At 71.4% G+C, this 55646-nt stretch carries 55 protein-coding genes and 4 tRNA genes (2 of these 59 only partly in view); 26 read left to right on the top strand and 33 right to left on the bottom strand.

Features of this window, described 5'->3' with window-relative positions; translation table 11 throughout:
* Window positions 1-1286 carry the 3' portion of an ATP-binding protein gene (locus FB382_RS00530; RefSeq protein WP_343055432.1) on the top strand. The gene continues 7 nt to the left of window position 1, outside the view, so the window shows 1286 of its 1293 coding nt (coding positions 8-1293); its start codon lies off the left edge, out of view; its stop codon occupies window positions 1284-1286.
* Between the two features lie 21 nt (window positions 1287-1307).
* Here FB382_RS00530 and FB382_RS00525 read toward each other — a convergent pair whose 3' ends face one another.
* A complete protein-coding gene (locus FB382_RS00525) occupies window positions 1308-2144 on the bottom strand; it encodes a 3-keto-5-aminohexanoate cleavage protein (RefSeq protein ID WP_182535859.1) in 837 nt (278 codons plus the stop codon).
* Window positions 2145-2213: 69 nt separating this feature from the next.
* On the opposite strand from FB382_RS00525, the gene dtd reads away from it, so the two are divergent.
* Window positions 2214-2639 carry a D-aminoacyl-tRNA deacylase gene (gene dtd, locus FB382_RS00520; protein ID WP_182535857.1) on the top strand — a complete coding sequence of 142 codons (426 nt, stop codon included), beginning with the start codon at window positions 2214-2216 and terminating at the stop codon, window positions 2637-2639.
* A 94-nt stretch (window positions 2640-2733) separates the two neighbouring features.
* Here dtd and FB382_RS22450 read toward each other — a convergent pair whose 3' ends face one another.
* Window positions 2734-2862: a hypothetical protein gene (locus FB382_RS22450; RefSeq protein WP_260430819.1), complete on the bottom strand. Its 129-nt coding sequence runs from the start codon at window positions 2860-2862 to the stop codon at window positions 2734-2736.
* A gap of 227 nt (window positions 2863-3089) precedes the next feature.
* On the opposite strand from FB382_RS22450, the gene mshD reads away from it, so the two are divergent.
* On the top strand, window positions 3090-3908 hold the full coding sequence (gene mshD / locus FB382_RS00515) for a mycothiol synthase (RefSeq protein WP_182535855.1): 819 nt from the start codon (window positions 3090-3092) through the stop codon (window positions 3906-3908).
* Between the two features lie 318 nt (window positions 3909-4226).
* Here the strand turns inward: mshD and ygfZ are convergent, their stop codons facing one another.
* Genes ygfZ through FB382_RS00500 form a run of 3 tightly spaced genes read right to left on the bottom strand, consistent with a single transcriptional unit; the run spans window position 4227 to window position 6083 of the window.
* Window positions 4227-5168 carry a CAF17-like 4Fe-4S cluster assembly/insertion protein YgfZ gene (ygfZ, locus tag FB382_RS00510; protein WP_182535853.1) on the bottom strand — a complete coding sequence of 314 codons (942 nt, stop codon included), beginning with the start codon at window positions 5166-5168 and terminating at the stop codon, window positions 4227-4229.
* On the bottom strand, window positions 5149-5583 hold the full coding sequence (locus tag FB382_RS00505; protein WP_182535851.1) for a transcriptional repressor: 435 nt from the start codon (window positions 5581-5583) through the stop codon (window positions 5149-5151). The genes ygfZ and FB382_RS00505 overlap by 20 nt, the downstream gene beginning before the upstream one ends.
* A gap of 5 nt (window positions 5584-5588) precedes the next feature.
* Window positions 5589-6083: a heme-binding beta-barrel domain-containing protein gene (locus tag FB382_RS00500; protein WP_182535849.1), complete on the bottom strand. Its 495-nt coding sequence runs from the start codon at window positions 6081-6083 to the stop codon at window positions 5589-5591.
* A gap of 49 nt (window positions 6084-6132) precedes the next feature.
* Between FB382_RS00500 and FB382_RS00495 the strand changes: the two genes are divergently transcribed.
* Window positions 6133-6495 carry a DsrE family protein gene (locus tag FB382_RS00495; protein ID WP_182535847.1) on the top strand — a complete coding sequence of 121 codons (363 nt, stop codon included), beginning with the start codon at window positions 6133-6135 and terminating at the stop codon, window positions 6493-6495.
* Between the two features lie 193 nt (window positions 6496-6688).
* On the opposite strand, the gene FB382_RS00490 is transcribed toward FB382_RS00495, so the two are convergent.
* Window positions 6689-7366, bottom strand: a complete 678-nt coding sequence (locus tag FB382_RS00490; protein ID WP_182535845.1) for a GDSL-type esterase/lipase family protein — start codon at window positions 7364-7366, stop codon at window positions 6689-6691.
* Window positions 7367-7430: 64 nt separating this feature from the next.
* On the opposite strand from FB382_RS00490, the gene FB382_RS00485 reads away from it, so the two are divergent.
* The 5 genes from FB382_RS00485 to FB382_RS00465 all read left to right on the top strand — a co-directional run bounded on the left by FB382_RS00485 (window position 7431) and on the right by FB382_RS00465 (window position 16428).
* Window positions 7431-9923: a coiled-coil domain-containing protein gene (locus FB382_RS00485; protein WP_182535843.1), complete on the top strand. Its 2493-nt coding sequence runs from the start codon at window positions 7431-7433 to the stop codon at window positions 9921-9923.
* Window positions 9924-10063: 140 nt separating this feature from the next.
* A complete protein-coding gene (locus tag FB382_RS00480; RefSeq protein WP_182535841.1) occupies window positions 10064-12391 on the top strand; it encodes a cutinase family protein in 2328 nt (775 codons plus the stop codon).
* Window positions 12392-12573: 182 nt separating this feature from the next.
* Complete coding sequence (locus FB382_RS00475; RefSeq protein ID WP_182535839.1) at window positions 12574-13581, top strand: hypothetical protein; 1008 nt, start codon at window positions 12574-12576, stop codon at window positions 13579-13581.
* A 201-nt stretch (window positions 13582-13782) separates the two neighbouring features.
* Complete coding sequence (locus FB382_RS00470) at window positions 13783-15429, top strand: hypothetical protein (RefSeq protein ID WP_182535837.1); 1647 nt, start codon at window positions 13783-13785, stop codon at window positions 15427-15429.
* A gap of 12 nt (window positions 15430-15441) precedes the next feature.
* The gene (locus FB382_RS00465) at window positions 15442-16428 is read left to right on the top strand and encodes a hypothetical protein (RefSeq protein WP_182535835.1); all 987 of its coding nucleotides are present in this window, start codon (window positions 15442-15444) and stop codon (window positions 16426-16428) included.
* A 12-nt stretch (window positions 16429-16440) separates the two neighbouring features.
* Here the strand turns inward: FB382_RS00465 and FB382_RS00460 are convergent, their stop codons facing one another.
* Entirely contained in the window at window positions 16441-17481 is a 1041-nt protein-coding gene (locus FB382_RS00460; RefSeq protein ID WP_343055430.1) for an alpha/beta hydrolase, read from the bottom strand.
* A 26-nt stretch (window positions 17482-17507) separates the two neighbouring features.
* The gene (locus FB382_RS00455) at window positions 17508-18902 is read right to left on the bottom strand and encodes a PAS domain S-box protein (protein WP_246377067.1); all 1395 of its coding nucleotides are present in this window, start codon (window positions 18900-18902) and stop codon (window positions 17508-17510) included.
* Between FB382_RS00455 and FB382_RS00450 the strand changes: the two genes are divergently transcribed.
* From FB382_RS00450 to FB382_RS00440, 3 genes are all read left to right on the top strand, one after another.
* On the top strand, window positions 18901-21087 hold the full coding sequence (locus FB382_RS00450; protein ID WP_182535831.1) for an RNA degradosome polyphosphate kinase: 2187 nt from the start codon (window positions 18901-18903) through the stop codon (window positions 21085-21087). The two genes, FB382_RS00455 and FB382_RS00450, sit on opposite strands and share 2 nt — an antisense overlap.
* A 90-nt stretch (window positions 21088-21177) precedes the next feature.
* Window positions 21178-21795: a DUF47 domain-containing protein gene (locus tag FB382_RS00445; protein ID WP_125037429.1), complete on the top strand. Its 618-nt coding sequence runs from the start codon at window positions 21178-21180 to the stop codon at window positions 21793-21795.
* Window positions 21796-21797: 2 nt separating this feature from the next.
* Window positions 21798-22811, top strand: a complete 1014-nt coding sequence (locus FB382_RS00440; protein WP_182535829.1) for an inorganic phosphate transporter — start codon at window positions 21798-21800, stop codon at window positions 22809-22811.
* Window positions 22812-22880: 69 nt separating this feature from the next.
* On the opposite strand, the gene FB382_RS00435 is transcribed toward FB382_RS00440, so the two are convergent.
* The 7 genes from FB382_RS00435 to FB382_RS00405 all read right to left on the bottom strand — a co-directional run bounded on the left by FB382_RS00435 (window position 22881) and on the right by FB382_RS00405 (window position 30417).
* Window positions 22881-23942, bottom strand: coding sequence for a hypothetical protein (locus FB382_RS00435; protein ID WP_182535827.1), 1062 nt, complete (start codon window positions 23940-23942; stop codon window positions 22881-22883).
* A 102-nt stretch (window positions 23943-24044) separates the two neighbouring features.
* Window positions 24045-25247 (bottom strand): IS30 family transposase, encoded by a 1203-nt coding sequence (locus FB382_RS00430; RefSeq protein ID WP_220481207.1) that lies wholly within the window; start codon window positions 25245-25247, stop codon window positions 24045-24047.
* 97 nt (window positions 25248-25344) lie between these two features.
* A complete protein-coding gene (gene pstB / locus FB382_RS00425; protein ID WP_182535823.1) occupies window positions 25345-26124 on the bottom strand; it encodes a phosphate ABC transporter ATP-binding protein PstB in 780 nt (259 codons plus the stop codon).
* Between the two features lie 22 nt (window positions 26125-26146).
* Window positions 26147-27232, bottom strand: coding sequence for a phosphate ABC transporter permease PstA (gene pstA / locus FB382_RS00420; protein WP_182535821.1), 1086 nt, complete (start codon window positions 27230-27232; stop codon window positions 26147-26149).
* The gene (gene pstC, locus FB382_RS00415) at window positions 27229-28188 is read right to left on the bottom strand and encodes a phosphate ABC transporter permease subunit PstC (RefSeq protein ID WP_343055429.1); all 960 of its coding nucleotides are present in this window, start codon (window positions 28186-28188) and stop codon (window positions 27229-27231) included. The genes pstA and pstC overlap by 4 nt, the downstream gene beginning before the upstream one ends.
* A gap of 87 nt (window positions 28189-28275) precedes the next feature.
* Complete coding sequence (locus tag FB382_RS00410; RefSeq protein ID WP_182535819.1) at window positions 28276-29379, bottom strand: substrate-binding domain-containing protein; 1104 nt, start codon at window positions 29377-29379, stop codon at window positions 28276-28278.
* A gap of 180 nt (window positions 29380-29559) precedes the next feature.
* Window positions 29560-30417: an NUDIX hydrolase gene (locus tag FB382_RS00405; protein ID WP_182535817.1), complete on the bottom strand. Its 858-nt coding sequence runs from the start codon at window positions 30415-30417 to the stop codon at window positions 29560-29562.
* Between the two features lie 41 nt (window positions 30418-30458).
* On the opposite strand from FB382_RS00405, the gene FB382_RS00400 reads away from it, so the two are divergent.
* Entirely contained in the window at window positions 30459-31505 is a 1047-nt protein-coding gene (locus FB382_RS00400; protein WP_182535815.1) for a hypothetical protein, read from the top strand.
* 5 nt (window positions 31506-31510) lie between these two features.
* Here the strand turns inward: FB382_RS00400 and FB382_RS00395 are convergent, their stop codons facing one another.
* The 11 genes from FB382_RS00395 to FB382_RS00345 form a co-directional block, all read right to left on the bottom strand.
* Window positions 31511-33631, bottom strand: coding sequence for a heavy metal translocating P-type ATPase (locus FB382_RS00395; protein WP_182535813.1), 2121 nt, complete (start codon window positions 33629-33631; stop codon window positions 31511-31513).
* Window positions 33632-33638: 7 nt separating this feature from the next.
* Complete coding sequence (locus tag FB382_RS00390; protein WP_182535811.1) at window positions 33639-33848, bottom strand: heavy-metal-associated domain-containing protein; 210 nt, start codon at window positions 33846-33848, stop codon at window positions 33639-33641.
* A gap of 21 nt (window positions 33849-33869) precedes the next feature.
* Window positions 33870-34169, bottom strand: a complete 300-nt coding sequence (locus tag FB382_RS00385) for a metal-sensitive transcriptional regulator (protein ID WP_182535809.1) — start codon at window positions 34167-34169, stop codon at window positions 33870-33872.
* A gap of 88 nt (window positions 34170-34257) precedes the next feature.
* A complete protein-coding gene (locus FB382_RS00380) occupies window positions 34258-34422 on the bottom strand; it encodes a hypothetical protein (RefSeq protein ID WP_182535807.1) in 165 nt (54 codons plus the stop codon).
* 237 nt (window positions 34423-34659) lie between these two features.
* The gene (locus FB382_RS00375; protein ID WP_122818838.1) at window positions 34660-34863 is read right to left on the bottom strand and encodes a cold-shock protein; all 204 of its coding nucleotides are present in this window, start codon (window positions 34861-34863) and stop codon (window positions 34660-34662) included.
* 296 nt (window positions 34864-35159) lie between these two features.
* Entirely contained in the window at window positions 35160-36308 is a 1149-nt protein-coding gene (locus FB382_RS00370; RefSeq protein ID WP_182535804.1) for an NAD(P)/FAD-dependent oxidoreductase, read from the bottom strand.
* 54 nt (window positions 36309-36362) lie between these two features.
* Entirely contained in the window at window positions 36363-37103 is a 741-nt protein-coding gene (locus tag FB382_RS00365) for a hypothetical protein (protein WP_182535802.1), read from the bottom strand.
* A 173-nt stretch (window positions 37104-37276) separates the two neighbouring features.
* Window positions 37277-39130 carry a bifunctional metallophosphatase/5'-nucleotidase gene (locus FB382_RS00360; protein ID WP_182535800.1) on the bottom strand — a complete coding sequence of 618 codons (1854 nt, stop codon included), beginning with the start codon at window positions 39128-39130 and terminating at the stop codon, window positions 37277-37279.
* 121 nt (window positions 39131-39251) lie between these two features.
* Window positions 39252-40130 (bottom strand): hypothetical protein, encoded by an 879-nt coding sequence (locus tag FB382_RS00355; RefSeq protein WP_182535798.1) that lies wholly within the window; start codon window positions 40128-40130, stop codon window positions 39252-39254.
* Window positions 40127-40651 (bottom strand): SigE family RNA polymerase sigma factor, encoded by a 525-nt coding sequence (locus FB382_RS00350; RefSeq protein ID WP_182535796.1) that lies wholly within the window; start codon window positions 40649-40651, stop codon window positions 40127-40129. Before FB382_RS00350 ends, FB382_RS00355 begins: the two co-directional genes overlap by 4 nt.
* A gap of 129 nt (window positions 40652-40780) precedes the next feature.
* Window positions 40781-41092 (bottom strand): hypothetical protein, encoded by a 312-nt coding sequence (locus FB382_RS00345; RefSeq protein ID WP_182535794.1) that lies wholly within the window; start codon window positions 41090-41092, stop codon window positions 40781-40783.
* A gap of 666 nt (window positions 41093-41758) precedes the next feature.
* Here FB382_RS00345 and FB382_RS22445 point away from each other — a divergent pair.
* Together FB382_RS22445 and FB382_RS00335 are read left to right on the top strand one after the other, a co-directional pair.
* Window positions 41759-42562, top strand: coding sequence for an NPCBM/NEW2 domain-containing protein (locus FB382_RS22445; RefSeq protein WP_182535792.1), 804 nt, complete (start codon window positions 41759-41761; stop codon window positions 42560-42562).
* A 34-nt stretch (window positions 42563-42596) separates the two neighbouring features.
* On the top strand, window positions 42597-43388 hold the full coding sequence (locus FB382_RS00335; protein WP_182535790.1) for a hypothetical protein: 792 nt from the start codon (window positions 42597-42599) through the stop codon (window positions 43386-43388).
* Window positions 43389-43580: 192 nt separating this feature from the next.
* On the opposite strand, the gene FB382_RS00330 is transcribed toward FB382_RS00335, so the two are convergent.
* Complete coding sequence (locus tag FB382_RS00330; protein ID WP_182535788.1) at window positions 43581-44927, bottom strand: hypothetical protein; 1347 nt, start codon at window positions 44925-44927, stop codon at window positions 43581-43583.
* Here FB382_RS00330 and FB382_RS23035 point away from each other — a divergent pair.
* The 3 genes from FB382_RS23035 to FB382_RS00315 all read left to right on the top strand — a co-directional run bounded on the left by FB382_RS23035 (window position 44926) and on the right by FB382_RS00315 (window position 46995).
* Window positions 44926-45822 (top strand): type I restriction-modification enzyme R subunit C-terminal domain-containing protein, encoded by an 897-nt coding sequence (locus FB382_RS23035; protein WP_425490035.1) that lies wholly within the window; start codon window positions 44926-44928, stop codon window positions 45820-45822. The genes FB382_RS00330 and FB382_RS23035 overlap by 2 nt on opposite strands.
* A gap of 123 nt (window positions 45823-45945) precedes the next feature.
* Window positions 45946-46018: transfer RNA gene (locus FB382_RS00320), tRNA-Lys, on the top strand.
* A gap of 98 nt (window positions 46019-46116) precedes the next feature.
* Window positions 46117-46995 carry a hypothetical protein gene (locus FB382_RS00315; protein ID WP_182535786.1) on the top strand — a complete coding sequence of 293 codons (879 nt, stop codon included), beginning with the start codon at window positions 46117-46119 and terminating at the stop codon, window positions 46993-46995.
* A gap of 4 nt (window positions 46996-46999) precedes the next feature.
* Here the strand turns inward: FB382_RS00315 and FB382_RS00310 are convergent, their stop codons facing one another.
* Together FB382_RS00310 and FB382_RS00305 are read right to left on the bottom strand one after the other, a co-directional pair.
* Window positions 47000-47518, bottom strand: coding sequence for a GNAT family N-acetyltransferase (locus FB382_RS00310; RefSeq protein WP_182535784.1), 519 nt, complete (start codon window positions 47516-47518; stop codon window positions 47000-47002).
* A 52-nt stretch (window positions 47519-47570) separates the two neighbouring features.
* Window positions 47571-49052, bottom strand: a complete 1482-nt coding sequence (locus tag FB382_RS00305; protein WP_182535782.1) for an NAD(P)/FAD-dependent oxidoreductase — start codon at window positions 49050-49052, stop codon at window positions 47571-47573.
* Between the two features lie 308 nt (window positions 49053-49360).
* Between FB382_RS00305 and FB382_RS00300 the strand changes: the two genes are divergently transcribed.
* The 3 genes from FB382_RS00300 to FB382_RS00290 are packed head-to-tail and all read left to right on the top strand — an operon-like array spanning window position 49361 to window position 50975.
* Window positions 49361-50242: an ATP-binding protein gene (locus FB382_RS00300; protein ID WP_343055428.1), complete on the top strand. Its 882-nt coding sequence runs from the start codon at window positions 49361-49363 to the stop codon at window positions 50240-50242.
* The gene (locus tag FB382_RS00295; RefSeq protein WP_220481204.1) at window positions 50239-50655 is read left to right on the top strand and encodes a CrcB family protein; all 417 of its coding nucleotides are present in this window, start codon (window positions 50239-50241) and stop codon (window positions 50653-50655) included. Before FB382_RS00300 ends, FB382_RS00295 begins: the two co-directional genes overlap by 4 nt.
* A complete protein-coding gene (locus FB382_RS00290; protein WP_182535776.1) occupies window positions 50652-50975 on the top strand; it encodes a CrcB family protein in 324 nt (107 codons plus the stop codon). Before FB382_RS00295 ends, FB382_RS00290 begins: the two co-directional genes overlap by 4 nt.
* A gap of 4 nt (window positions 50976-50979) precedes the next feature.
* On the opposite strand, the gene FB382_RS00285 is transcribed toward FB382_RS00290, so the two are convergent.
* The 3 genes from FB382_RS00285 to FB382_RS00275 all read right to left on the bottom strand — a co-directional run bounded on the left by FB382_RS00285 (window position 50980) and on the right by FB382_RS00275 (window position 51647).
* Window positions 50980-51336, bottom strand: coding sequence for a metallopeptidase family protein (locus FB382_RS00285; protein WP_182535774.1), 357 nt, complete (start codon window positions 51334-51336; stop codon window positions 50980-50982).
* A gap of 63 nt (window positions 51337-51399) precedes the next feature.
* Window positions 51400-51476: transfer RNA gene (locus FB382_RS00280), tRNA-Asp, on the bottom strand.
* Between the two features lie 98 nt (window positions 51477-51574).
* Window positions 51575-51647 (bottom strand) — tRNA-Glu (locus tag FB382_RS00275).
* A gap of 107 nt (window positions 51648-51754) precedes the next feature.
* Between FB382_RS00275 and FB382_RS00270 the strand changes: the two genes are divergently transcribed.
* Window positions 51755-51828: transfer RNA gene (locus tag FB382_RS00270), tRNA-Phe, on the top strand.
* Window positions 51829-51878: 50 nt separating this feature from the next.
* On the opposite strand, the gene FB382_RS00265 is transcribed toward FB382_RS00270, so the two are convergent.
* Entirely contained in the window at window positions 51879-52526 is a 648-nt protein-coding gene (locus FB382_RS00265) for a hypothetical protein (protein WP_182535772.1), read from the bottom strand.
* Between the two features lie 329 nt (window positions 52527-52855).
* Here FB382_RS00265 and FB382_RS00260 point away from each other — a divergent pair, with 329 nt between their 5' ends.
* The 4 genes from FB382_RS00260 to FB382_RS00245 all read left to right on the top strand — a co-directional run.
* Window positions 52856-53680 (top strand): DUF4397 domain-containing protein, encoded by an 825-nt coding sequence (locus FB382_RS00260; RefSeq protein WP_182535770.1) that lies wholly within the window; start codon window positions 52856-52858, stop codon window positions 53678-53680.
* A gap of 5 nt (window positions 53681-53685) precedes the next feature.
* Entirely contained in the window at window positions 53686-54312 is a 627-nt protein-coding gene (locus tag FB382_RS00255; protein WP_246377066.1) for a class F sortase, read from the top strand.
* A 69-nt stretch (window positions 54313-54381) separates the two neighbouring features.
* Complete coding sequence (locus FB382_RS00250) at window positions 54382-55302, top strand: PAS domain S-box protein (RefSeq protein ID WP_182535768.1); 921 nt, start codon at window positions 54382-54384, stop codon at window positions 55300-55302.
* A gap of 151 nt (window positions 55303-55453) precedes the next feature.
* Window positions 55454-55646 carry the 5' portion of a hypothetical protein gene (locus tag FB382_RS00245; protein ID WP_182535766.1) on the top strand. The gene runs 110 nt beyond the window's last position, so only the first 193 of its 303 coding nucleotides appear in the window; it begins with the start codon at window positions 55454-55456; the stop codon falls past the right edge of the window.

Below are 55646 nucleotides of genomic sequence, written 5' to 3'. Positions count from 1 at the left end.
GCCCCCTGCGCCCCCTGCACGGCTACACACGTCGCATCGTCGACGACGAGCTGGACGAGCTGTTGTCCGGTCTGTCGGCGGTCAGCCTCGAGGGGCCCAAGGGCGTCGGGAAGACGGCAACGGCACAGGTCAGAGCGGGCTCGACCCACCGTCTGGACGCACCCACGGAGCTGCAGCTCATCCAGGCCGACCCCGGACGGCTCCTGACCGGCGCCGAGCCCATCCTGATCGATGAGTGGCAGCACTACCCGTCGAGCTGGGACCTGGTGCGCCGAGCCGTGGACGACGGCCCCACTCCCGCACGCTTTCTCCTGACCGGCTCCGCATCACCGACCGGAGCGCCCACGCACACCGGGGCCGCCCGCATCGTGCCCGTCAGGATGCGACCCCTGTCCCTCGCCGAACGCGGGATGCCGCCGGAGGTGAGCCTGGCCGAGCTCCTCACGGGCGATCGTCCCGCCGTCTCCGGAAGCACGGACATCGGACTGGGCGACTACGTGGACGAGATCCTCGCGGGGGGCTTCCCCGGGCTTCGCGGACTGCCGGCACGAGCGCTGCGTGCCCAGCTCGACGGCTATCTTCAGCGCGTCATCGATCGAGAGTTCCCCGAGCAGGGGATGACGTTGAGACACCCGGACACGCTGCGCGCATGGCTGCGTGCCTACGCCGCCGCCACGTCCACCACCGCGAGCTACGAGGCGATCCGCGACGCCGCGACACCGGGAGTGGGCAACAAGCCCGCCAAGAGCACGACCCTCCCGTGGCGCGATGTCCTCACCCGGCTGTGGCTCCTCGACCCGGTGCCCGCCTGGCTCCCCACCAGCAACAGGTTCAAGGAGCTCGCGTCCACCGAGAAGCACCAGCTGGCCGATCCGGCACTGGCCGCGCGTCTCCTGAACGTCACGGCCGACAAGCTTCTCGCCGGCGACGCCGTCGGCCCACGAATCGCCCGTGGGGGAACGCTCCTCGGCGCCCTGTTCGAGGGCCTGGTGGCCCTGAACCTGCGGGTGTACGCCCAGGCAGCCGAGGCGGAGGTCCGTCACCTCCGCACCCACCGTGGAGAGCACGAGATCGACTTCATCGTGGCCGGCAGCGACGGAGGCGTGGTCGCGCTCGAGGTCAAGCTCTCCGCAACGGTTCACGAGGACGATCTGACCCACCTGAACTGGCTGGCGGCAATCCTGGGCGACGACCTCCGCGACGCCGTCCTCGTCAACACGGGGACACACGCCTACCGACGCACCGACGGCATCGCCGTCGTCCCCGCCTCCCTGCTCGGCCCCTGACCGGGAGGGTGACCAGCGCAGTCAGGCCAGTCCCAGCATCGCCCGCGCCTCGGCGGGGGTCGCGGGGGTGCGCTGGGCGAGCGCGGCCAGCGCCACGGCCCGCTCGACGAGCTGGGCGTTGCTCTCGACGGGCAGGCCGCGGCTGATGGTCAGCACGTCCTCCATGCCGACGCGCAGGTGGCCGCCCTTGGAGAGCGCGGCGAGCGCCACGGCGAGGGTGGAGCGGCCGATGCCGGTGGCCGACCAGGAGGTCACCTCGGGCGGCATCGAGGCGACGGCCGCGACCAGCGAGTCGGCGGTGCCGTCCATGCCGCCCGGCACGCCCATGACGAGGTCGCAGTGCACGCGGCCGCCGTACGGCAGGCCGTAGCGGTCGATCAGTCGCCGCAGCGCGTGCACCTGCCCGAGGTCGAACAGCTCGAACTCCGGCACCACCTCGCGCTCCTGGCTGAGCTGGTAGAGCTCGCACACGAACGGCCACGGGTTGGAGAAGACGTCGTCGCCGAAGTTGGTGGTGCCCATCGTCAGGCTGCACGAGTCGGGCTTGGCGTCGAGCACCTTGAGGCGGTCCTCGAGCGGGTCGTGGACCGAGCCGCCGGTGGAGAGCTGGACGACCAGGTCGGTGGCCTCATGCAGCGCCTCGACGGTCGCGGTGAGCCGGCCGAGGTCGAGCGTGGGGCGGTGGTCGTCGTCGCGGATGTGCACGTGGATCATCGCGGCGCCCGCGGCCTGGCACTCCTGCGCGGTGGCGACCAGCTCCTCGAGCGTGGTCGGCAGCTGCGGGCAGTCGGCCTTGGCGGTCTCGGCGCCCGTGGGGGCGACGGTGATCAGGATGCGGTCGGCGGGCACGGCGGTCACGCGGGCATCCTGCCAGAGTGGGTCTCGGCAGGCTCGACCACCGAGCCCTTTTCACGGGAGGTCTTTGCGTTGCGAGCGGTGGTCCAGCGAGTTCTTGCGGCATCGGTGACGGTCGACGGGAAGATCGTCGGCGCGTTCGAGGAGCCGGGGCTGCTCGTCTACCTCGGCGTCACGCACGACGACGGCGCGGCGGAGATCGCCTGGATGGCGCGCAAGATCTGGGAGACCCGCCTGCTGCGCGAGGAGCAGTCCGCCTCCGACGTGGGGGCGCCGGTGCTGGTGGTCAGCCAGTTCACGCTGTACGGCGACGCCCGCAAGGGCCGGCGTCCCACCTGGCAGGCCGCGGCGCCCGGCCCGGTGAGCGAGCCGGCGTACGACGCGGTGTGCTCGGCCCTCGTGGAGCTCGGTGCGCGGGTCGAGCGTGGCGTCTTCGGGGCGGACATGCAGGTCGCGTCGGTCAACGACGGGCCGATCACCCTGATCCTGGAGCGGTAGCGCCCTCCGCGGGATCGTCCCCAACGCAGTTGCTGTCGATCGGTCGATTCCGCGACAACTGCGGTGGGGACTACGCCCCCGACGGGGCACGGCGTCACATGGTCAGCGCGCGGAACACCAGGTAGGCGGTGATCACGGCCATGAGCGCGATCAGAGCGTTGAACACCATCGTGCGGCGTCGGTGCTCGACGACCGGATTGGCGCTCCTGCGACGGCTGGACACAGCTTTCCCCCAAGCGTGGTGACAGAACTCCCCGTTGTGTCCCGAGACGGCGCAAGCCTGCCAGCGAATCCCAGCAACGGAAGGGATTCCTCGCAAACTTCATGGGTGCGTAACGCGATCGCATCGGCCACCGGGTCGCCGATGTCGGGAACGTCCAGACCACTCGCAGCTCGTTGGCAGGGCCCTGACAGGTCAGCCGCGACGCAGATGCCTTCTAGGGTGGGCGCGTGCACGTCACGGAGATCGCGTCGGCCGCCGAAGCCGCAGACGGTACGTCGCCCCTCGATGAGGCGACGCTCCTGACGCTGGCCCACCACCCGGAGCGAGTCCGGACGTGGACGCGGGACGGCGGGTTCGCGCTGGTGATCGGCGACGAGCTGACCCTGGTCGTCCACCCGGACCACCGCAACCACCGCATCGGCACGGCCCTGCTCGACGACGTACTGGCGGACACCACGACAGCGCTCAGCGCCTGGTCCCACACCGACCACCCGGCCGCGGCGCGGCTGGCCCGAAGCCACGGCTTCGAGAACGTCCGCGCGCTGTGGGTGATGCGCCGCGACCTGACCGGCCCCCTGCCGGAGATGGACGTCCCCGACGGTATCGAGATCCGCGGCTTCCGTCCCGGCGACGAGGACGAGGTGGTGCGCGTCAACGCGGCGGCGTTCGTCGACCACCCCGAGCAGGGCGCGATGGACCGGGCCAACCTCGCGCAGCGGATGGCACAGCCGTGGTTCGACCCCGAGGGCCTCCTCCTCGCCACCAGGCAGGGCAATGACCACACGCTGCTCGGGCTGCACTGGACCAAGCACCACCCGGACGCCTTCGGCGAGGTGTACGTCGTGGGCATCGACCCGGCCGCGCAGGGCGGCGGGCTCGGCAAGGTGCTCACGCTGGCCGGCCTGCACCACCTGAAGCAGCGGGGCGCGACCGAGGTGATCCTCTACGTCGAGTCCGACAACGCCCCCGCGATCGCGGTCTACAGCCGCCTGGGTTTTGGTCATTCTGCGAGCGACACCCATGTGATGTACCGCCGCGCCCTTTAACATCAACCCCACGAGGTACCAACGGACTCGCTCATGAGTCCCCAGACCGGGCGGATCCGGGACAACCCGGAGTCGCAAGTCCGGGGCCCGTCAGGGGAGGGACCGAACGTGCGACGCAGTGTCGGGCGATACCTCGAGCGTGACCGGCCGATCACCGGGGACGCGACGTCGGGACGTGTGTCTTGTCTGTGTGGGCACACGCGCTGACGGATTCCAGGCAACCCGCTGGGCGAACCCCGCCAGCACGGTTACCTGCGAGGCCGGTGGGCGTCCACTGCGGTGGACGTCCACCGGTCGCCGCTGCTGATCCAGAAGGTGTCAGCCGCGGAGGTTGGGGCGCACGTGCAGGCCCACGTCGGGATCGACCAGGACCTCCTGGCCGGCCGGCAGCCCGTCGACCGACAGCTGCGCGGCCACGTCGACGTTGCGCTTGAGCATCGCCAGCGCGATCGGGCCGAGCTCGTGGTGCCGGGCGGAGGTGCCGACGAAGCCGACCGCCTTCTCCCCCAGCAGCACCTCGGAGCCGCGCACCGGCAGCCGGTTCTCCGACCCGTCGAGGTGCAGCAGCGTCAGCCGCCGCGGCGGCCGGCCCAGCGTGTGCACCCGCGCGACGGTCTCCTGACCGCGGTAACAGCCCTTGTCGAGGTGCACCGCCGACGGGATCCAGCCGGCCTCGTTGGGGATCGTGCGGTGGTCGGTGTCCAGGCCCAGGCGCGGCTCGCCGCGCGCGATCCGCAGCGCCTCGAAGGCCCAGAAGCCGCAGGCCGGACCGGCCGCCGCGGCGTACGACGCCAGCGACTCGCGCGGCACGAACTCGTAGGTGTGCGGGGCCGATGGGCGCCACATCACGGCCAGCGCGGGGGTCTCGTCGGTGACCTCGACGCGCATCATGAACTTCATCCGCTCGAGGAACGCGATGAGCACCGCGGCCGCGCCGGGCTCGGTGTGCGCGAGGAACGACTCGCCGTCGTCGTACCCGAAGAACGCGTGCTCGACGTGGCCCTGCGGCGACAGGATCAGCGCGCCGGTCCAGGTGTCGGGAGCCAGCGACGAGAGGTGCTGCGAGGTCAGCGAGTGCAGCCAGGTCAGCCGGTCGGGGCCGGCGATGCGGAGCACGTCGCGGTGGGAGAGGTCGACGAACCCCTCGCCGCGCTCGAGGGTGTGCTGCTCGCCGTAGAGCGAGCCGTAGTGCGCGGCCACGCCCGCGTCGATGCCCTCGGCCGCAACGGCGCCGGGCAGGTCAAGCAGGGGGCTGGGCATCAGTGGTGCACTCCTCGCAATGGCCGAACACGGTCAGGTGACCGACGTCCGCGACGAACCCGTGGTCCGCGCGGAGCCGCTCCAGGAACGGCGCGATCACATCTGGTCCAACCGAGACGACGCGGTGGCAATTCCGGCAGACGAGGTGGAAGTGCTCGTGGTCGGTGACCGAGTGGTACGTCGGAGCGCGGTCGGACAGGTGCGCGTGCCGGACCAGGCCGAGCTCCTCGAGCACCTCCAGCGTCCGGTAGACGGTGGAGACGTTGACCGCCGCGGAGTCCTCGCGCACCCGCGCCAGCACCTCGTCGGGGGTGGCGTGGCCGAGCTCGTTGACCGCGCGCAGGATCAGCTCGCGCTGCGGGGTCAGCCGCTTGCCGCTCCCCCGGAGCTTGTCGCGGAAGTCCTCCTCGGCCACGACGATCAGCCTCGCTGCAGACGAGCCCAGGTGTGCGGCTGGAGGGCCTCGCCCATGGCGGCCATGTCGTAGGCGTAGAGCAGGTCGCCCTCGACGTTGCCGTAGAGGCGCTTGCCGGCGACGTACTCCTTGGCGGTCTCGGTGCGGACCACCGCGTCGGTGGTCAGGTCGAGCTTCCCGCCCTCGGCCGTGCCGTAGTAGATCTCCACGAAACCGGTGTTGTGGGTCAGCAGCAGCTCCACCTTGCCCTCGGGGCGGCAGCGCAGGAAGCCGGTCTCGATCGCGCCGTCACGGACCTTCTCGCCGGCCTCGTCGATGATCCACGCGCGCGCCATGTAGTGGAAGAACGGCCGCCCGTCGTGGGTGAAGATGAGCTCCTGGCTGAACTGGTAGGGCTCGATCGTCGGGTAGTCGCCGTGCCCGTTGCCCCGCCAGGTGCCGAGCAGCCAGGCCGCAGGTCCGCAGTCGGGGTGCAGGTTCTCGGGAAGCTCGAAAGGCATGCCCGCCAGTCTAGGGACGTTCGGGCCTGGGGATGCCTAGGGTGGGCCCATGCCCCGTCCCCTCGTCATCAAGGTCACCTGCGGCGACGAGGACGCCGAGCGCTGCAACCAGGCGTTCACCGTCGCCGCGACCGCCGCGGCCGCCGGCGCCGAGGTCTCCCTCTGGCTCACCGGCGAGGCGGCCTGGCTGGGGGTCCCGGGCCGCGCCGAGGCCTTCGCGCTCCCGCTGGCCACCCCGCTCGCCGAGCTCCGCGACGTCGTCCTGCAGACGGGGACGCTCACCGTCTGCACCCAGTGCGCCGGCCGCCGCGGCATCGGGCCCGACGACGTCCTGGAGGGGGTGCGGGTCGCCGGGGCCGCGGTGTTCGCGGAGGAGATCCTCCGGCCGGACGCGCAGGCGTTGGTGTACTAGTCCGGCCCCATCCCGTCCCGCCGAAGATCTTCCCGTCGACCGCGAATCGGTCTAGTCTCACTCAGCCCGCCCCGGAGGCAACGTCCGGAGGCCGGGCCCAGACGCAGGGACAGGCGCCAGGGAGCCCCGTGGGGGGATGCTCCTCCGGCACCGCGGGGATCTCGGGCCCCACCCCTGCGGCGGTCGGTCGCGATCAGTCCAGGGCCGACAGGATCGCGTCGGCCAGCGCCCGCGCGCCAGCCTCGGTCGGGTGCACGCCGTCCCACGACAGCCCCTCGAGCCACTCCCCGGTCGGCCCGGTCAGCCCCGCCACCGGCACGTACGTCGCTCCCGTGTCCGCAGCGACCTGCTCGGCGGCCGCGGCCAGCGGCGCGACCGACCGGCCCCAGACCGCACCGATCGGCGGCGGCCCGATGATCCACACCCGGGCGCCGGCGTCCCGCGCGGCCTCGGCCATCCGCCGCAGGCTCTCCACCGACACCTCCAGCGGCAGCTGACGGAGCACGTCGTTGGTGCCGCCCATGATCACCACGGCCTCCGGCCGGCGGGCGAGCACGTCGCGCTCGAAGCGCTCCTCCATCTCGCCCAGGGTCTGGCCGGGCACGGCAACGTCCGCCTCGAACCGCCACGGCGACCGCGGGCCGCTCACTGCCCAGCGCACCCACGACCCCTCGCCGGGCGTCCCGGTCACCGACGTCGAGTCCGCCCACGTGATCGAGTCCCCCATGAACACCGTCTCCACGGGCCCCTCCTGCTCGTCGTCCGTCCCTCCCGGCCACCACGTGACCGCCGCCAGCACGCCCACGACGACGACCGCCACGGCTGTGGCCAGGGTGACCAGCGTGGCGCGGTTCGACGTACGAGAATGCACGTCGTCACACAACCACCCGGAAGATGCCGTGGTACGGCGGACACCCATTACGCTCGGACCCGACATGAACGCGGCTGCCTCCACTCCCCCCGACGACGCCTCGGGCCGACGCTGGCGTCGGCGCCCCGACGTCCAGGTCGCCGAGTCCCCCGAGCAGGCCCACAAGCGCGCCGCCGAGGCCGTCGCGGCCGCCGATCGCGCCACCAAGCTCCGGCAGGCTGCCGAGCTCGCCGCCGCCGAGCAGGCCGCCGAGCGCCTCGTCGCCGAGGAGTCCGCCGCCCGGGCCGCGGCCGCCCGCGAGCAGGCCGACCGCGCGGCGCACGAGCACGCCGCCCTCGCCGAGCAGGCCCACCGGGCCCGGACCGAGGCCGAGCAGGCTGCCGCCAAGCACGCCGCCGAGCTCGCCCGCGCCGAGCAGGCCGCCGGCGACGCCACCCTGCGCCGGCAGGACGCCGAGGCCGCCGCCCTCAAGCAGACCGAGGCCGCCACGTCGTCGGAGGCCTACCGGGTCGCCGCCGAGGAGGCCGCTGCCTACCAGGCCGCCCAGCGCAAGGCCGCCGAAGAGGCCGCCGAGGCCCAGGCCGTCCTCGCCGACACCGCCCACACCGGCCGCACGTTCGCCGAGCAGGCCGCCCGCGAAGCCGCCGAGCAGGCCGCCCAGGCCCACGCCAACCGCAAGGCCGCCGAGCGCGCCGCCACCGAGCAGGCCGAGGCCGCCCAGGCCGCCCACGACGACCGGCTCGCCGCCGAGGCCCGCGCCCAGGAGCTGGCCGACGCGGCCGGGCTCGCCGCCGCGGAGTACGAAGCCGCGTGGCGTCGCGCCATCGAGGCCCGCGAGGCGGCCGAGCAGGCCGCCGCCGACCAGGCCGAGGCCCGCGCCGCGGCCGAGGGCATCGCCGCCGAGCAGGCCGCCGCCCGTGCCCGCGCCGAGGAGAAGGTCCAGCAGCACACCGACATCGCCCTGGCCGCCGCCGAGGCGCGTACGTCGGCCGAGGAGCTGGCCCGCCAGCACGCGGACCTCGCGCGGCAGGCCCACCAGGAGCGCACCGCGGCGGAGTCCGCCGCCCACGAGCACGCCGCCGCCGCCGGCCAGGCCGCAGCCGCCGAGGAGGCCGCCCATCGGGCCGCCGCCGAGCTCGCCGACGCCGCCCGGGTCGCCCACGAGGCCCGCGAGGCCGCCGACCGCACCACCCAGGAGCACGCCGAGGCCGCCCGCGCTGCCCACGAGGCCCGCACCGCCGCCGAGCAGGCCGCCGCCACCCAGGCCGCGGCCCGCGAGGCCGCCGAGCTCACCGCCCTCGAGCACGCCGAGGCCGCGATCGCCGCCCACGAGGCCCGCACCGCCGCCGAGGACGCCAGCCGCGCCCAGGCCGCGCTGGCCGAGCAGGCCCACCTCGACCGCACCGCCGCCGAGGACGCCGCCCGCGAGGCCGTCACCGTTGCCGACGCCGCTGCGACCGCCCAGGCCGCCGCCCAGCGCGCCGCCGAGGAGCTCGCCGAGCAGGCCCGCCAGGCGCACGCCGGACGGGTCACCGCCGACCGGGCCGCCGCCGAGCACGCCGAGGCCCGACGGGTCGCCGAGGAGTCGGCCGCCGAGGCGCAGCAGCGCCGCGAGGCCGCCGAGTTCGACGCCCGCGAGCACGCCAAGCTGGCCGGCCAGGCCGCCGGCGAGCGGCACTCCGCCGAGGCCCGGCTCGCCGAGGCGCTCCAGGAGCTCACCGCCGCCCAGAACGCCCGGGCCGCCGCCGAGCACGCCGCCGCCGAGCAGGCCAGGGCACGCGCCGAGGCCGAGGAGGCCGTGGCCGAGCGGGCCTACGAGCGCAGTGCCGTCGAGGCCGCCGTACGCCGTCAGGCCGAGGTCGCCGAGGAGGCGATGCGCGAGCGGGCGATCGCCGAGGAGCGCGCCCGCGACCTGGCCGCCGCGCTCGCCGAGACCCGCACGCTGCTCATGGACGAGATGACGCTGCGCCGGCGCTGGTGGCAGCGGCCCCAGCCCGTGGTGCTGCCACCGCTCCCCGCCGACCACGCCGACATCGACTCGACCCCGCCCGGTCCGGCGCCCGACCTCGACCTGCTCCCCGACGCCGGCCGGCACGCCTCGGGCGCCGCCGCGGTCGTGACGCCGGGCGAGGGCACCGAGGTGATCACCTTCGGCCCGCCGCGCGGGGTGCTGCTCACCTCGAGCGTCCTCGTGGGCGGCGCAGTGGTGCTCGCCCTGCTCAGCGCCCTGTCGACGATCGGCGCGATGCCCGGCTGGCTGGCCTGGCCCGCCGCCGTGCTCGTCTTCGTGCTGCTGGTCGGCGCCTGGATCGCACGGCCGCCGACCTCGCACGTGCGGATCGACCGCGGCCTCGTCGACATCGTCGACGGCGGCCACCACCACCGCTTCGACCTCCGCAACGACCGGACCGAGCTCGCGATGGCCGGTGCGCCGGGCGAGAAGGAGTGGAAGGTCGAGTTCCTGCGCCGCAACCTCGCGCCCGTCAGCGTCGACGCGCGGATGGTCGACTCGGTGGCGTTCACCGAGGCGCTGCGGTCGTGGCGCCCCGGTCTCTGACGATCCCGTTCGGCGCGGGCCTCGAAATCTGACGTTCTGCCCCCACGCCTCTCGCCGACCCCTTAACCTCCCAACGTTTGCACGGGGAAACGGGGGTTTCAGTGCGTGGTTCTGGGTGCCGCGATGCCTGCCGTCGACGCGTGTCCGCGACGTTGTGGCTCCGTGCCGCCACGCTGGTCGCGCTCATGCTCGGCACCCTCGGCCTGACGCCGGCGGGCGTCGCCGCCACGACCCCGACCGTCGGGACCTCCGGTACGGCCACGGACACCTCCTGTGCGCAGGTCATCGTCTACGTCGTTCGCGGGTCGGGCGAGGCCCCGCAACCCGGGGATGCTGACGGCCTCGACGACCCGGGCAGCTACGCCGACACGTGGGACGCCTTCGACCCGGTGGACCCCGACACCGGAGGGTCGAGCATCGACGCCGGGGACCTGTTGGACCTCACCAGCGAGGGCAAGCCGACCGTGCCGACCCGGACACCCTTCCTCTACGACCTCGTCGAGAAGATCCACGAGCGCGTGGGCGGCCAGGTTCGCCTGAGCTGGAGCCCGGTTCGCTACCGCGCCATCCCGGCGACGATCAAGGAGGCGCCGCTGTGGCTGATCGGCGGGTACGGGGCTTCGGTCTCGTCAGGGGTCCGCCAACTCCACCACGACCTCGAGCGTCAGTGGGAACTGTGTGGAACCCGTACGCGCTACGTCCTCGCCGGCTACTCCCAGGGCGCGGATGTGGTCACGTCGTACCTGCGCGGCAGGATCGTCACCCAGACGGTCGGCACCGCTGTCACCAGGGCCTTCCTCGCCCCCTCGGCCAAGATCGCAGGACAGATCGCCGCTGTTGCACTGATCGCCGACCCCAACCACGACCCCCAGGACGCGGAGTCCTACTCGGACGTCGACAAGCGTCTCGCCCAGACACGAGGGCTGAAGGGCATCTTCCGCGGGGTGCCGCGAACCCTGGCGGGCATCACCGACTCGTTCTGCATCGCCGGTGACCTCGTCTGCGGACAAGGGACCATCCCTTCCGATTCCTCGCGCGGGATTCCCATCCACAGCTCCGCCTACCGCGACTTCGTCCGCCACCCCGTCTCGTGTGCGGTCGGCGATGAGACGATCTCGGACGAGTCGGCCATCACCTGCATGGCGGACCGGGTCGTCTGGCGTCTGGGCGTGCGGAACCTGGTGCTGCACCCGCCGGGCGAGGCCGAATCCGCGCCCGGCCTCGCCGGGCGAGACGTCGCCTTCTTCATCGACACCACCGGTTCCATGTCCGACGACATCGACGCCGCGCGCAGGTTTGCCGAGAACCAGGCCGGCCGGATCGTGGCCCTGGACGGCCGCGTCGCCCTGGTGCAGTACCGCGACTCCGTCGACACGACCCCGGTCGAGATCGTGACTCCCTTCACCTCGGACATGGCGCAGTTCCAGGACGGCCTGTCCACGCTCTATGCCGACGGCGGCGGCGACGACCCGGAGGGGCTGCTCCACGCCCTCATGACCGGGATGAACCAGCTGAGTTGGCAGTACGGCGCCTCCAAGGCAGCGGTGATCCTGACCGACGCCGATTTCCACGAGCCGGACCTGACCGGCGGAGAGACGATCGCGCAGGTCGAGCGTCGCTCGCTCCAGATCGACCCGATCAACATCTTCCCTGTCGTCGACGGCGGGCGAGGCTACTTCGAGCTCGCCCGGCGTACCTCGGGGCAGGTCATCCTCAACCACGACGGCCGCACGGAGGAGGCGCTCGGGACCGCCCTCGACACCATCGCGGATCGCCCCACCGCCCTGCTCACCAACGGCACGTACGTCGCGGCCGCCGGCCGCAGCATCCACTTCGACGCATCGGCGTCGAGTGCCGTGGTCGGGAGCATCCGGGAGTTCCGCTGGGACTTCGACGGTGACGGCACCACCGACGACGTGACGACGTCGCCCACCGTCGACCACACCTACCCGCCCGGCTACTCCGGCCTCATGCAGGTCCTCGTCGTGGACGACCAGGGCCGAGGAAGCAACGCGTCCGCTGCAGTCCTGGTCGACGAGACGCCGGTGCCGGGCCTCGTTCCCCGCGTGCCGGGCGCCACGTCGATGACCGCCGACGCGAGGATCGCCGACGACCACGTCAGGCTCGCGGTCAGCTGGAGCAGCGGCGCGGCCGAGCCCGAGCGCTGGGTCGTCAGCGTCGACGGGGACCCCGTCGACGTCCTGCCCGGCAGCGCGCGCGAAACGCACGACGAGGTGCTCTTCCAGAAGGATCCGTGGCGCGTCACGGTCACCCCGATGGACGCCGATGGCAACTACGGGCCGAGCGTGAGCGCCCGGCTCGCCCCGTTGACGGCCCTGCCGGCGTGGTACGCCCGCCCTCTTGTCTGGAGCTCGGCCGGCGGCGGCTTCGCGATCGCCCTCGTCCTGCTGCTGTGGCTCCCGCGCCGAGGCCGCCCTTTGGTGGGTCCCCAGATGGAGGTGCCGTGATCGCCGCCTACTGCACCTCCTGTGCCGCACCGCTCCAGCCGCCCGGACGGTTCTGCGGCCGATGCGGGTCCGCCGTGGTCACGGTTCCCCGTCCGACTCCGAACCCGGTGGTGGCCCAGCCGCCTGCCTCCGCACCACGCAGCGGCCACACCAGCCGCGGAACAGGGCGTCGCGTGGCGGCCGTGAGCGTGGCCCTGATGGTCGCGATCCTGGCCGGCTGGGTCGCGCACTACGTCCCGGCCGGTGACACGCGAGCCCACGCAACGGGAACGGCCGGCGAAGACCCGACGGCCACGACGGACGCTGCCGCGGACGCCGGTCCGTCCGGGGCGGCCGCGCCTGGCGATGCTGCGACCACGTCGTTCGTCACGTCGTGCGGGAAGCTGCTCGACGTCGTGCCCACCCGGGCGGTCGCGCACGACACGGCCGTCCAGGTGACTCTCGAGCTCCATCCGGTGTGCCCCACGGGCGAGTGGATCGAATCCCGGGCCTTCCACGTGGTCCTGAGCGACGCGACCGGCGCCGAGCTCGCGTCGGGCAGCTTCGACCTGACCGACCAGCCTGTCCTGAGTCCCGGCTTCGGGGATCCGGCGTCCGAGGTCGTGGCGCGCTTCGGCCGCGGCACGGCGTGGGCGTCACCGGACGCCCTCGCAGCAGCCATTGCCGACGGGACCGTCGTCGTGGCCTGCGAAGCCGGCGACGGCATGACGGGCACCCCGGTCCCGGCCGGCGATGTCACCGGCGCGGTCCGTCGCACCGTCGAGGCCTCCGCGCCGGCCCCCGCAGCGGGCCGCAGCCGGGAGGAGACCGCGCTCGCGGCTCTCCGTCGTCAGGCGAGGGTCGACGACCCGAGCGTGTCCCTGCTCGAGGGGGCGTGGGTCCCCCAGCTCTCCTCCAAGAGGTCCGGGACGTACGACCACCACGACGCTCACGCCTACTCCCTGGCCGACATCTACCAGCAGTTCCTCAGCCTGCGCCTGCGCTTCCCCAACGTCCGCCTGCTCAACAGCAGCGACTGGGGCTCCTACACGCTGCGCGGCTACTGGGTCGTCATCGCGGGCGTCCCCTACACCCGGCCGAACCAGCCCAACGGCTGGTGCAGCGTTCGCCGCATCCCTCCTTCCCAGTGCTTCGCCAAGCGACTCGTCCGCTACGGCAACCCGGACGGCGCCACCCGGCACCGCGCCTGACCCGTCACCCATTCTGAGAGGTCTCCTGTGAGTTACTGCGGCCATTGCGGCACCCAAGTCTTCGAGGGCCAGCGCTTCTGCTCCGGCTGTGCGGCTCCGGTGGCGGGCGCGCCCTCTCCCACCGTCGCCACCGCCGTGGCGCCGCCTCCTCCCTCCGCGCCCGCGCCCGCGCCCGAGGGGGACACGACCCGGGTGCGCCCGATGATGACGCCGCCCGCACCCCAGTGGGCCGCGCAGCCACAGCCGGCCACGACGCCGACGACGACCCCCACGGAGCCCGTGGCCAGCCCGGGAGACCCGGCCGCCACGCTGGGCCGCGCCGTCGGTTTCCTCCTGCGTGGCAACTGGGCCGGCGCCATCCTCGTTGCCGCCGCCACGGTCGGCACGGCAGGAGTGCTGTCCACGATCCTCACTCTGGTGTGGAAGCCGAAGGACTTCGGCCTGGACAACACCCTGACCGTGATTGCGACGCTGCTGGCCAACAGCTTCGGGGCCGACGCGCTCGCGACCTCCGAGATGAAGCGTGCCCACGGAAGCGTCACGATCGGCGCGTGGCCGCTGACCGTGACGATCATGACGCTGACGGTGGCCGTCCTCGTCTGGCGACGCATCAACCGGCGCAACACCAGCGCCCTCCAGGCACTCACGGACGCCGCGCGCACCGGACTGGTCGCTGCGTTGCCCGTGACGGCCTTCTCGATCGTGTTCCGGTCGGACAACGGCGACCTCGGCCCCTCCTGGGCCGGCGACTTCGCCGATGAATTCTTCCGCGTGACGTGGGGCGCCTCCGCCCTCAGCGCCTTCATCATGACCTTCGTGACCGTCACGGTCGTGCTCGCTGCCTCCGTCGTGATGCGCAAGGACTGGCTCCCCGCGCGGGTGAGCCGGCTGCACGACTGGGTGGCACCGCCCCTGGCCGGCTTCGCGGCCATGACGATCGCCCTCCCCGTCGCAGGCCTCATCGGCGTTCTCGCGATCCTGCTCGTCGGCGACAGCCAGTACACCGACACCTCGACACTCAACACCGACGAGTGGATGAGCCTCGTCGCCAGTGCCGTGACCTATCTCGGCAACGCCGGACTGGCTCTCGTCTCCCTGGGAACCATGGGCAAGCTCGGCGTCAGCGGCAGCTACCACGCCAGCTGGGGCGGTCGTCATCCGTCCGACAGCTACGACGTCAGCCACGGCCTGCACTGGTTCACCAGCACCTGGGGCGAGCCCGGCCTCTGGATCGCCGTCGTCGTCACCCCGCTGTGGCTCGCACTCGGCGCCACGGTCGCGATCCGCCGTGCCCGACGCATCCGCGAGACGGCGCTCGCCCACCAGCAGTACGCCGACCAGTACCCCGGCCACTTCACCCCGCAGCCCACGTCGGCGGTGAGCCCTGTCTATCTGGTCTCGGCGCTGGCGGCCTGGGTGGCCACCCTGCTCGTGACCGCGCCGATGCTCGCCCACCTGGCGGCCGGTCACGGCAATGTGTCGCTGCACGGAGACCTGGGCTTCCTCTTCTACGAGAGCGGCCGCGCGACGGTGACGGCCTCGGGGACCCTGGGGCCGGTGGGCTTCGCGTCCACGACAGTGCTGATCACGATGTACGGCGCCGTGATCGCCCTGCTGGTCGCGCTGGTCTTCGGGGCGCTCACCACCCAGCAACTGCGCCAGCGCGCCACGGCGTTCGCGGCCAGCGCCCAGGAGTACCCCGGCCCGCAGGCGCCCCACACGGCCCGACAGCCGTACGTTCCGCCCACCCGCGGCGAGGCGCCGTCGATGTACGGGCAGCCTTCAGGTGCGCCGGCGACGCCGCCTCCGTACCCGCCAGCGACGACGGACCACGGTCCGCGGGCCTGAGTGGGTTTGACGATGACCAGCTCGCTCGCCTGCAGCCGCTGCGGCAACTCCGTCGCGGACCTGCCGTTCTGTACCTCCTGCGGCACACCGCGTGACGTGACGCCGCGGCCCGACCCGCCGGTGGGCGAGAGCCCGTGCTCCGGCTGTGGAGCGCCGTCCTCCGGGACGATGTTCTGCACGCGCTGTGGAACACCCTCCGGGGCTCCCTCGCTGGCCGGCGACCGGCCGCCGCCGTTCGTGCCGGGCTCCGCTTCACGCGGGGCCGGCCGCACGGCGGTGGTGGTCGCGGTGGCCCTGCTGGTCGTGCTGGCCGGGGCCGGTGGCGCAGCCGCTCTGCTGCACCATCGCTCTGCCACCTCCGCCAGCGCCAGCGCGCCCGCAGGCGACACGACGTCCATCGCTCCTGCCGAGCCCACGTCGCAGGCGAGCTCCGACACGGCGTCGGCCTCGGAAGCATCGGCGCCGCCTGCCTCGACCACTCCCCCGCCGCCTCGGTTCCGGTGCTGGGACGGCACGTCGACAGCGAGACTCGAGGCGTGCGGTTCGCCCTACGCCGCGGCCACCACGACAGCGTCGCTCGCCGGCCTCAACTGGGTCTTCCTCGACCGCGGGCCCCGCCTCGAGGCAGCCGGCGCGACCTGTGTCGACATTCCGCTGGGCCAGCGCGTGCTGCACCGCCAGTGCACCTTCGACATGGCCGGGAGCAAGGTGTGCATGAACTGGTCCCAGTTCACCTCAGCGGCGGCAGCGATGTCGGACTACCTGCACCTCGGACCACCCGAGCGACGCCCCAGCGGCGGCGCGACCCTGGCCACCTGGTCGCCGACGTACGTGGGCAGCCACGGCTGTCTCGGACTCGGTTACAAGGCCGCTTCGATGGTCGACGGGCAACGTTGGGGCGTGACCGCGTATGGCAGCGACCCCGGAGTGGCCAGCGCGGCCCTCGCCCGGTTCGGGGAGTTCCGTCCGATGGCCCAGTGGCGCGGGGTGCGCCACTGACCCGGCGGGCGCTCAGGCCAGCGCGGCCTTGAGCTTGGCCGCGACCTCCCCCATGCACGCCCGCGACGTCCGGCCGACGCCGACGATGTTGAAGAAGCCGTGGATCTGGTCGGGGAACCGCTTGAGCTCCACGCTCACGCCCGCGTCGGCCAGCTTGCGGGCGTAGGCCTCGCCCTCGTCGCGCAGCGGGTCGAAGCCGGCGGTCACGACGTAGGCGGGCGCGAGGCCAGGGTCGAGGTCGGCGTACGCCATCGACAGCCGCGGCTCGGTCAGTGACGTCTCGCCGACGTACGCGTCGTTGGCGAGGTCCATGTAGGCCTTGGTGAGGTAGAAGCCCTCGGAGAACAGCCGCGCCGACTCGGTGTCGCGGACCATGTCGGTCGCCGGGTAGATCAGCAGCTGGAAGGCCAGCGGCAGCCCCTCGCGCCGGGCCTCGATCGCCACCGACGCGGCCAGGTTGCCGCCGGCCGAGTCGCCGCCCACGGCGAGGCGGTCGGGGTCGGCGCCGAGGCCGGCCGCGTTCTTGACCGCCCAGCGGTAGGCGTCGATCGCGTCGTCGTGCGCGGCCGGGAAGGGCGACTCCGGCGCGAGCCGGTAGTCGACGGCGAGGATGCGGCAGCCGCTGCGCTCGGCCAGGAACCGGCAGCCCGCGTCGTGGGAGTCGAGGTCGCCGAAGACGAACCCACCGCCGTGGAAGAAGACCAGCAGCGGCCCGGGCGTCGGCGCGTCCGTGGGGACGTACAGGCGGCCCGGCCGGTCGCCGACCGGGACGTCGCGGACCGCGCCGATGCGCTGGCTGCCCCCGGCCGCGCTCGCGTGCCGGACCGTTGCGGCCCGGCCCTCGGCCAGCGGCAGCGTCTCGGCGCCGCTCTCGCCGGCCAGCTTCTGCAGCCGGAGCGCCAGCTGGGTGTCGGTGGCCAGGGTCTGCCCGTCCCGGACCACGGGCCGGCCGGCCAGAACCCGCTGGACCCGCTCCGGCAGGCCGAGGGTCGCCCTCAGCAGGGGACCCTGGACGCGGTGGTTGACGGCGGTGAGCTTCTCCTGGATGGCCACGCGGCAAATCTACCCGCGAGTAGGGCTCAGGCGGGCTCGAGTCTCGCCACGAACACGCGCCGGCCGGCCGGCAGCATCTCGGCCGCCACCAGCAGGCGTACGTCGATCTCCGAGCCGTCCTTGCGCAGCACCGGGACCGTGACCCAGCGGTCGAGCAGCGGGGCCCGGCCGTTGGCGAGGTGGAGCGTGAAGCCGGCGACGTGGGCCTGGCGGAAACGGGCCGGGATGATCGTCACGAGCCGGCGGCCGACCAGCTCCTCGGGTCCGGCGTACCCCAGCAGCTCGAGCGCCGACGGGCTGGCCGCGATCAACCGGTTGGTGTCGTCGGCGGCCATCACCGCCAGCGCGGAGCCGCTGACCTCGTCGGAGGTCCAGCCCAGCGGGATACGGGCCGCGGGTGCGGGCGCCGAGGTCGGGACGTCGGACCACGGGATCGGCGCCTCGCCGATCGCCTGACGCTGGATCTCCCCACAGATCCAGTGGCGGAACGCCTGGACCTCGGGCTGGGTCGGCGGGGTGAGCAGGAAGCCCGCCTCGGCCATCCCCACGGCGGCCTCGAGCGTCTCGTCGAGCACCCGGAAGTGGTCGACGATCTCGGCCGGGACGTGCAACACCTCGCGGTCGCTGGAGACGAACGGCTCGACAGCGCTGACCATCAGCTCGTCGGCGTCCTCACCGACGTTCGGGGTCGGGAGGTTCTCCTGGAGGAACGACATCGCCTCACTGGCGAGCGCGTGCGCCCACAGCTCGTCGGTGTTGGAGCCGGCGCCGATGCGGATCAGCAGCAGCTCGCGGAGCAGCGCGTCGGCGTGCTGCTGCCACACGGTGTGCAGCAGGAGCGGCACGTTGAGCAGCTCGACGTCGAGGGGACGCGGCAGCGAGCCGCCCGGCGCGACCACCCGACCTGACTGGTCGTCCTCGAGGTCGGCGACGTCCCAGTCGCCGAGGTCCGGCTCGTGGTCGCCGTTCTCCAGCTCGAACCAGACCACCTTGCCGACGCCGCGCGGGGTGGTGCCCCACCGGTCGACCATCGAGGAGACGAGGCGCAGGCCGCGGCCGGTGCCTGCGGTGACCGGGTGGTGTCGGGGCAGGGGCGCGTGCGGGCTCGCGTCGCCCACCTCGACCCGCAGCACGTCACCCTCGACCCAGGCGGCGATCTCCAGGCCGGACCCGACGTGCACCAGCGCGTTGGTGACCAGCTCGCTCACGAGCAGCTCGGCGGTCTCCACGAGGTCCTCGCGACCGGCCGCCCGCAGCACGTCGCGGACGTACTGCCGTGCCTCGCGCACGCTCGAGGGGTGCGGCTCGAGGACACGACGAACCCCCACCCCACCGTTGCCCACACTCCGTTTTGTACAGCATCCGGGACCCCTCCGACAGCCACCCCGCGTGTTCACCTCCCGATGCCACACTGGACCCATGACTCCGGAGACCGTGCCGAGCCCCGTCGTGACCCCGCCCGACGACCACGCCACGGACGAGACCTTCGACGTCGAGCCGCCCTACGTCCCCGACGACGAGTCCCTCGAGGCCGTCCAGAAGTACGACGACCGCTTCCTCGACCGTGAGCTGTCCTGGCTGCACTTCAACCAGCGTGTGCTGGAGCTTGCGGAGGATCCGACCCTGCCGCTGCTCGAGCGGGTCCGCTACCTCGCGATCTTCAGCAACAACCTCGACGAGTTCTTCATGGTGCGCGTGGCCGGCCTCAAGCGCCGGATCGCGGCCGGCGTCGCCGTACGCGCCGCGTCGGGCCTGCTGCCCCGCGAGGTGCTCGAACAGATCTGGACCACCACCCGCGACCTGATGGAGCGGCACGCCCTGCTCTTCCGCGAGGTGATCGTGCCGGAGCTGACCGCCGAGGGCATCGAGCTGGCTCGGTGGGACGAGCTGGACCGCGAGGAGCAGAAGTACTGCAAGCGGCTCTTCCGCGACCGCGTCTTCCCGGTGCTGACGCCACTGGCCGTCGACCCGGCGCACCCGTTCCCCTACATCTCGGGGCTCTCGCTCAACATGGCCGTCGTCGTACGCAACCCGAAGACGGAGAAGGAGCACTTCGCCCGGGTGAAGGTCCCGCCGATCTTCGCCCGCTTCGTGCCGCTCGGCAACCAGCGGTTCGTGCCGCTCGAGGACGTCATCCGCGAGCACCTCAAGCGGCTGTTCCCGGGCATGGAGGTGGGCGACGTCCACAGCTTCCGGGTCACCCGCAACGAGGACCTCGAGGTCGAGGAGGACGACGCCGAGAACCTCCTCGCCGCCCTGGAGAAGGAGCTGCTGCGGCGCCGCTTCGGCCCGCCGGTGCGGCTCGAGGTCGAGGAGACGATCTCGCCGCAGGTGCTCGACCTGCTGATCTCCGAGCTCGGCGTGACCGCCGACGAGGTGTTCCGAGTGCCGGGGCTGCTGGACCTGCGCGGTCTGCACGACATCGCCGACCTGGACCGCGAGGAGCTGAAGTACCCCGCGTTCGTGCCGACCACCCACTCCCGGCTGGCGGAGGTCGAGTCCGCCGCACCGGTCGACATCTTCAAGTCCACGCGCCGCCGCGACGTGCTGCTGCACCACCCCTACGACTCGTTCGCGACGTCGGTGCAGCGGTTCATCGAGCAGGCCGCGGCCGACCCGCACGTCCTGGCGATCAAGCAGACGCTCTACCGCACCTCCGGTGACAGCCCGATCATCGACGCCCTCGTCGACGCGGCCGAGTCCGGCAAGCAGGTGCTGGTGATCGTGGAGATCAAGGCGCGCTTCGACGAGCAGGCCAACATCCGCTGGGCGCGCAAGCTCGAGCAGGCCGGCTGCCACGTCGTCTACGGCCTGGTCGGGCTGAAGACCCACTGCAAGCTCGCGCTGGTGGTGCGCGACGAGCCCGACGGCATCCGCCGCTACGCCCACATCGGCACCGGCAACTACAACTCCAAGACCGCGCGGCTCTACGAGGACCTCGGGCTGCTCACCACCGACGCGAAGATCACCGACGACATCGCCCACCTGTTCAACAACCTCTCCGGGTGGTCGCGGAACGCCTCCTACCAGGAGCTGCTGGTCGCGCCGGACTCCGTGCGCACCGGGCTGGTCGACCAGATCCACCGCGAGATCCAGCACCACGAGGCCGGCCGCGCGGCGGGGATCCGGATCAAGGCCAACTCCGTCGTCGACGAGGCCGTCATCGACGCCCTCTACCTCGCCTCGCAGGCGGGGGTGAGAGTGCAGCTGATCGTGCGGGGCATCTGCTCGCTGCGACCCGGGGTGCTGGGGCTGTCGGAGAACATCGAGGTGCGCTCGGTCCTGGGCCGGTTCCTCGAGCACAGCCGGGTGTTCTGGTTCGAGAACGGCGGCGAGCCCTCGGCGTGGATCGGGTCGGCGGACATGATGCACCGCAACCTCGACCGGCGGGTCGAGGTGCTGGTGCGGCTGCCCGGCGAGGACAACCTGCGGGCCATCGCACGGCTGCTCGACCTGTCCTTCTCGCCCGACACGAGCGCGTGGCTGCTCGGTCCCGACGGGGAATGGGTCCGCAACGGGGGCGCCGTACACCTGCAGGAGGCGCTGATCGAACACCAGCGCAAGTGGCGCAGCCAGGCCGCCCGGGAGCTGGCCAACGGGAGCTGAGCGCGGCCTCACACCGGCGAGGGTTGCGTGTGCGCGCTCGCGACCCCCTAGCATGATGGCCGTTCTGCTTCTCCTCACCAGGAGTTTTCCGTGGGTTTGCGATTCCGTCCGGTCGACACCACCTTCTACGACCTCTTCACCGAATCAGCTCGTCACCTCGTCGTGGGTGCCGAGCTGCTCGCTGAGATGCTCAGCGACTCCTCCGACCGCGAGGACGTCGCCCGCCGCATGCGGGAGGCCGAGCACCAGGCCGACGAGACGATGCACGCGATCGTCCGGCGCGTGAACACCACCTTCGTCACGCCGTTCGACCGCGAGGACATCTACCACCTCGCGTCCGGCCTCGACGACGTCATGGACCTCATGGACGAGGTCGTCGACATGATCCTGCTCTACGAGGTGAAGGTCCTCCCGGCCGAGCTCTCCGCGCAGGTCGAGGTCATCCAGCGCTGCGCCGACATCACCGCCGCGGCCATGCCGCAGCTGCAGTCGATGCAGTCGATGGACGAGTACTGGATCGAGATCAACCGCCTCGAGAACGCCGGCGACAAGAACCACCGCCGTACCCTCGCCAACCTCTTCTCCGGGGAGTTCAAGGCGATGGAGGTGCTGAAGCTCAAGGACATCGTCGAGTCGCTCGAGGGCGCCATCGACGCGTTCGAGAAGGTCGCCAACACGGTGGAGCAGATCGCCGTCAAGGAGTCCTGAGCGTGGATCTCGCGATCGTCATCGCGGTCGTCGGCATCGCTCTCGCCTTCGACTACACCAACGGCTTCCACGACGCCGCCAACGCCATCGCCACCTCGGTCTCGACCCGGGCACTCACGCCGCGCATCGCGCTGCTGCTCGCGGCGGTGATGAACTTCGTGGGCGCGCTGCTCGGCCAGGAGGTCGCGCACACCGTCTCCGACACGATCGGGGGCGTCGCGGCCCGGCACGGGCTCGTGATCGTGATGTCCGCCCTCCTCGGCGCCATCATCTGGAACCTCATCACGTGGTACTTCGGCCTGCCGTCGTCCTCCTCGCACGCCCTCATCGGCGGCCTGGTCGGGGCGGCGCTCGTCGGCGGCGCCACGGTCAACTGGCAGACCATCCTCGACAAGGTCGTCATCCCGATGGTGGCCTCGCCGGTCTTCGGCTTCATCGCGGCGTTCATCGTGATGCTGTCGATCATGTGGATCTTCCGGAAGCGCAACCCCCACAAGGTCTTCCGCGGCTTCCGGATGATGCAGACGCTCTCCGCCGCGGCCCTGGCCCTCGGCCACGGCCTGCAGGACGCCCAGAAGACGATGGGCGTGATCGTGCTGGCACTCGGGGCGTACCACACGATCGAGGACCCGTCGTACGTCACCTCCGACGCCCTCCCCCTCTGGGTGGTCATCGCGGCCGCGTCCGCCATCTCGCTCGGCACCTACTCCGGCGGCTGGCGCATCATGCGCACCCTCGGCCGCCGGATCATCCACCTCGACCCCGCCCGCGGCTTCTCCGCCGAGGCCGTCGGCGCGTCGGTGCTCTACACGACCGCCTTCGCCTTCCAGGCCCCCATCTCCACCACCCACGTGATCACGTCCTCGATCATGGGCGCCGGCGCCACCAAGCGCTTCTCGGCCGTCCGCTGGGGCATGGCCCGCTCGATCGTCACCGCCTGGGTCCTCACCTTCCCCATGGCCGGTCTGGCCGCCGCCGCCTGTTACGGCGTGCTGCACCTCGTCATTCCTTCCTGAGGGTCGGCTGGGATAGTCCGGCACGTTTCTGTTGTTCGGCACGCCCGTGACCAACAGAAACGTGCCGGACTACCCCGCCAGCGGGCCCCTCAGACGGTTCCGGTGGGCGAGCAACCGACGATCGCGACCGATGAGCGCTCGGCGGGCGGCCACGGTGGTGGTGTCGATCCACCACCCGGGCGGTTCGAGCGTCCACCGCCGCGCTCCCTCCGGGAGGTTCCGGGCACGGCGATACGCCCCGAGCAGTCGTCGCACGAACTGTGAGGGATCGCGACGGTCCGCCGCCACCATGACGGCGCCCTCCAGCCCCACCGAGCGAAACAGCTCCAGGCGGTCGAGGTCAGGTGCGCGTCGGTCCTCGACGAGGTGGACATGGCCGTCGTACTCGCCGTACACCCCCGCGACAGGATCCAGCAGGTCGGGAGTCCCCAAGTGCCGACCCGCGAGGTCGAAGACGGGCACGTTGCACAGCGGACGCGGCCGGCACGCGTCCAGGATCCACACCAGGCGCATCAGTGTCTCCATCGGCGACCAGCTGTTCTCCTCGGCGAGCGCCAGCGCGGCACGGAGCTGGGGGACGCCGGTCCAGCTCGCGAGCGAGCGGGCGTAGGCCCGGACCTCCTCGATCGAGACGACGTCGTGGTACGCCGCCATCTCCAGGACGACGACGGCGAGCCGGAGGGTGGCCGCGTACCTCATCTCGTAGCAGGTCGAGCGCACTGCTGAGGTGATGCGCAGTCCGTCGAGCTCGGTGAGGTCTTCCGGAGCGAGCTTCTCCTCGCACGGGTGGATGCCCTTCTGCGCCCGGACGTTGCACGGGCCGATGGCAAGGTGGACGTCGTCCCGACCGGCGCCACCGTCGAACCAGGTCGCTCCGAGCCACCGAAGTGCGGCCCAGCCCGTGACTCCGCCGTACTCGGGAAGCACGGCAGCAGCCTCGACGATCCGTTGCTCGGGCTGGATCAGCTCCAGGTCAGCGGGCAGGTAGAAGCCACTACTCGTACGCCGCCACCTGCTCCACCTGACCGCCTCCGGAGTCGGTCCGGCGCGTCCGCAGGCGTCGATCCGCAGCGGGGCGTAGATGCCCGGCCGCCGCGGGTGAAACGTCGAGGGCGTGAAGGATCGGTCCATGGGATGGACCTACCCGGATCGACGACCCCGCTCGTCGGCTATCCACAGGCCCCCGAAACGGCGATAGTCCGGCACGTTTCTGTTGTTCCACGTGCGGCGAATTCAACCGGTGGATGCAACAGCGTGCGGATCTGTGGGTTGTGAGAGTAGTTCGTCGAGAGCTTCGGCGGGGGTCTTGAACCCGAGTCGCTTGCGGGGTCGGCTGTTCAGTTTTCGGGCCACGTGCTCGAGGTAGTCGGGGCCGAAGAGGGAGAGGTCGGCGCCCTTGGGGAAGTACTGGCGCAGCAGCCCGTTGGTGTTCTCGTTGGTGCCGCGTTGCCAGGGCGAGTGCGGGTCGCAGAAGTAGATCTCCAGGTCGGTGGCGGCGGCGATCCGGACGTGGCTGGCCATCTCGCGGCCCTGGTCCCAGGTCAGGGTCTGCCGCAGCGTCTCGGGCAGCCGGCTCATCGCCTCGATCATCGCAGCGGCGACGGTGTCTGCGCCGTGGTTCTCCGGCAGGTGCAGCAGCATGGTGAACCCGGTGGCGCGCTCCACCAGGGTCCCGATCGCGGACCGGGAGCTGGCCCCCACGATCAGGTCGCCCTCCCAGTGGCCGGGCACGGCTCGGTCCTCGACCTCGGGCGGACGCTCGCTGATGTTGACCATGTCCGGGATCTTGCTGCCCCCGCGTTGCCCGACCGGTCGACGTGGCTTGCGCAACACCCGGCCGGTGCGTAGCCGTTTGTGCAGGTCCCGGCGCAGTTCGCCGCGTCCCTGGACGAACAGCGCCTGGTAGATCGGCTCGTGGCTCACCTGCATGTCCTCATCGTCGGGGAAGTCGATCTTCAGCCGTGCCGCGATCTGCTCGGGGCTGTGCTCCTCCTCCAACCGACGAGCCACCTCCGCGGCCAGGGCAGGGTTGCCGGCCAGCTTCGTGGTCTTGGGTCGACTCGCTCGCCGGTCCGCCGCGGCCTGCGCGACCGTGGCACGGTACTTGGGCCGCCGGTCGGGAAAGTAGGTGCTGCCGGCTGCCAGCTCCCGCCCGATGGTCGAGCGATGCACACCGACCTCGCGGGCGATCTCAGCCTTGGACATCCCCTCCGACCAGAAGGCGGCAATGTCCTCGCGTTGCTCCAGCGTCAACCGGGGGCGAACAGACCCGGGCTCTTGGCGTGAGGGACACACCCCGCCACGCTCACGGAACCATGCCTGCCCGCAGTTGACCGACACACCGGCGGCTCGCGCGGCCTCCCCGATCAGCAGGCCGGCCCGGATCCCATCCCAGAACCGTGACCGGACCTCGCGGCAATATCCCGGACGGCCCATCTGCAACACCCCTCAAGCCGTGGTGTTGCATCCACCCCTTGAGCCCAAGTGCTCGAGAACAACAGAAACGTGCCGGACTATCCCGACAACACCACCCTCAGCCGAACCGCCCCGAGATGTACGCCTCGGTCGACTCCTGGTCGGGGTTGGTGAACATCTTCTTGGTCGGGTTGAACTCCACCAGGTGACCCGGCTGTCCAGCCGCCTTCAGGTTGAAGAAGCCGGTGTCGTCGGAGACCCGCGCGGCCTGCTGCATGTTGTGGGTGACGATCACGATCGTGTAGTCGGACTTCAGGTCGTGGATCAGGTCCTCGATCGCCGACGTCGAGATCGGGTCGAGCGCCGAACACGGCTCGTCCATGAGCAGCACCTGCGGCTCGACGGCGATCGCGCGGGCGATGCAGAGTCGCTGCTGCTGACCACCGGACAGGCCCATGCCGGGCTTGCCGAGGCGGTCCTTGACCTCGTTCCAGAGGTTGGCGGCGGTCAGCGAGCGCTCGACGATCGCGTCGGCCTCGGCCTTCTTGATCTTCTTGGCGTTCAGCCGGTTGCCCGCGAGCACGTTGTCGTAGATCGACATCGTGGGGAACGGGTTGGGCCGCTGGAAGACCATGCCGATCTGGCGGCGCACGGCGACCGGGTCGATCGAGGCGTCGTACAGCGACTGCCCGTCGACCATGATCTTGCCCTCGACGCGCGCGCCGGGGATCACCTCGTGCATGCGGTTCAGCGACCGCAGCATGGTCGACTTGCCGCAGCCCGAGGGGCCGATGAACGCGGTCACCGACCGCGCCTTGATGGTCATGTTGACACCCTCGACGGCCTTGAAGTCGCCGTAGTAGATGTCGAGGTCCGATACATCGATGCTCTTGGCCATGGTCTGGCTCAGCCTTTCTGGGTCAGCCCTTGGAGGGGGCGAAGATCTTGCCGATGAGGCGGGCCAGCAGGTTCAGCACCATCACGAGCACGATGAGGACGAGTGCCGCCCCCCATGCTCGCGCAATGCCCGGCGCCTCGCCATGGCTGCCGAAGGGCACCACGCCCGGCTGGGTGAACTGGTAGTAGATGAACACCGGCAGCGTCGTCATCCGCTCGTGGAACAGGTTGGTGTTGGTCGAGTCCGACAGGCCGGCGATCACCAGCAGCGGCGCCGTCTCGCCGATCACCCGGGCGACCGCGAGCGTCACGCCGGTGATGATGCCGCCGAGCGCCGTGCGCAGCACGACGCGCGTGATCGTCCGCCACTTCGGTACGCCGAGGGCGTACGACGCCTCGCGCAGGTCGTCCGGCACGAGCCGCAGCATCTCCTCGGTGGAGCGCACCACGATCGGGATCATCAGCAGCGACAGCGCGACCGAGCCGCCGAAGCCCAGACGCGTCTCGGGGCCGAACAGCAGCACGAACAGCGCCAGCGCGAAGAGGCCGGCCACGATCGAGGGGATGCCGGTCATCACGTCGACGAGGAACGTCATGAGGCGTGCCAGGGTCTTGCCCTTGCCGTACTCGACCAGGTAGATCGCGGCGAAGATGCCGATCGGCACCGAGATGACAGCAGCCGCAGCGGTGATGAGCAACGTCCCGAGCAGCGCGTGGTAGATGCCACCGCCGTCACCGAGGATGTTGCGCATCGAGTAGGTCAGGAACTCCACGTTGATGCGGGGCCCGCCGATGCGCGCGACGGTCCACAGCAGCCACACGAGCGGGATCAGGGCGACCGCGAAGGCGGCCCAGATCAGGGTCGTCATCAGCCGGTCGACCGCGGAGCGGCGGTTCTCGACCAGGCCGGACCACAGCGGGAGACCCACGGCGAAGAGGAGCACCGCCAGCAGCAGCCAGGGCACGAGGCCCCAGCCGAGGATCATCGCGGGCAGGCCGGCGGCGGCGATCGCGAGGACCGCCACCAGGATCGGCGCCCAGCGGGGCAGCCGCGGCTGGGAGAGCGCGAGCGACGGGCCGTTGGCCATCGCGAGCTGGGTCTCGCTCATCGGGCCATCCTCCGTTCGTTGCGGCCCACGATCCAGCGGGCGGCGAAGTTCACCGCGAACGTCACGGCGAACAGCACGAGCCCGGTCGCGATCAGGACGTGCAGCTTGGCGGGCGTGGCCTCGGCGAAGCTCGTCGCGATGTTGGAGGCGACCGTCGCGGAGTTGGTGTTCGAGATGATGTTCAGGGTCGCGACGGGCGAGGCCGAGAGCACCATCGCCACGGCCATCGTCTCGCCGAGCGCACGACCGAGACCGAGCATCACGGCCGAGACCATGCCGGAGCGGGCGTAGGGGAAGACCGCGAGGCGGATCGCCTCCCACCGGGTGGCGCCCAGCGCGAGGGCGGCCTCCTCGTGGAGCCGCGGCGTCTGCGCGAAGACCTCGCGCGAGATCGCGGTGATGATCGGCAGGACCATGATCGCGAGCACGATGGCGGCGGTGAACATGGTGCGGCCGGTGACCGAGGCGGGCCCCTTGAAGAGCGGGATGAACCCGAGGTGGTCAGCGAGCCAGGCGTGCGCCGGGACGATGTACTTGCCGAGGGTGCGCCCGCCCCACAGTCCGTAGACCACCGACGGCACCGCCGCGAGCAGGTCGATGACGTACGCCACGGGGACGGCGATCCGGCGCGGTGCGTAGTGCGAGATGAACAGCGCGATGCCGAAGGCGAACGGCACGGCGATCACCAGCGCCAGGACGGCGGCCAGCACGGTGCCGAACACGAGCGGCGCGGTGTAGCTGAGGAACGAGTCGTGCGGCGCGTAGGTGCCGGAGGTCTCGTTGAGGCCGGGGATGCCCTCGATCGCGAGGAAGACCACGACACCGGCCAGCGCCGCGAGGATCACCAGTCCGGCGCCGCGCGCCGTACCGGCGAAGAGGGCGTCGCCGCGCCGGCGGTTGCCGGTCTGGATCGCCGGCGACGCCTCCGGATCCTTCAGGGTGGGAGTGGCTGACACGGGTGCTCCTGTGATCTCACTCGGAATGCCGGAAGCGGCGGGCCGAGTTTTCGGCCCGCCGCATCCGATGATGCAGTGTTTCGGACGTTACTTGACGGCGATCTTGTCGACGATCGCTGCGGCTTCCTGCTGCAGCTTGCTGTCGAGCGGCGCCGAGCCGGCCTGCGTCGCCGCGGCCTGCTGGCCCTCGGTCGACACGGCGTAGGACAGGTAGCCCTTGACCAGGTCGGCGTCGGACTGCGTGTCGTAGTGCTGGCAGGCGATGAGGTACGACGTGAGCATCAGCGGGTAGGCGCCCGCGTCGGTGTCCTTGCGGTCCACCTCGATGGCCATGTCGGTGTCGGCCCGGCCCGAGACGCGCGGCGAGTTCGCCAGCACCTGGGCGGCACCCTCGGCGGACGGGGCGTTGTAGCTGTCCCCGACCTTGATCGAGGCGACGCCGAGGTCACCGGCCTGGCTCTCGTCGGCGTAGCCGATGGTGCCGTCGCCGGCCTTGACCGCGGCCACCAGGCCGGAGGTGCCGTCGCCGGCCTCGCCGCCCTTGATCGGCCAGATGCTGTCGGCCGGGTAGGTCCACTTGCCCTCGGCAGCCTGCTCGAGGTAGTCGGTGAAGTTGTTCGTGGTGCCCGAGTCGTCCGAGCGGTGCACGGGCGTGATCGTGGTGCTCGGCAGCTTCGCGTCGGGGTTCTGGTCGGCGATGGCCGGGTCGTTCCACTTGGTGATCTTGCCGGCGAAGATCTCGGCGATCGTCGGCGCGTCGAGCTGGAGGTTGTCGACGCCCTGGACGTTGTAGACCACGGCGATCGGGGACACGTACGCGGGGACCTCGATCGGGTCCTCGCCGCCGCACGCCTCCTTGGCCTTGTCGAGCTCGCCCTCGTCGGTGCTGAGCGCCGAGTCGGAGCCGGCGAACTTGTAGGCGCCGTTGATGAAGTTCTCGCGACCCGTGCCGGAGCCGACCGGGTCGTAGTTCACGGTGGCGCCGCTGTTGGCGCCCTGGAAGCCAGCCTTCCACGCAGCCTGCGCGGACTCCTGGGCGGACGAGCCGCCACCGTTCAGGGTGCCGCTCACCGAGCCACTCGAGCTGCTGTCGGTGCTGGACGACTCGTTGCCGGCGCCACAGGCGGACAGGGCCAGCGTGAGGGCAGCGATCCCGGGCACGATTGCCCGGCGGACGGAAGTGCTCTTCACTTCGTAACTCCTGATGTCTGGGGTGATGACATCAAGGACGCTAGGCAGCGCAGATGGACGGCTTCGGGGGCGTCGGTGAACGAGGAGTGAACTCGAATCGCCCAATCGTCCACAAACCGGCACTGATGAGACGGCGATCACGTGAACAAGGCCGGGATTGCTTGACAGCGGGACCCTGGATCACCGCACGGACTGGATCTCCGTGGCCACCACGGCCCCCTTGCGCACGTGCGCCACGAGCATGCTCCCGGGCTCCAGATCCGGGTCGCGCAGCCCCAGGGCGTCGAACACGGCGGGCAGCACCGGACGGTGGCTGCACAGCACCGCCCCCTCGTCACCGTGCACCAGGTCGTCGACGACCCGCAGCACCTCGTGCGCGGTGGCCGCCTCCTCGCTGAGGGCGTCCTCGAGCTCGAGCTTCCAGCCCGTGACGTCGGCGTACGGCGCCACCGACTCCACGCAGCGCGTCGAGCTGGAGCTGACCACGCGGGTCACGTCGTACGCCGCGAGCACCGGCACCAGGTGTTGGGCCTGCAGCCGCCCGGCGGCCATCAGCGGGCGCAGCCGGTCGTCCTTGCGCCACGCCTTCCGCGAGCGGGCCTGGCCGTGGCGCAGCACCACGAGCGCGTGGGTCTTGCGGCGCCGCCTGGCCGCCTCGCGCAGCGTGTCCACGTCGTGTGGGTAGGTCAGCAGCTCGACCGCCTCGTCGAAGTCCACCCAGCGCACGTCGTCGATCTCGGCGTTGACCAGGTAGCCCGAGACGTCGTCGTCGCCGACCGCCCGGCCCGTCCAGTAGGCGACGCTCTTCATCCGGTCGCCGTTGGGATAGCGCTGCGCGCTCAGCGGTGGCCCGAGCCGGACATGGACGCCGGTCTCCTCGGCCACCTCGCGGACCGCCGCCGCCGTCACGTGCTCGCCCGGGTCGACCTTGCCCTTGGGGAAGGACCAGTCGTCGTACTTGGGGCGATGGACCAGGAGCACGCGCTTCCCGGGACGGAAGACCACGGCGCCGGCGGCGAGCACGTCCCTCTGGGGCATGCCAGTAGTCTCACATCACCCGAGCCCGATCAGGAGAGCCAGTGCCGCAGCGGACAGTCCTCGCGGGCGTCGGCGTGCTCGTGCTCGCCCTCGTCGCCGGTGGCTTCCTGTGGTGGCGCGCCTCCAGCGGCACCGACTTCGAGCGGGCCGTCCACATGGCCCCGCCCGACGCGGAGCGGCTGTCGTGGACCGACTGGGCCGCCGTGCGCACCGAGCTGGGCGCCTCCCTGTCCGCCGACTCCTCGGTGCACGACATGGACGCGTTCCTGAACAAGGCCTACGAGCGCGACCTCAGCCCGTCCTCGGCCCTGCTGGAGTCGGCCGACGTCCTGCAGCAGCAGTTCGGCTTCTCCCCCGCGTCGGTGCAGTGGGAGCTGTTCAGCCAGTCCAAGCAGGGCGCGGTCGTGATGCTGCGGATGCCCGATTCGACCGACTTCGCCTCCCTCGAGACCCACCTGACGGGCCTCGGCTTCACACGGCCGTCCGACGACAAGGGCGTCTGGCTGGGCGGCGGGTCGTTGCTCCCCTCGATCGCGGCCGGGCTGACGCCCGAGCTGCAGTACGTCGCCCTCGACGAGGACGACCACCTGGTGCTGACCAGCGACACCGCCGACTACCTCCACACGGCGATCGGCCACCTCGACGACGGCGGACCCGACGGCCTCGCCGACGTCACCGACGCCTCGGGCGAGCCGCTCGCCGCCTCGGTCTACACCGGTGACTACACCTGCTCGGCGCTCGCGATGAGCCAGGCCGACCCCTCCGACCAGCAGGAGGCCGAGTCGCTGGTCACGCAGGCCGGCAAGGTCAACCCGATCAGCGCCTTCGCGATGTCGGTGCAGCCCTCCGGCCACGTGCTCGTCGTCATGGGCTTCGAGTCCGACGACCAGGCCAGGACCAACGCCGACTCGCGCGCCGCCCTCGCCAGCGGCCCGGCCCCCGGCCAGGGTGGCGACTTCGCCGATCGCTTCAAGCTGGGCAAGGTCGCCGCCGACGGTTCGCTCGTGACGATGGACCTCACCCCGGTGGAGGGCGCCTACGTCCTCTCGGACCTGAGCAGCGGCCCGCTCCTCTTCGCCACCTGCTGACCCGGTCAGGAGAAGCGGCGCAGGCGCAGGCTGTTGCTGACCACGAACACCGACGACAGCGCCATCGCGGCCCCGGCGATCATCGGGTCGAGCAGCCCGGCCGCGGCCAGCGGCAGCGCGGCCACGTTGTAGGCGAACGCCCAGAAGAGGTTGCCCTTGATGGTGCCGAGCGTCCGCCGCGCCAGCCGTACGGCGACCGCCGCCACCCGCAGGTCCCCGCGGACCAGCGTCAGGTCACTGGCCTGGATCGCCACATCGGTCCCGGTGCCCATCGCGAGCCCGAGGTCGGCCTGTGCCAGGGCAGCGGCATCGTTGACACCGTCACCCACCATCGCGACGACCCGGCCCTCGGCCTGCAGGCGGCGGATCTCGTCGACCTTGCCGGAGGGCAGCACCCCGGCGACGACCCGCTCGATGCCCACCTCGGCGGCGATGGCCCGCGCGGCCCGCTCGTGGTCGCCGGTCAGCAGCACCGGCGTCAGGCCCAGCTCGCGCAGCGACCTGACGGCCTCGGCCGAGGTCGGCTTCACCGTGTCAGCCACCGCGAGCACGCCGCGAGCGCGGCCGTCCCACCCGACGAGCACGGCGACGTGTCCGAGCGCCTGGGCCGCGGCGACCGCGGCGACCAGGTCGTCGGGCACGACCAGGCCACGGTCGGCGAACAGCCCGGCGCCCCCGACGACCACGGGGATCCCCGCGACCCGGCCGGTCACCCCGAGCCCCGGCTCGTTGGCGAAGTCCTCGACCGGCTCCGGGGCCGGCACCGCCACCGCGACGGCCCGCGCGACGGGGTGCTCCGAGGCGGCCTCGACGGCCGCAGCGAGCCGGCGTACGTCCTCGACGGAGTCACCGGACGCGGCCACGACGGAGACCAGCGACATCCGGCCGGTGGTGACCGTGCCGGTCTTGTCGAGCACCACGGTGTCGATGCGCCGCGTGGACTCCAGCACCTCCGGTCCGCGGATCAGGATGCCGAGCTGGGCGCCTCGGCCGGTGCCGACCATCAGCGCCGTCGGCGTGGCCAGCCCCAGCGCGCACGGGCAGGCGATGATCAGGACCGCGACGGCCGCCGTGAACGCCTCGGTGGCCGTGCCGCCGGCCAGCAGCCAGCCGGCGAGGGTCAGCAGCGCCAGCACGATCACGACGGGCACGAACACCCCGGAGATCCGGTCGGCCAGCCGCTGGGCCTGCGCCTTGCCGTTCTGGGCCTCCTCGACCAGCCGCGCCATCTGCGCCAGCTGTGTGTCGGTCCCGACGCGCGTCGCGCGCACGACCAGCCGGCCGCCCGCGTTGACGGTCGCGCCCACGACCTCGTCGCCCGGCCCGACCTCGACCGGCACGGACTCGCCGGTCAGCATCGACGCGTCGACGGCCGAGGTGCCGCTCTCCACGACCCCGTCGGTCGCGACCTTCTCCCCCGGCCGCACGACGAAGACGTCACCCGCCACGAGCCGCTCGGCCGGCACCAGCTGCTCGACGCCGTCGCGGAGCACCGTGACCTCCTTGGCCCCGAGCTCCATCAACGCGCGCAGCGCGGCGCCCGCCCGCCGCTTCGACCGCTTCTCGAACCACCGCCCCGCCAGCAGGAACGTCGTCACGACCGCCGCCGCCTCGAGGTAGAGGTGGCCGCCGATGACCAGCGCCACGACCGACCAGGCGTACGCCGACCCGACCCCCACCGACACCAGCGTGTCCATGGTGGTCGTCAGGTGTCGCGCGTTGGCCAGCGCGGCACGGTGGAACGGCAGGCCGGCCCACACCACGACCGGCGTGGTCAGCGCCAGGGACACCCAGCCCGACCCGGGGAACTCCAGGCCCGGCACCATCCCCAGGAGCAGGACCGGGACGCTCAGCACCGCGGCGACCACCAGCCGCCGACGCAGTACGTCGACCTCCGGGGCGTCGTCGGTCTCCGGGCGCGGCAGCGACGCGGCGTACCCCGCCGCCTCGACCGTGGCGACCAGGTCGTCGGTCGTGAGCGTGCCCGGATAGGTGACGCGCGCCCGCTCGGTGGCGTAGTTGACCGTCGCGGTGACGCCCTCGAGCTTGTTGAGCTTGCGCTCGATCCGGTTGGCGCACGACGCGCACGTCATCCCGGAGATCGCGAGCTCGACGTCGGTGCTCATCGGGGGCTCATGTCAGTGCGTAGCCCGCCTCGGTCACGGCAGCCTCGACGCTCGCGCGGTCCAGCTCGTGGCTGCTGGTGACGGTGACGGCACCGGTCTCGAGGACGACGGCGACGTCCTGGACCCCGTCGATCTCGGAGATCTCCTCGGTGACCGAGGCGACGCAGTGGCCGCAGGTCATGCCGGTGACGGTGAAGGTGGTGGAGACAGAAGACATGGATCGCTCCTCAGCGTTGGGTCAGGACCGGACGAGCCGGGCGATGGCGTCGACGGCCTCGGCGACCTTCTCGCGGGCCTCGGCCTCACCGGCCCGGGCGGCGTCGACGACGCAGTGCTGCATGTGCTCCTCGAGCAGGCCGATCGAGACGGCCTGGAGGGCCTTGGTCACGGCGGACACCTGGGTGAGGATGTCGATGCAGTACTTCTCCTCCTCGACCATCCGCTGGAGGCCGCGGGCCTGGCCCTCGATGCGGCGCAGCCGCTTGAGGTAGTCGTCCTTGCGGTGGATGTATCCGTGCTGGTGCTCGTCGTCCGGCATGCCTCGAGGCTACCCCCATGGGGTATGGCGTTCAAGGGCGCGCGGCGGCACCGGCCCGAGAGGAGACGACGGAGAGAAGGGGCGCGGGCTACTGGGCCTGGCGCGGCTGCGGGACGACGCCGAGGATGTCGTCGATCTGACCCTCGGACAGGTGGTCGTCGGACTCGGACGCAGCGATGATCAGGTTGGTGGTGAGCTCCACCTCGCCGAGAAGGTCGGCGTCCTCAAGGGTGACGTCGAACTGGTCGTGCACCTGGACTCCTCGTGACAAGACAACATTGACTCCCCCGTGTGACAAGCCTGCCCGAGCGCCACAACCGCCAAACGCTCTGAACCAAATCTGACCCGTGTGGGTGGTGCCACACCACCCGTCCGGGTCACTCCGCGGGCGGCCGCTGCACAAACGGAACGAGGCCCCACCCCCGAAGGGGTGAGGCCTCGTCACACGAAGACGTCGGACAGGTGCTGCCCGGTCCTCAGGTTCGCGAGATCAGATCGCGCGAACGTTCTCCGCCTGGGGGCCCTTCGGACCCTGGGTGACGTCGAACTCAACCTTCTGGTTCTCATCCAGGGACTTGTAGCCCTGCGTCTGGATGGCCGAGTAGTGCACGAAGACGTCGTCGCCGCCGTCCTCCTGCGCAATGAAGCCGAAACCCTTCTCGGCGTTGAACCACTTAACGGTGCCCTGAGCCATGTGCTCTGTACTCCTATATCGGTGCGATGAGGCCGTCACTTCGACGGCCCCGCATCAGATGCGGTGACACGTCGCTCCGACATGTGGATTTGGAGCCACAAAAACGAAACGCCGTTGGATCACAAACTCCGCGGGCGTCAGACCTGCTGGAACTTGCACCTGTTGCTGGCGTCGACACTAGCAAGGTATGGGCGAGGTTCACGCTTCCGGGACACACTTTCTTCGCCAGAGGCATGAAGGTTCTGCTACGCACGCGTGACAGGCGCGCTAACGACGCCGGTCCGTCGGGGACACGGTCAGCGCGCCAGCTGCTCCCAGGACCGGCCGAACCACCGCTGCACCCGCTCCGCCCCGAACGCCGCCTTGTCCGCGGCCAGCTCGGGCGTCGGCCCCTCCAGCGCCCCCACCGGCATCTCCCCCGGCCGGAAGACCACCTCCACCCGTGCCACCTCGTCGTGGCCGAGCTCGAGGTAGCAGATCCCGCGCCCGTCGTACGTCGCTCCGGCGCTGTCGGAGCGCATCCGTGCGGCGATCGCGTCCGCCACGACCGCCGCCTGACCCTCGGCGAAGACGCCCGCCTTGGGCGTCCCGACACTGGTCACGTCGCCCACGGCGTAGACGTCGGGGAAGCGGGTCTCGAGCGTGAACGGGTCCACGGGCACCCAGCCGTCCTGGGTCAGCCCGGCCTCGACGACGACCGCCGGCGCGCGGTGCACGGGGACGGCCAGGAGCAGGTCGAACGGCAGCTCGCCGCCGTCGGTGAGGACCGCGACCTTCCGCGCCGGGTCGATGCTGTGGACCAGCGTCTCGGGGTGCCAGGCGATGCCGCGCTCCGCGAACGCCGTGAGGATCGCCCGCGAGGCCTGGGGCGACGGCGGGATCGGCGCCGGCAGCGGCATCACCAGCGACACCTCCGAGCGGTCGAGCAGGCCGCGTCGCTCGAGCAGGTCGTGCACGAGGAAGGCGGTCTCACTGGGAGCCGGCGGGCACTTGAACGGGGTGGACGTCACGGCCACCACGACGCGGCCGCCCTCGAAGCGCTCCAGGACCTCGCGGACCGCGAACGCGCCCTCCACCGTGTAGAACTCGTGGCCGCCCTCGACCAGGCCGGGCGTCGCCTCGGGATGCAGGTCCGCGCCCAGCGCGATCACCAGCACGTCGGCCTCGAGCACCTCGTCGTCGGTCACCACCCGGCGCGCCACCGGGTCGATCGCGCGCACGCTCGCCTGCACGAACCGGACCCCGGGCCGCACCACGTCGCCGTAGCGGTGCACGACGTGCTCGGCGGTCGTCCGGCCGAACATCACGTCGAGCTTGCTGAAGCCGAAGACGAACGCGTCGGCCCGGTCGACCAGGACCAGGTCGAGGGCGTCACCGAACTCCGCGGACAGGCGACTGGCGATCTCGAGGCCCCCGAAGCCCGCGCCCAGGACGACGATGCGCATCCCTGCACGCTAGCGACCCGGGGCACCCCTGGCGCCCCGAATCCTGGGGACGGGTCAGTGCTGGGCGTGCTTCCCGTGCTTGGCGTGCCCGGTCTTGTGCCCGTGCTTGGCCTCGTGCTTGGCCTCGTGCTTGGAGCCGTGCTTGGAGCCGTGCTTGGAGCCGTGCTTCGACTCGTGCTTCGACCCGGGCTTGGTGTGGCCGTAGGCGTGACCGTGCCCGTGGCCGCCGCCCAGGGCGCCGTCGAGCGCCCCCGTGGCGCCGTCGACCACCTGCACGGCGGGTCCGGTGACCGGCGAGCTGGCGCCACCGGTCGCCTGGTCGACGCCATCAGCGACGATCACGACCGGCGGGTGGATGACCCCGGTGATCGGCCCGGCCGTGTGGCCGTTGCCGGGCACGGGCGAAGTCGGGGGTGAGGGGTGGCCTCCGGGCGCGTGGCCGCCCGTGGCCGGACTGCCCACGAAGTGCGCCGCGTGACCGCTCGCGGTCCCGCCCGAGGACGTCGAGGTCGCGGGAGCCGAGGGCGCGGCGGGGGTCGTGGTGGCAGGTCCTGGCGCAGGAGCCTGCGCGTGCGGGCGCGGAAGGCGCTCGAGCACCGTGCCGGGGAGCGGCCCGGATGCGACCGGGACCTCACGGACGAGGTCGGTCAGCTGCCGGCCCGCCTGCGTCACGAGCTGCGGCTGCAGGGCCAGCACGGTCAGGAAGGAGGCGGCGCCGAAGAGCACCCCGCCGTAGGCCAGGCGCTGCTGGCGCGTCGGCTTCGGCCGGTACGACGGCACGCGCACACGCGTCACCACGATCGCCCCTCCCCAGGTCGCTCCGAGTCCTGCAGGGACCCTATGACCGCGGACCCCGCGCGACATCGTCCTTTCGGTCGGCCGGACCGTCCCAATCGGGGGGTGACCGGACCAGACAGGCCCCCGCTCCGTCGCGGAGCGGGGGCCTGCTGGTGTGGTGGATCTGCTGGTCAGCCCTGCTGGGAGATCCGGTCGGTGGCCGTGGGTCCGACCGGGTCGTGGGCGAGGAGGTAGGTGCGGAGCGAGTCGATGTCGAGCCCGCCGACGAGCTTGTTCGCGCCCTCCTTGAAGGTGGTGAAGTTGTCACCGCCGTCGGACATGAAGTTGTTCGCGACGACCCGGTAGGTCGTCCCGTCCACGATCGGCACCATCGGCGTCGCCGCGTCACCGTCGTCGTCGACGAGCACGTCGCCGACGAGGGCGTTGGTGTCGGGGAGCGCGGCGTCCGACTTGTCCCAGGTGTAGCTCAGGCCCGAGACCTGCATGATCTTGTTCGCCGTCTCGTTGGGACCGTTCCACTGCTGGTTGAGCACGGCCTTGATCTGCGCTCCGGTCAGGTCCATGGAGACCACGAAGTTGTTGAACGGCTGGACGGAGAAGGCGGCGCCATAGGTGACGTCGCCGGCGTCGTTCTCCACGAGGTCCGCACGGATGCCGCCGGGGTTCATCAGGGCGATGACGGGTGCCTTGCCGTCGGACACGACCGAGCCGTCCGCCTTCTGGGCGTCCGCGATCAGGTTGCCGAGGGGCGAGTCGCCGCCGTTGGCGTCGGGGGTCTTGACGATCGAGGTGCCGGGCTCGATGTGGCCGATGACCTCGTTGGCGATCGGGGCGACGAGCGTCTTGTAGGTGTCGATGAGCTTGAGGAGGTCGGCCGACGGGGTCACCGAGTCACCGTTGTCGACGATCATGTTCCGGGCGTACGCCGCCGGCCGCACGACGTCGTGCGTCACGGGGTCGATCAGCAGGTGCAGCTTGGTGACCATCCGGCCGAAGGACGCCGCGCTCGTGAGCAGGCGCGGGTTGCCCGCGGGGTCCTGGACGACGCAGTTGTAGGGCTGGTGCGTGTGGCCCGAGACGACCGCGTCGATGGCGGGGCTGAGGTTCTGGGCGATCTCGAGAGCCGGCCCGACCGGACCGGTGCAGTCGTTGTAGGCCGTGGCGTCGGTGGGCGTCAGGCCCTCGTGCAGGAGCACGATGATCGACTCGACGCCCTTCTCCTCCAGCATCGGGACCAGCGCGTTGGCGGTCTCGACCTCGTCCGTGAAGGTGAGGCCCTGGATGCCGGCCTGGCTGACGATCGCGGGGGTTCCCTCGAGCGTCATGCCGATGAAGGCGACCTTCTGCCCGTCGACGTCGAAGATCTTGGTCGCCGGGAAGACTGTGTCCCGCTTGTGCGCGGACGGGTCGCTCCACTTGACGTTGGCGCCGAGGTACTGGAAGTCCGCTCCGTCGAAGCCCTGGTCCGCCGGGCAGGAGTTCTGGCCGTTGGCGCCGTCGGGGCCGTCGGCGAGGCAGCCGCCGTTCTGCATGCGACGCAGCTCGCGCCATCCCTCGTCGAACTCGTGGTTGCCGACCGACGCGACCTGCAGGCCGATCTTGTTCATCGCCTTGATGGTCGGCTCGTCGTGGAAGGCCGCCGAGAGCAGCGGCGAGGCACCGATGAGGTCGCCGGCGGCCACGGTCAACGGGACCGCACCCGCGGCGCGCGAGCTCTTCCTCTCCTGACGGACCAGCTGGGCGAGATAGGCCACCCCACCCGCGGGGGTGTTGTTGATGCGTCCGCTCGAGCTGGTCGACGGCACGGTCTCGAGGTTCCCGTGGAAGTCGTTGAGCGCCAGGAGGTCGAGCTTGACGTAGTCCGTCGCTCCCACCTTCTCCAGGTGGGAGTAGACGCTCCGCGCGTCCGGGTGCGACTGACGGGTGGCCGCTTCGCTCGATCCGGCGATGGCACCGAACCCGAGAGACAGCGACGTGAGCGCGACGACCGAGAGCGCGCTGACACGGCGACCGTTGAGATGCATGTGGAGCTCCTTCCGAGATGGATGCCGGGACCGTATCCCGGCCGACCCCTCACAGCGCCACAAGAACCCCCGGAGCACGGCAGGAACCCCGGACACCGTCCGGAGCCGCCGCATTCGGTCGTCAGGGACCCTGCGTTGTCCCGGGCGTGCTCCCGAACGGGACGAACACGGCCGTGGCGACGATGTCCTCGAGCTCGGCCAGCTGGTCCGCCGACACCCCGGGAAGGTGCTCGGCGTCCAGCACCACGCGGTAGCGACCGACATCCACGATCCAGAGGTCGTGCACCCAGGCTTCCGGCCGCGAGACGTTCCGCTGGTACAGCACCCCGAGGTCCGCGGAGCGCCAGACATTCAGCGTGGCGAGCGCGCAGGCATCCCACACCTGCGCCGCCGGCTGCGACAGGCGGACTCGCCACCCCGGGTAGCCGTCCAGGGTGATCGGCCGGGCGTCGCCCAGCCGCAGGCTGGGCACGTGCCGGAGTGCCGTCAGGAGGTCCTGAGCGGTCGTTCCCGCGCTCACCCAGTGGTCCGCACCGCGGCAGGCGTTGGTGTTCACGGCATCGACGGTCCAGAAGGCGAGCTGCCGATGGGCCAGGCCACTGGCACTCGACTCCGGTCCGTCACCGAGGGCGTCGTACAGCCAGCCATCCGTGCTGAACCCCGGAGGAACCGTGACGACGACGCGCGGGAACCAGGTCGGTGCGCCCAAGAAGTCGGCGACGTAGGGACCGGGGGCGATGTAGTCGTACGAGCGGAGGTCGCTGAGTCGCCCGGGCAGGTCGAGGTGCTTGGTGACCTCCCCCTGGTCGGGCAACAGGTTCATCCGAGGCACGCCGACGGCGAGCAGACCCACCACGAGCATCCCGACGACAGCGGCGAGGCGCCGCCGACGGCGTACCCGCGTCCCGGACGCGGCGTACCGTGCCGGGTCCGGCACCGGAGGCACCACCCCAGCGCCGACCTCGCGCAGCGCGCTACGCACCCTGTTCTCGACGGTCACGTCGGCCTCTTCTCCGTGTGCGCCATCCCTGGGGCGGGATCGTCCAGCAACGTCGCGAGCCGGTGGTGGGCGGCGTTGCTGTGGCTCTTGACGGTGCCGACGGCCATGTCGAGCACCTCGGCGGTCTCGGCCTCCGAGAGGTCCTCGTAGTAGCGCAGCACGATGACCGCCCGCTGCCGCGGAGGGAGCTGGAGGACCGCGCGCCACATGGTGTCGTGCTCGGTCACCCGCTCCTCGTGTCCGGGCACCCCGCGGTCGCCGAGAGTGTCCACGACGCTCTCGGTCGACGACCGGCGCCGCCACCACGAGAGGGTCTGGTTGGCGACGATCCGCTTCGCGTAGGCACCGGGCTGGCTCATCGACTGGATCTGCCGCCAGCGCAGGAACACCTTGACGAGGGCGGTCTGGACGATGTCCTCGGCGCGCTGGTAGTCCCCCGTCATGAGGTACGCCGTCCGGAACAGGGAGGCGTGCTGGGCGCGGACGAACTCCGCGAACTCCTCCTGCTCCGCAAGGTGCATGGCACCTCCTGCTCCCGCACGCTCACTGCACCATGCTTTCCGTGGCCCGGGCAACCCGATCTGCCTGACTCCCTCAACGCCGCGAACCGGCCGGATGGTTCAGTCCGGCCGGCCGCTGGTTCCCTGGACTCAGGTCAGCGAGGTCCGGCGCCGCAGCGAGACGGCCACGACGGCCCCGCCGACGACCAAGGCACCGGTCGCTGCGCCGAGCACGGCGTCCTCGTAGTGGAAGGAGGACGGTCCCGGTGGGGCGTCGTGGACGACCGTGACCGGCGTCCACCGCCCACCCGGGACACCACTCGAGATCTGCTCCGGGTCGTAGGTCGGACCGCCGGAGGGATTGTCGGCGAGGGCCGCGGGGCAGCCGAGCACGACGGTCAGGGCAGCTGCTCCTGTCGCGGCGGCGACACTGCCGAACCTGCGGGTGATGGATGCGTTCATCGGACTGCCTTCCTGTTGCGTGTGTGACCTCCTCAACGCCGTCACGGCACGGTCAGGTTCAGCGCGCGGCCGAACCTCCTGGGGTCTGCGTCTGCGGCCGCGACGGTCCGGTCGCGGCGATCTGCGAAGATACGGCCGCGCGGACGGCGGCACCGGCGTCCCGGGCCTCTGGGGGATCAGGAGATTAGTTCTGACCTGCGTGTTTAGGACTTTCTAGGCGGCGGGGGCCCTCCCGCGCAGAACGCGCCGGCCGCCACGTCAGAACGTCCCTCGTTGCACATCCGGCGCAAGGGTTTGCGCATGGCGTCGGCGTGGGCACCTCGTCGGCACTGGCCATGCGGGAGGACGCGCACTGTTTCGGCCGGTCGCAGGCGCCCCCTTGCTCAACCCGAGGCCGTCCCCGTTGTCGGCTCCCAGCTTCCAGGTGAGCTGCTCGAGCCGGCCTGCGCCATGCGCTCGCGGAGCCAATCGAGGGAGGTCGCCGGACGGGCGCCGGAGCTCGAGGCCACCCCCGATACGTGTCCAACCCGCCGCCCACCAGAGTCGCCGCTGCCGGCCAGCCCTGGTCGCTGCCCCCGAAGGGGTGGTCTTCCCCGGTTCCACTGCGCCACGGCCGGTCGTCTGCCTAGCCTGCCGGCGACCCACCCACCCATGAAGGAGCTTCTCGTGGCACGTCCCTGGCACAAGCTGGTGTTGATCGCGATCCTGGCCATGGTCTCGGCCACGTTCGTCACCGTTCCGGCCCAGGCGGCCACCGTGGACCTCGTCCTGACCCGCACCTCGCCAGCAGACCCGATCACCGGCGACAAGGTCACGTTCACCGGCACCGCCCCCGCCTCCCTGGCCGGCGCCACCGTTGCCCTGCAACGGCGGGTGGGAAAGACAGCCGACTGGGTGAAGGCAGCCGCCACCAAGGTCACCACCGACGGCACCTACGCGCTGTCCGGCGTCGCGACCGGCGTCGGCCTGAACCAGTGGCGGGTCACGGCCACCAAGAACGGATCCGTACACACCTCCAAGGTCGCCAAGACGACCGTGTACGCCTGGTACTACCTCTCCCAGCTCGACACGGTCGATGACGACAGCTTCGGCTCGGACTCGGTAGCCGTGGGCGGGAAGACGTACAGCAAGAGCGTGATGAACAGCTACGACAGCGCGCTGGCGAATGACGGAAACATCGTCTGGGGCGAGTGGAACCTGTCCTACCGGTGCAAGACCCTGAACACCTGGGTCGGGGTCGCGGACTCCTCCGAGTCCGGGTTCGGCGCCGATTTCACCATCTACGTCGACGGCGCCGAGACCGACTTGGGCACCAAGACCCTCGGGCCGGCCACGGCCACCGTGCTGGACGTGAGCACTCGGCTCCGCTTGCGGCTCGAGCTCCAGGGCACCCCGGACACCCAGAAGAACGACCTCGACGGCTACGGCGTGTACGGGAACGCGAAGGTCCTCTGCTCCGGCAAGCCGTGACGTCCATCCCGGGCCCGTCGAACAGGAGAAGCGAATGGTTGACAATTTCACCCCTCTGGTCGCGGTGGTCTCGGCCGATGACGACGACGACCGCATCTGGCCGACCCTGTCCGGACCCGAGGACAAGTTCCCGATCGAGCTGACCGAGGCCGACGGTGACACCGTCGCCTACTTCACCGCGTCGGGCCTGAGCATCATGCGCCTGCCCGCCTCCGGGAAGGACTACGACGAGGTCATCCTCGACGAGCACAAGATCGTCTGCGCCATCACCGACTCCCGGGTTGTCTTCGCGTGCGAGAAGTACGACAAGGGCGGCGGCTGGGCGGGAGTCGGCCTGGCCGGCATGACGGTTGCGGCCGGCGCCAACCTGGTCTCCAAGGCCCGCGCTGCACGCCGCCGGAAGGGCAGCGTCCTGGTCGGGCAGGTGCGGTACTCGTGGATCGCGTACTCCGGCGCCCGCACCGGAAGCTGGTGGTCGAAGGACCAGCTGGCGATCGCCGCGGCGGTGTCGAAGGACGAGGGCGGCGGCGGGCAGGTCATCGTGCTGCAGGCGCCGGCCTCCGGCATCGGGGACTGTCACGAGCTGGCCGCGGAGGTCACCCGGCGCGCGGCTGCTTGGAGGCTTGAGTACGACAAGTTCGCCGGCGCCCGCACCAGGGCCGCGATGGAGGAGCTGAAGACGGCGGAGCGGCTGAAGGGTCGCAAGGGGGCGAAGCAGTACGCGCGGCACGAGCTCATCGGCGGGTACGGGGTCGAGGACTTCACGGCGTTCGCGATGAACAGGAACCTGAACGAGGCTTGGGAAGCGAAGCACGCCACGACATGAACGGCGTGCTGCGCGCCGCATGCAGACCTTTCGGAGGGTGGAGCGTGGGGGTCCCTTTTCGGTTGGACGCGGACGGGTCGAGGATGGTCCTCGACCCGTCCACGCACCGTCCGCGTCCGCCCTAGGGGCGCAGGAGGCCGACCTTCGGGCCGACCCGGCTGCTGTCGCCCTGCAAGTGAGTGGCGTGGTCCGTCAGCAGATTCCCGCTGGCGCCCGGTCGGTCGGGTAGATGATCCACTCGTCGGCGCCCCCGGGGTCGTGCACGGTGAGTGTGCACTCCCCGGACGTGTGCCACTTTGCCGGCTCGCTCACGAAGCCTCCGTTGGGCGTGCCCCCGTACAGCACGATGCCGGCCGGCTTCGCCAGCTCGCCCGCCAACGCGTCCGCGTCGCCCTCCGAGACGCCCGCGAGCCGCGTCTGGCCGGGGTCGTCGGCCATCGCGCTGAGGTCGTCGCTGGTCAGGGTGACAACGGCGTCGGGGTCGAGCGTCTGGTCTTCGACCAGGGCGTAGCCCCAGGAGATCGGTACGCCGATCGAGACCAGGCAGTAGTCGCCGGCCAGCACGAACCCCTTTGGCTCGATCTCGCCCAGGCTCCGGCACACCTGGGACTTGCGGGCGTAGGCGGCAAGGGGTTGAACCACGAGAGACATCCCGACCTCCACGCTGCGGCCCGGGGTCGTGTTCGTCACGGTAAGCGAACCCTGCACCGGTTGGACGAGCTCGGTGTACCCGGGAGGGCTGTTGACCGGATCGGCGGCGAAGTCCGAGGCGGTGAAGTCGTAGGACGCGTCGAGGGTGTAGCCCTCGGTATCGATGAGGGGCAGGTGCCCGGCGATGTTGAACGGCGCCGCCGAGGCCTCGTCTCCCAGCATGATGGGCAGGGCGGCCGACAGCCATGCTGCGGCAACCTCCGGGGTGCTCCGCTGGTCCTTGAGGTCCAGCGTTCCGCCGACTTGGAGGACATCGTTGAACCAGGCCGCACCGCACGGAGGAGTGGCGTCCGCGCCGAAGCAGTAGGTGTAGGCGCGCCCGCCGAAGAAGTCGACCGGCTCCGAGGACCACTCCCGATCGGGTGCTCCGGCGAGCCGCTCCTCCTCGCTGAGCGAGGAGTCGACCGGCTCGAAGAACAGCAGGTGCGCGTCAGACCCGCACTTGCCTGCGGGGCCGTGGTCGAACGAGCTGGACGCACCGATCGAGCCGGACAGGTCGGCCGCCGGTGGCTCCCAGTCCGGCGGGAGTGCTGAGAAGAGGGTGCCGCTGGTGCCCAGTGGACAGCCCTCCAGGTACTCGACACTGCCTTCAGAGATGTCCGCCGAGGTCAGGGTGTCCAGGATCTCCGCGACCCGGCCTGGCGAGGGCTGCGCATCGGGGTCCGCCTCGAACGAGACGGGGGCCGCGAGAGTCAGGTGTGTCTGGGACGACGAGGCGTCGGTCTCGGTGGTGTCGCCCTCGTCGTTTCCGCAGCTCGTGAAGGTGGCCGCAACGAGGAGGCCGGCGGCCACCCGGGTGGCTGTCCGGTGAGGGAGTCGCACGCGCATGACCGTGACACCTTCTAGGAGGGGGCTCCGCGCCCCTGGGCCCAGCCGGTCGAGGCTGGCGCCGCTCACGGTAGGGCACAGGTGCCGCGGGCCGCTGGCGATCGGCGAAGCTAGAGGAGCGCTCCCCCATGCCAGCTGTCGTGCCGCCCCACTCGCGGGCGGTCCCACACGCGGCCCCGCCCGCCGCCGAGCGACTTGGGGGCGGGCGGGGTGCCGTCGTGCACGTGCGGTTGGGCCGGTGGGGCTAGCCGATACGGACTCGAGAGGGGTCCGCGGTCGGCCAGTTCTGCTAGAACGCCGACCCGGCCGGCGTTCGTGGAGAAGTCCAAGAGGGCCATCGTCTACTCAGATTTCGAGGACGTGCTCGGGCAGGGCACCATCGTGGACCTACCCGGGGTCACCCCCGGCACAAACTGGGAGCGGATCCGGGCCAAGGCCAGCGCCTACCTCCGCGACCACGAGGACCGCTTGGCGCTCCGGCGGCTACGTCCAACCATCAGCTCACTCCGGAGGACCTCGCAGCCCTGGAGAAGATGCTGATCGGCTCTGGCGCCGGGACCGAGGCCGACATATCCCGCGCCAAGGAGGAGGCACACGACTCGGGCTCTTCATGCGCTCCCTGGTGGGCCTGGACCGGGAGGCGGCGACCGCGGCGTTCGACCGTTACCTGTCAGATGCGGCGTTCTCGGCCAAACAGCTCCGCTTCGTCCAGCTCATCGTGGAGCATCTGACCGCCAACGGCGTCATGGAGGTCGCCCGACTCTACGAGTCGCCCTTCACCGACAACGCCCCGCAGGGGCCCGACATGATCTTCAGCGAGGAGCAGGTGGCCGGCATCGTCACGGTCCTGCACAAGATCCGCGCTCACGTGCTGCCTGACCTGACGGTTGCGTGACTCCGGGCAGACGGGACGGTGGCGGTCGTGACCAGTCTTGCGCCTTATAGTTCAGGTGGCTCAGGCAGGGGAACTACACGGATGTTCTCCTGAGGTTACTCCCGACTAATCTCCTGATCCCCCGGGCCTCTAGCTCAATTGGCAGAGCAGGAGACTTTTAATCTCTTGGTTGTGGGTTCGAGTCCCACGGGGCCCACCCACCACTTGCGCCACAAGCGCCACGGCCCCCACGCGGGTGTCCAGACATGACCGATCACACACGTAACGCGGGCCTCCGGGCGTAGTTTTTCAGGCATGGGAAACGCGAGCTCGGGCGCGGCGGGCGAGTCGGCCTTCGACCTCTTCGATCGCTGGCTGGCGCACCGCGAGGGTCGCGCCGAGGAGGACCACGACATCGAGCCGCCCATCGAGATCGTGGACGACCCGCTCTTCGACGAGTCCTTCGTCCCCTCCCACCACGAGGAGCTCGCGCTCGAGCCCGACGTCGTCCCCATCCTGGCCCTCCCGCCGGAGCCCGATCCCGAGCCCGATCCCCAGCCGGAGGATCCCGGCCGCGCGGTGTTCGACCTCTTCAACAGCGCACCCGTGACCAGCGCCCCGGGCGCCGAGGAGTCCCGAGGGGCGGTGGCCGCGGAACCGCTGCCCCAGGCCGCCGCCCCGGAGGCCGCACCCGCGGAGCCGGCGGCCCAGTCCGCACCCGAGCCCCCGCCTGCACATGAGCCGGAGCCGGAGCAGGACGTGATCCCCGGCGTGGTGGAGTTCGCGCCCCGCACCGGCACCCGCCGGCTCGTCGCCCTGCTGCTGCTCGTCTGCGTCGCGGCCACCGCCGTCGCCGCGTACGTCGCCTACCTCGACCGCACCACTCCCGCCATCGGCATCGCCGCCGCCCTGGCGCTGCTGACCATGGTGGTCTGGGGCGTGCGGGCGGGCGCCGCGACGGCCCACCTGACGGTGCGTGGCGGCCAGCTCGAGATCGTCCGCGGCGGAGGGCGCAACGTCTTCGACCTCGCCAGCCACTACACCCCGATCGACGTGATCGGGGAACCCGGTGACCGCAACTGGCGGGTGCTGTTCCACCGCCGCAGCATGTCGCCGTTCGTCGTCGACGCCTCGATGGTCGACCCGGCCGAGTTCACCCGGGTCCTGCGCCACTACCGCCCGACGCGCGACTGAGCCGTCAGCTCGTGGCGATCCAGTAGCGCCGCTTGCCGTTGCGGCTGTCCTCGTAGACGCCGCCGTTGGCCTCGATGGTGCCGCGCGACCCGTCGTTGTCCTCGTCGCAGGTGACCAGCGCCCGCTCCAGGCCGAGCCCCTTGGCCTCGATCAGCGCCAGGGCGAGCGCCCGCGAGGCGTGCCCCTGGCGTCGCCGCGAGGGGCGGATCGAGTAGCCGATGTGGCCGCCCTCCTCGAGCAGCCAGTCGTTGAGCTCGTGCCGCAGCGCGAGGAAGCCGATCACCTCGGCCGCGTCCTCGTCACCGTCGGTGATCCAGAAGAAGGAGCAGCGCACCCAGTCCTCGCGGATCGGGTGGCTCGCGGCGCCCAGCAGCCAGGCGACGTACGCCGCGCAGCCGGCCTCGTCGTACGTCGGCGCGGGGTCACCCAGGCCGGAGCCGTGCGGGTAGGCCTCGCCGAACTCCTGCATCGAGGCCGCCCAGGAGGCGTGCCAGCGGACGTCCGGGGTCACGAGCGCGGTCATGGGTCCATTCCACCAGCGCAGCGACCGACGGCCCACCCGTTTTCGGGTCGGCTCAGCCCACGTGGACGCCGCGCTCGCCGGCGTCGGTGAGGCGGGCCTCCTCGGCCGCACGCGCCTCGAGCTCGGCCCGGCGGGTCGTCTCGAGCAGCTCGCGGGCGGCGTCGTAGGCGCCCGGGTCGGAGACCAGGTCGGCGGCGCCACGCTTGAGCCGCGCCAGCGCGCTGCGCGCGAAGATCTGCTGCTCGGTGGTGGTCCGCTCGGAGCGGCCCCGGCCCAGGAACGAGACGAACCAGTGCAGGACCGCGGTGACGCGGTTCTTGAAGCCGGTGATGTAGACGAGGTGCACGGCCAGCCACATCAGCCAGGCGATGACGCCCGTGAGGCGGAGCTTGCCGACCATGGCGACCGCCCGGAAGCGGCTGATGATCGCCATCGAGCCCTTGTCGAAGTACTTGAACGCCGGCTGCGAGGGCTTGCCCTTGATCCGGTGGTCGATCTCCTTGGCGGCGTACTTGGCGCCCTGGATCGCGACCTGCGCGACGCCCGGGAGGTTGTCGAGCGAGATCATGTCCCCGACCACGAACACCTCGGGGTGGCCCGGGAGCGTGAGGTCGGGGTTGACGCTGATCCGCCCGGCGCGGTCGAGCGGGGCGCCGGTCTGCTCGGACAGGGTCTTGCCGAGCGGGCTCGCCTGCACGCCGGCGGCCCAGATCTTGGTGACGGTGTTGATGCGCTCGACGCGGCCGTCCTTGAACTTCATCTCGATGCCGCGCTCGTCGACGTCGGTCACCATCGCGCCGAGGATGACCTCGACGCCGAGCTTCTCGAGCTCCTGCTGCGTCTTGGCGCCGAGCTTGGCACCGAACGGCGGGAGCACCTGCGGGGCCGCGTCGACGAGGACGACGCGCGCGTGCTTGGTGTTGATCCGGCGGAAGTCGCGGCGGAGGGTGCGGTGCGCGAGCTCGGCGATCTGGCCGGCCATCTCCACGCCGGTCGGGCCGGCGCCCACGACCACGAAGGTCAGCAGGTGGTCGACGTCGTCGCCGCGGGTCGCTCCCAGCTCGGCCATCTCGAAGGCGCCGAAGATCCGGCCGCGCAGCTCGAGGGCGTCGTCGATCGACTTCATGCCGGGGGCGAACTCGGCGAACTGGTCGTTGCCGAAGTAGGACTGGCCGGCTCCGGCCGCCACGATCAGCGAGTCGTAGCCGACGACCGTCTCGCGGCCCAGGACCTGCGAGGTGACGGTGCGGGCCTCGAGGTCGATGTCGGTGACCTCGCCGAGCAGGACCCGGGCGTTCTTCTGCGCGCTGAGCACCTCGCGGGTCGGGGGCGCGATCTCGCCCTCGGAGAGGATGCCGGTGGCGACCTGGTAGAGCAGCGGCTGGAAGAGGTGGTGGGTCGTCTTGGCCACCATCGTCACGTCGACGTCGGCCCGGCGCAGCGCCTTGGTCCCGAACAGGCCACCGAACCCGGAGCCGATCACGACGACCTGGTGACGCTCCTGGGATCCGTTCTCCGGCTGGGTGACGGCCATGTCGAACCTTCCTGCATCGAGGGGGTCGACCCGTCAGGGCCGACCCGTGTGTGGTGCCCATTGTTCCGCCGCGCGCCGCCGGTTGACCAATCAGGTGTCCGGCCGCCACGTTCCCACGGCCACAGTGGCCTCCGGGACCGGTGGTGCGAGGGTTGTCCAGACAGACGACAACTTCACTTTCCCGGGGTTTCATTCCCGGATGTCATGGGTAGACGACCGGAGAATGTCGACACCTTCACACATCGGTCCGGAGAAACACTGTGCCGCTCAACCGGCCCGCCCTGTCCTTGGGCTCGGGACCCCGTGGCGTGCAGAACGCACGCCGCTGGGTGGTTGACGCCTGCGCCGACATGGGCCGCGACGAGCTGACCGAGTGCGCCGAGCTGGGGGTCTCCGAGCTCGTCACCAACGCCCTGCTCCACGCCGAGGCACCCATCCAGGTGCGCGTCCGCGGCACCCGTGAGCACCCCCGGGTCGAAGTGCGCGACGGCTCGACGGAGCCGCCCGTCCTGCCGACCGAGGGCATCGACGGCGACGACCTCCTCCTGACCTTCGGCCGCGGCCTGGGCATCGTGGCCCGCTGCGCCACCGCCTGGGGCGCCGACATCGACGACGACGGCAAGGTCGTCTGGTTCACCCCAGCGCCCGAGCCCGGCGAGACGATGGTCGACGGGGTCATCACCGGCCGCATGGAGGGCCCCGACGACGACGTGGCCCACCCCGACGACGTGACGGTGGCGATCGCCGACGTCCCGCTCCGCGACTACCAGCAGTTCCAGCGGCACTACCGCGAGCTGCGCCGCGAGGTCCGCCTGCTGGCGCTCGCGCACGAGGCGGACTACCCGCTCGCCAAGAACCTCTCCGACCTCTTCGGCACCCTCGAGCACGACCTCCGCGAGGGCATGGGGTCCGACCAGATCGAGCTGGCGCTCAGCGCCGGCGACGAGGTCGCCGACATCGAGGTGCGGGTGCACCCCGGCACCGTCGAGCAGATCGCCCGGCTGATCGAGCTGCTCGACCTCGCCGACGCCTTCTGCCGGGCGGAGCGGCTCCTCTCGCTCGCCCGCACCCCCGAGCAGCAGCAGTTCCAGGGCTGGTTCCTCGGCGAGTTCGTCCGCCAGGCCGCCGGCGAGCAGCCGGTCGCGTGGCACGATGCCGCGGTGACCAGCCGACGCAGCAGCGTGTCGTGACCCCACCGCCTCCCCCGCGACTCCTCGTCGCGGCGGCGCTGGGCGGCGCCCTCGGCGCGGTGGCCCGCTGGGCGCTCGGGGAGACCTTCCCCGACACCGCCGGCTTCCCCTGGACCGTCTTCGCCATCAACGTCGCCGGCTCCGCCGCGCTCGCCCTGCTCCCCGCCCTCTCCCCCGTACGTCGCTCCCGCGAGCTGGCCGTCTTCCTCGGTCCCGGCGTGCTGGGCGGCTTCACGACCCTCTCGGCCGCCTCGGAGCAGACGCGGGCGCTCCTGGCCGCCGGTGACACGCTCCTGGCCGGCAGCTACCTGGTCGGCACCCTCGCCGCCTGCCTGGTGGCCGTCGCGCTGGTCTCGCACCTCGCCACGCCCGCCGAGCAGGCGGAGTTCGAGGCCGAGGAGGGCAACGAGTGACCGCGCTCCTCGTCGCGCTGGGCGCGGCCGTCGGCGCCCCGCTGCGCCTCCTGCTCGCGCACACCGTCGACGGCCGCCTGCACCGCGGGACGCTGGCCGCGAACGTCACCGGCTCGTTCCTGCTCGGACTGTTCAGCGCGCTCGGACTGTCGGGCCACGCGATGGCGCTGCTCGGCACGGGCTTCTGCGGCGGCTTCACCACCTACAGCTCGTTCGCCGTCCAGGCGTACGCCGGCGGCCGGCGCGCGGGGTCGACGTACGTCGTCGCAACGGTGGGGCTCTCACTGGCCGCCTGCGCGCTCGGCTTCGCGCTCGGGTGACGGCTCAGCCGTAGCCCAGCTCGTGCAGCCGGTCGTCGTCGATGCCGAAGTGGTGGGCCACCTCGTGCACGACGGTGATCCGCACCTCCTCGACGAGCTCCGCGCGGGACCCGCACATGTCGAGCAGCGGGTTGCGGAAGATGAAGATCCGGTCCGGGAGGTCCATCGTCGGGTCGCCCCAGCGGTCGGTCAGCGCGATCCCGTCGTAGAGGCCCAGCAGGTCGTCGGGCTCGTCCTCCGGCGGCTCGTCCTCGACGAGCACGACCACGTTGTGCACCAGCGAGGCGATCTCGGTGGGGATGCCGTCGAGGGCCTCGTCGACGAGGGCGTCGAAGGCCTTGCGGTCGAGCTCGAGGGGCATGCCCTCATTGTGTCGGGAAATGACAAACGCTCCGGATCTCGGTGAGATCCGGAGCGTTCGCTGTGGCGACCCCGACGGGACTCGAACCCGCGGCCTCCGCCGTGACAGGGCGGCGCGCTAACCAACTGCGCTACGGGGCCAGGATTGGTGGTGCTGTTGCTTCACTTGGTGAAGCGGGTGGAACTCTAACCCATCGTTGCTGCTGTCTCCCAATCGGGACCCAGCAGGCCGATGACCGCACCCCCAACGGGATTCGAACCCGTGCTACCGCCGTGAAAGGGCGACGTCCTAGGCCGCTAGACGATGGGGGCTGGGACTGCCCGGACAGCATAGGGGCGGGCCTCCATCGCCTCCAAAACTGCCCGTTCACCCCGTTTTCGTGGGCTCGTCGAGTCTCGGGTATGGTTTCTCCTCGCTTGGGCAGGTAGCTCAGTTGGTACGAGCGATCGCCTGAAAAGTGATAGGTCGGCGGTTCGACCCCGCCCCTGCCCACAAGCACCGAAGGCCGCGATCCCCCTGGGGTCGCGGCCTTCGTCGTCTCCCTACGGGACGGCGAGGTTCAGCTGGGCCAGCACGTCGCTGAGCACGTCACCCTCCGAGCCGGAGCTCTCGACGGCCCAGCCGTCCGCGGTCTCGGTGCCGCAGCCCACGAGGGTGGTGCCGCGCAGGCAGCCGACGTTGAGCACCTTCACCGACGACACGCGTACGACGGCGGGCAGCCGCCGGGCCTGCTCCACGACCAGCGGGGTGACCAGGGCCAGGGCGCGGTCGGGGGTGGAGACGTCGCCGGACCGGTTCACCACGCCGCTCGCGTCGTACTCGAGCACGACGGTGACCGCCGACCTGGTCAGGTGGACAGTGGTGCGGTCGCCGAGCCCGAGCGGCTTGACCTCGGCGCTGCCGGGCTCGCGCACGACGAGCGAGCTGACCACGGGCCGGAAGTCGGCGCCCGCACCCATCCGTCTGGGCACGGAGAGGTCGAGCTGCGACCGGGCCGTGGGGAAGGTGATGGTCTCGACGAAGTGCATCCGGCCGGCGTCGCCGATCGACACCTCCATCTCGGTGCCGACGGCGTTGACGTCGGTGCCAGGGTCGGACGCGCTCACCGGCGTCTCCTCGGTGGCGACCTGGTAGACCTGCCAGCCGCCCAGCACCAGGAGCACGGTGAGCGTCGCCAGGATGGGCACCATCCAGACGCCGCGGCTGCTTCGCCCGACGGCGCGACGCCGGCCGGCGTGGCTCCCACGCCGCTGACGTCTGACCTGGGGGGCGCGACTCCCCCCTCCCGAGGACGCGCTGTCGGAACGCATTGGCCCGAAGCCTTCCCTCCCACCCCGCGTGACGAAGTATACGGTGACAACCTGTCAAATCGGCTCGTACAGTGGCCTAGGCCACTGGCGCCGACGGGGGACACCGGGTGGCCGCGCCGTCACCACGAGCACGGCCGTCGACACTCGGACCGCGAACCGGCTCTCCTGTCCTGGTTCTCATCACTCGGCCGTCCTTCGGAGTCCCGTCCATGTCGTCCTCCATGTCCCAGACCCGTCCACGCCTGCTCCCCACGTCCGTGCTCCTCGCCGCGATCCTCGCGCTGCTCACCACCTTCCTCACCGGCTCCCCCGCCTCCGCCAAGGTGCCCCCCGCCCTCTACCTGCTCCAGGGCGTCCCCGGCGCCAGCGTCGACATCACCATCGACGGCAAGGCGGTGCAGTCCGGCGTCGCGGCGAAGGACGTCATCGGCCCGGTCGACGTCTCACCGGGCGACCACACGGTCGTGTTCAAGACCGCGGACTGGGAGGTCTCCAGCTCCGTCACCGTGGCGGGCAGCCAGGACGTGGTCGTGCACTGGCCGGCCGACGCGGGCAAGCAGCCGGTCGTCACGGTCTTCGACAACGACGTGGCCCCGGTCCCCAGCGACAAGGGTCGCCTGATGGTGGCGCACACCGCCGTGGTGCCCCCGGCCGACATCACCGCCGGCGGCAAGACGCTGTTCACCAACATCGCCAACGGCGAGTTCGTCAGCGCCGAGGTCCCGGCCACGACGTACAACGTGGCCGTCGTCCCGACCGGTGGCGGCAAGCCGCTCCTCGGCCCGGTCGACCTCGCGATCAAGGCGGGCGCCCTGACCCGGGTCTTCGCCATCGGCGCCCCGCGCGACGGCAGCATGGACGCGATCGTCCAGGTCCTGCCGCTGGAGACCACCAGCGCCACCGGCACCCCGTCGACGGTGGACACCGGATCGGCCGGCTTCGTCCGGCCGGACGGGTCCGTCGACACCGCGCGCCTGGCCTTCTGGACGCGCATGCTGTCGTTGTTCGGCTGGCTCCGCGGGTGGTCCGTGTAGTGAGGGTGCCCCGCACCCTCGCTCCGGGCGCCGTCACGCTCACCGCCCTCGCCGCGCTGCTCACCGGATGCAGCGCGACGGGGGCAGGTGGCGCCCCCGGCGCCGAGGATGCCCCCTCGCCTCCCGCGACCTCCGCCGCCCCGGCGCGCCCCGCGGCCGTGGCGCACGCCGCCGGCAGCCAGGTCCGTCCGGAGGTGCCTCGCCGGGTGACGCTGCCCAGCGGCCGCACCCTGCCCGTCGACCCGGCCGGCACCCGCGCCGACGGCAGCCTCGCGGTCCCCGACGACATCCAGCGCGCCGGCTGGTGGACCGGCGGCTCCCGGCTCGGCGACCCCTACGGCAGCATCGTGCTGGCCGCCCACGTCGACTCCTTCACCCAGGGCGTGGGGCCCGCCGTCGAGCTGCTCAGTGCGCGGCCCGGCGCCCGGATCCACCTGGTGGGGAAGCGGTTGTCCCAGTGGTACCGCGTCTCGTCGGTCCGGCTGGTGCCGCAGGCCGATCTCAGCCGCCAGTCCGTGGTCTTCTCCGGGGCCGGCGACCGGCGCCTCGTCATGGTCACCTGCGGAGGCGTGTACGACGCCTCACGCGGCGGCTACCAGGACAACGTCGTGGTGGTGGCGAGACCGGAGTAGACCGGAGTCGTCCGCTTCGGGATCTTCCCCCGAAGTGGGTGTCGTGGAAATACCCTCGAGGAGCGCACCATGGGCCAGGGAGGGGGCCGCATGATCACGGGGGACGAGCAGCTTGCTGCGCTGGGCCAGGCCGTGATCACGACCGACCCGCTCGGGGTCGTCGTCGCGTGGAACCCCGCCGCCGAGCAGCTCTACGGCTGGACCGCCGAGGAGGCCATCGGCAAGAACATCGCCGAGCTCTGCGTGCCCGACGTGGCCCAGGAGACGGCGGCCGACATCATGGCGGCGCTGCGCGACGGCACGTCCTGGTCGGGCGGCTTCCCCGTGCGCCGCAAGGACGGCAGCATGTTCCCGGCCCTGGTGACCGACGCCGGCATCTACCGCGACGGCGAGGTGGTCGGCGTCGTCGGCGTCTCCACCAACCTCGGCACCGCCCTGCGGCCGCTGCTGGAGCGCTCGACCGACGCGGCCCTCGTGCTCCGCTCGGACGCCGTGATCACCTACGCGAGCCCCGCCGTCGGACAGCTGTTCGGGTGGGACCAGGACACCCTGGTGGGCAGCTCGGTCGTGCCGTTGCTGCATGCAGAAGACCGGCCGGCGCTCGCCCGGCTGCTCGGCAACGTCGTGACCCACCCCGGTGCACACCCGGCGGTCGACGTACGCGTGATGGCCTTCGACGACTGGCGTTGGGCCGAGGCCGCGCTCACCAACCTGCTCGACGACCCCTTCGTGCGCGGGGTCGTCTGCAACCTGCGCGCCAGCCCGGCCCGGGCGGCCCAGGAGCAGGCCGAGACCCGGGCCGAGCAGCTCGAGACCGCGCTGCGCTCGCGGCTGGCCATCGAGCAGGCCAAGGGGTACGTCGCCGCCCAGCTCGGGATCGACCCGGAGGCGTCGTACCCGCTCCTGCGCGGCTACGCACGGTCGCACCACCTGGCCCTGCGCGAGGTGTGCCGCCGCGTCGTGGCGGGTGAGCTGACCCTCGACCAGTGACACCCGACCAGCCCCGATACCACCCGTTCGGGTCATTGGTCGCCACCGGACGCCATTGCTAGTGTCCGACGCACGTTGCCGGTTCCCCTCATCACGGGAGCCCACCACCCCAGACACTGGTGGCTCAACACCACTGTCTGGACGGTATTTGATGCTTCCCCACCAACGACCTTCCCGGACTGCCCTGAGGTCTCGACTCGACCACGCGGCCGTCACGCTGCTCCGCCTCGTCGCGGACCGGCGCTCCTGGAACCTCGAGGCGGCGGCACGCGACCTGCGCGCCCACGTCGACGACGATGCGGCCCTGCACCTGCTGCGGGCCCGGATCTCGCTGGCGATGCTGG

This window comes from Nocardioides ginsengisegetis (genome assembly GCF_014138045.1).
In the GTDB taxonomy this organism is placed as follows: Bacteria; Actinomycetota; Actinomycetes; order Propionibacteriales; family Nocardioidaceae; genus Nocardioides; species Nocardioides ginsengisegetis.
Note: the sequence above shows the minus strand (reverse complement) of the source record. Positions and strands in the feature narration are given on the sequence as shown.

Bases quoted from the DNA above. Each gene is read 5' to 3' on its own strand.
- ygfZ (WP_182535853.1), bottom strand. From the start codon at position 5,168: ATGCCCAGCCCCCTGCTTGACCTGCCCGGCGCCGTTGCGGCCGAGGGC.
- FB382_RS00500 (WP_182535849.1), bottom strand. From the start codon at position 6,083: ATGCCTTTCGAGCTTCCCGAGAACCTGCACCCCGACTGCGGACCTGCG.
- FB382_RS00495 (WP_182535847.1), top strand. From the start codon at position 6,133: ATGCCCCGTCCCCTCGTCATCAAGGTCACCTGCGGCGACGAGGACGCC.
- FB382_RS00485 (WP_182535843.1), top strand. From the start codon at position 7,431: ATGAACGCGGCTGCCTCCACTCCCCCCGACGACGCCTCGGGCCGACGC.
- FB382_RS00470 (WP_182535837.1), top strand. From the start codon at position 13,783: ATGATGACGCCGCCCGCACCCCAGTGGGCCGCGCAGCCACAGCCGGCC.
- FB382_RS00465 (WP_182535835.1), top strand. From the start codon at position 15,442: ATGACCAGCTCGCTCGCCTGCAGCCGCTGCGGCAACTCCGTCGCGGAC.
- FB382_RS00450 (WP_182535831.1), top strand. From the start codon at position 18,901: ATGACTCCGGAGACCGTGCCGAGCCCCGTCGTGACCCCGCCCGACGAC.
- FB382_RS00455 (WP_246377067.1), bottom strand. From the start codon at position 18,902: ATGGGTCCAGTGTGGCATCGGGAGGTGAACACGCGGGGTGGCTGTCGG.
- FB382_RS00435 (WP_182535827.1), bottom strand. From the start codon at position 23,942: ATGGACCGATCCTTCACGCCCTCGACGTTTCACCCGCGGCGGCCGGGC.
- FB382_RS00430 (WP_220481207.1), bottom strand. From the start codon at position 25,247: ATGGGCCGTCCGGGATATTGCCGCGAGGTCCGGTCACGGTTCTGGGAT.
- pstB (WP_182535823.1), bottom strand. From the start codon at position 26,124: ATGGCCAAGAGCATCGATGTATCGGACCTCGACATCTACTACGGCGAC.
- pstA (WP_182535821.1), bottom strand. From the start codon at position 27,232: ATGAGCGAGACCCAGCTCGCGATGGCCAACGGCCCGTCGCTCGCGCTC.
- FB382_RS00405 (WP_182535817.1), bottom strand. From the start codon at position 30,417: ATGCCCCAGAGGGACGTGCTCGCCGCCGGCGCCGTGGTCTTCCGTCCC.
- FB382_RS00395 (WP_182535813.1), bottom strand. From the start codon at position 33,631: ATGAGCACCGACGTCGAGCTCGCGATCTCCGGGATGACGTGCGCGTCG.
- FB382_RS00390 (WP_182535811.1), bottom strand. From the start codon at position 33,848: ATGTCTTCTGTCTCCACCACCTTCACCGTCACCGGCATGACCTGCGGC.
- FB382_RS00385 (WP_182535809.1), bottom strand. From the start codon at position 34,169: ATGCCGGACGACGAGCACCAGCACGGATACATCCACCGCAAGGACGAC.
- FB382_RS00375 (WP_122818838.1), bottom strand. From the start codon at position 34,863: ATGGCTCAGGGCACCGTTAAGTGGTTCAACGCCGAGAAGGGTTTCGGC.
- FB382_RS00370 (WP_182535804.1), bottom strand. From the start codon at position 36,308: ATGCGCATCGTCGTCCTGGGCGCGGGCTTCGGGGGCCTCGAGATCGCC.
- FB382_RS00360 (WP_182535800.1), bottom strand. From the start codon at position 39,130: ATGCATCTCAACGGTCGCCGTGTCAGCGCGCTCTCGGTCGTCGCGCTC.
- FB382_RS00350 (WP_182535796.1), bottom strand. From the start codon at position 40,651: ATGCACCTTGCGGAGCAGGAGGAGTTCGCGGAGTTCGTCCGCGCCCAG.
- FB382_RS00345 (WP_182535794.1), bottom strand. From the start codon at position 41,092: ATGAACGCATCCATCACCCGCAGGTTCGGCAGTGTCGCCGCCGCGACA.
- FB382_RS00335 (WP_182535790.1), top strand. From the start codon at position 42,597: ATGGTTGACAATTTCACCCCTCTGGTCGCGGTGGTCTCGGCCGATGAC.
- FB382_RS23035 (WP_425490035.1), top strand. From the start codon at position 44,926: ATGACCGTGACACCTTCTAGGAGGGGGCTCCGCGCCCCTGGGCCCAGC.
- FB382_RS00330 (WP_182535788.1), bottom strand. From the start codon at position 44,927: ATGCGCGTGCGACTCCCTCACCGGACAGCCACCCGGGTGGCCGCCGGC.
- FB382_RS00315 (WP_182535786.1), top strand. From the start codon at position 46,117: ATGGGAAACGCGAGCTCGGGCGCGGCGGGCGAGTCGGCCTTCGACCTC.
- FB382_RS00310 (WP_182535784.1), bottom strand. From the start codon at position 47,518: ATGACCGCGCTCGTGACCCCGGACGTCCGCTGGCACGCCTCCTGGGCG.
- FB382_RS00305 (WP_182535782.1), bottom strand. From the start codon at position 49,052: ATGGCCGTCACCCAGCCGGAGAACGGATCCCAGGAGCGTCACCAGGTC.
- FB382_RS00285 (WP_182535774.1), bottom strand. From the start codon at position 51,336: ATGCCCCTCGAGCTCGACCGCAAGGCCTTCGACGCCCTCGTCGACGAG.
- FB382_RS00265 (WP_182535772.1), bottom strand. From the start codon at position 52,526: ATGGTGCCCATCCTGGCGACGCTCACCGTGCTCCTGGTGCTGGGCGGC.
- FB382_RS00260 (WP_182535770.1), top strand. From the start codon at position 52,856: ATGTCGTCCTCCATGTCCCAGACCCGTCCACGCCTGCTCCCCACGTCC.
- FB382_RS00250 (WP_182535768.1), top strand. From the start codon at position 54,382: ATGGGCCAGGGAGGGGGCCGCATGATCACGGGGGACGAGCAGCTTGCT.